This window comes from Methanococcoides sp. LMO-2 (assembly GCF_038432375.1).
Taxonomy (GTDB): Archaea; Halobacteriota; Methanosarcinia; order Methanosarcinales; family Methanosarcinaceae; genus Methanococcoides; species Methanococcoides cohabitans.
In genome coordinates this window covers 461,372-519,042 of sequence record NZ_JBCAUS010000002.1, presented here as the reverse complement: position 1 = coordinate 519,042, position 57,671 = coordinate 461,372, and the positions used below count along the sequence as shown (strand labels likewise).

Below are 57,671 nucleotides of genomic sequence, written 5' to 3'. Positions count from 1 at the left end.
GTTGTCTTTTCTCCGGTCTGTGCACGGTCGTAGAAATCAAAGCAAGTTACTGATTTTGTGAATGTCATTTTTGATTCCCCCGATTATGCGCTCATAAGTTCAAGTGCTACTCTGGCTGCCTCTGCTGCATTTTCGGCTGTGCCGTCTGCTCCGATCTCTGCGATCCATTCGTCTGTGACTGGTGCGCCACCGAACATGATCTTGACCGCATCCCTGAGGTTTTCTTCTTCAAGTAACCTTACTACGTCCTTCTGGCCGAGCATTGAGGTTGTCATAAGTGCGGAACCTACAAGGATCATCTTCTTACCCTTGTTCTTTGCAATTGCCTCGACAACATCCTCATTTGGAATATCTGTTCCGAGGTCCAGGATGTCAAATCCGTTTGCACCGAGCATAGTTGTGACAAGACGGTGGCCGATATCGTGAATGTCTCCTTCCTGTACGAAGGTTACAGCCATTCCAACACCTTCTCCGGTCTTCTCTTCAGCGAGGATAGGTTCAAGGATCTCCATTGCACCGTTCATTGCTTTTGCAGACATCATGATCTGTGGGAGGTAGATCTCTGCTGCTTCGAATTTGTCACCGACGATCTTCATACCTGGTGCCAATCCCTGGTTGATAATGTCGAAAGCAGTGATTCCTGCATCGAGTGCTTCCTGGGTTGCTGCCGGGCATCCGTTGATATCCTGGTTTACGATCGCATTTTTAAGTTTGTCAAAAAGTTCCTGATTTCCCATTTGTTTCACCTTTTTATGTTACTCACTTTAGTGATAGTCAATGCCGGATAATCTCAGGCATTACTATTTACTACTCGTGCTCAAAATTATATAACCTAGCCGATAGCGTTTTTGGAAACTGCATTAAAATTTGACCACTGCTTCTGAACTGACAATCCAGACACAATTGGGCAAAACATGTTCATTTTTACACGATCAATCAAATGTACGTTTTAACCTTAATTGACAAAGGTTTGAAAAAAGACAACGGCTTTAAAATAGACAAAGGAACGATAACAGTTGAAAGCTTGATATTTATTTTAAAAACAGAATTGTTGACTTAAGCTTTCCTTTCAAGATATGTTTGACTAAAATTTCTATTATTGGTGATCATTTAATGATCAAAAAAGAAAAGTGTAGACTAAAAAGTAAATATAAAAAACAAGTTCAGAGCCTAAAAAATCAAATATCTTTGTCAGCGTTCTCTTTTTCTTTTTCCCTGAGATGCTTGTGTATCGCTATCTCTATATTACTACTCAGGTCTCTTTCTGTAAATGGTTTGAGTATGTATCCGTATGGCTCTGTTTGTTTGGCTCTTTCAAGGGTATTTTCGTCGGAATGTGCTGTTAGATAGACTACCGGTATAGAGAAGCGCTTTCTGATCTCTTCGGCCGCTTCGATTCCATCCATATCACCTTTCAGCATTATATCCATAAGTACAAGGTCGGGAAATGTTCCTTCTACTTTTGTAATTGCATCCTTTCCAGTAGCGGCAACGCCTGAAACGCTATAACCAAGGTTCATAAGTCTCTTTTTGATCACCATTGCTACGATAGCTTCATCTTCAACTACGAGTATCCTGGCAGCTTTCATGTTTACACCTTATTTGTTCTCACGGAAAGTTAATTTGAATTTGGTTCCATTGGTCTTATCAAGCTCGATCTCACCATCTATCTGTGCTGTCAGGTTTGTTACGAGCTGTAGTCCGAGTGATTCTGTATTCTTAAAGTCTATATCTTCAGGGAATGGTTCTCCCGTGTTGCTGATCACAAGTTCGAACACATCGTTCTCTTTATGGAAATCGATCCTTATTTCCCCCTTTTCGTTATTTCCAAAGGCATGTTGCAATGCATTCGATGTCAGTTCATTGATGATTATTCCAAGAGGTACTGCTGAATCCATTCCAAGGAAAACATCCTCTACATTCAATACCAGCTTAACATTTTCCTCTTCGACATTATATGAATGGAATAGGTGGTCTGTTAGGTTTTTTATGTAGTCAGCAAAATCCAGGCTCACAAGATCCTTTGACTGATATAGTTTCTCATGTATCAGTGCAATGGAGCGTACGCGGTTTTCACTGTCGCGGAATGAATCGATCACTTCCTGGTACTTGAACTTCAGGGATTCAAGGTAAAGCATACCTGAAACGACCTGAAGGTTGTTCTTTATACGGTGGTGGATTTCTTTTGTCCTTACATCTTCCATAGCCTTGAGGCTTTCTTCAGCCTCAACACGTTCAGTAATGTCAAGGATCGTTCCCTGGAAGTGTGTAATATTTCCTTTTTCATCACGCTGGATGTATGTGTCTTCATGTACCCAGAGAATATTCTCGTTTTTTGTTATTATCCTGTAATCCTTGTTGAAATTTGTTTTTCCTTCTTTTGCGCAGGTCTGCAGTTCTTCCCAGACGATCTTCCTGTCTTCAGGATGTATTATGTTACCGTAGAGCACTTTTCCGGAATTGAATTCTTCTGTTGAATATCCAAATTGTATAATATTATCTGAAACGAATTCTACAGGATAATCTTCATCATTCTTCCACCAGAAAACAACAACTCTGCTACTGTTAACAGCCGCTTCCATTTTACTGATGAGCTCATATGAATTCTGGAGTTCTTTAGAATAACTTGTAAGAGCATCGAGGATCTCATTCAAACCTTTAGGTATCAGATTCAGATCAACCTCTACATCAGTATTTGCCCTTGCATCGAAATCACCTCGGATGGCTGCTCCTGAGATGTTCTTGAAATCTGCTACGATCTCATTGATTCTGTTTGTGAAGGAAGAGGCTATGAAAAAGGCCATTAATCCCATGAAAACTATGGAGAACAGGTAAATAGAGACCAGATCAGATCTTATGGAATTGACCCCGGCAAGCATTTCTTCAGTAGGTACCACAAGTACAATAGCATAATTCCCGGTCTCGATCGGTTCATAGAACATGACAACATCTTTTGAGGTTACTGGATCTATGGTTTCAATATGGCCACCAATTCCATTTCTTATATCTTCGGCAGCAATATCTATATGGGGAACTTCAAAATCATAGAGTGATGCAGTTCCTATCCATTCTTTGTTAACCGGATGTGATACAAGAGTTCCTTCTTTGCTTACCATGAAAAGATATCCGGTATCAAAGGCTTTTACACTGCTAACTGCTTCATCTACGTAGTTAAGGGACACATCAACACCACCAATACCGACAAACTCTCCGTCCCTTATAATAGGGGCATCATAGCTTACCATCAGTGCTCCCTGATAGAGGTATGGTTCAGTAACTACATTCTGTTTAAGGGTCTTAGGTCCCTGATAATATTCTGAGGTCTCATAATCTACCAGTGGCTCAACACTTATCTGGCCATTTATTGTGTTCCACCATGGTACGAACCTTCCGGTATCGTCGTGACCTTCAGTTCCTATGAAATCTTCGTCCCTTCCATCAAAGGCATTCGGTTCGAATCCGACATATGCTCCAATCAAGTGTGGATTCTCTATCAATAGTTCTTTTAGCATCTCATTTGTTTCAGTACGATCAGCTGACTCATACTGTACCATCAGTGCTGCTAGTGAACTTGCAATTGCCATATTGGCCTTCATGTCTGCATTGTATTGGTGGGCAAAACTTTTTGCATTCTGGATGGAGTCATGGTATGCAAGCTGTTCTTCCTGTTCTGTAACAGTGGAAATGATAACGATCGATGAAGCTGAAAGTATGAACGAGATTCCTACTACTATGTAGAGTACCAGTTTAAATTTCAATGACAGGTCTTTCCATTCCATGCTTGAGCCATGCGATATTTATAATGGGTCTTATTTGTTGACGGGTTGAGAAAACCCTGTGTAGTGCGAGAAGAGTTCCCTGCACCATCCAATTGCACTGTTTTCATGGGTGATAATGTCCTGATGGTCATATCTTCCCTGGATGTTAAAGAAGGTTATATATGCACATTTTTCGGTGATATTGAATGTTGGAGGTTTAAGTTCATCATTGCAGACGAGAAAGGTCGTATTTTCCGCATTCATGATGGAATTCATTTCATTTTCATAGTCATTTTTCATCCTTTCGAACACAGAATCTGTGACTATCAGGTCGAGGGCAACTCCCCTGTTGGCCAGTTCTTCATAGAACCGTGGGAAATCCGGATGGAAGAATGATACCAATGATCTCATTTCCTGTGATTCCCGGGTGTTGCTTATCAATTGTTCCGGGATCTCATACATGTGGTCCAGATCAGGTGTGACCAGTTCTATATTTCCCAGATCTCCTATATTATCGCGAAGCTTTTCAGGAATGGTGTTCAGTTCACGCTCATCCCAGTAGGTATCGGATTTGTCAAAGACCTTCAGCATTCCTGAAAGTGGTTTCATGTTCTCGACGATAAGCTTTCCGATGGTTGTCAGTTCATAGATCCCATTATCATCCTTGTGGACAAGTCCTGCTTCCCTGAGCTTCTTTATCTGTGGAAGTATGGAAGAAGATGTCACATCCAATGTTGAGTTTATGTTCTTTATATCTGAAGGACCATCAAGGAGAAGTATCAATAAATTTTCCCTTTTCTCAGAGAGGAAGAGGGTTTCGATAAGTTCTTCGCTCATTGTGCCTCCCTGATCTCATCAATATTCTTTATTTCTACGGATTGTTCCAGGTAATGATCGAACAGTTCGGAGCACCATTTCAATGCACTTTCATCAAAGCTCATTATGTCATTGTGGTCATAGCTTCCGTTCTCATTAAAAAAACTGATATACATGAACCATTCAGAAACATCAATCGCCGGAGGTCTTGCTTCGCCTTCATATAGTAGTACCTGTGTGTTCTCTGCCGATAAAAGAAAATCCAGTTCTTTCATACGATTGCTTTTCATTCTGTTAAATGCAGCTTTTGAAAGTATCAGTGTAAGGCTTTCTGCCTTTTCTGCAAGCTCTGAATAGAACTTCGGGTATTCAGGGCGGTAAAATGAGATGATTGATCTTATTTCTCTGGACTTAAGGAGGTTTTCTGTAAACTCCTTAGGTATTTCAAAAGTATAATGTAGATCCGGTTCAAGAAGCAGGTAATTGCCGAGTTCATGGAGACGCTTGAAAAGATGTGGTGGCAGGATGTTTATGTCATGCTGTTCCCAGTAGTCTTTGTTCTCGTTTATCATACTCAGTGTGTTGATAAGTGGAAGCATGTTCTTTACTATGAGCTCTCCAATGTTGGATAACCTATAGCGGTCATCCTCTTCGACGATCAGATGTTTCTCCTTGAGCTTCTTTATTTGTGGCATCATTCCCCTTGATGTCACATTAAGGGATACCTTAATCTGCTCGATATCCCTTGGTCCTTCCATAAGTAACAAAAGCAAGTTTGTCCTTTTTTCAGAAAGCCAGACATGGTCTGTCAGTGATGACGTCATTATCCCCCTTTATCTCGAAATACTGCTGATGGTATATTTCAGCTTTTATTTATAACAGCATAATGATTGTTTGTTAGATAAGAAGGTTTCTATTTATAATAATGAATTCAACTGAATTTCATTTAGAATTATCTTATCGAATCTAAATGTCAGCGCAGTAAAAATATAAAAAAGAGTAGTTGTGGCAGTTAAGCCACAACAATTTGGAGTCAATTTAGTATATATAGTTCTTGATAGAGTGGTGCAGGATCACCGCAAAGAATACAAGGATCACTGCCACCAGGCCAAAATATTCGAAAGGATTCCAGTCGAACACTACAGGTCCGGTATCAGCTCCAAGTATAAGTACGGGAGCAATTACACAAATACCTGCGACAACGAAGATGAACAGGATATCTGCGATCTGCATGATCATGCTACCTTTTTCTTCAGATTTTGCCATATTTCCAGCTCCTTAATCGTAATAGTTAAAGTCGTACATGTGTTCCTTGATCGATTTGTACACAGTGATGCAACCGATGGTCTCGATGCTGAGCAGGAGTATCAGGAACAGCAGGTAGACCGGAAATATGGTCTGAACTTCAGGCACTGCATCCCATAGAGTTGAAATTATTTTGTAAAAGACAAATATCTCTGAGAAGAACATGAGTCCCAATACAACAATAATAATGCCTGCGTCTTTTTTGAGGTCGTTGTGATATTTAATCTTGTTTACCATTTATCTTCCTCCATTATCTCCTGTGTACAGGTTCAGGCCATCCGAGGTCTTCGCCCCAATCGTGATTTATCTCAATACTCTTGTACCTCCACGAGAAGTAGAAGTATGCTATTACGTAGAACAAGAGTCCGAAGATCAGGTTGTAATTGTAACCCCAGTTAAGGGTAGACATGATCACAATGGCAAGGAAAATCGTAATATATGCAATTGTTGGCTGCAAAGGGCCCACAAACGGGCGGACCTTGTTGCTGTGCTCTGGGAATAACTTCCTAAAGCGGATCAGGGAAAATGGGATCATTACATAACAGATTAAGCCTGATGTAATTGAAAAGGTGATGACCTGATCGAGGAAACCACTAAATGCAAATGCGATTGCAATAGGCATTGTGAAAATGACTGCCCTGTAGGGGGTGCTGTAACGTGGATGCACGTCAGCAAACCAGTTTGTCAGAAATTTATCCCTTGAAAGGGCAAACCATGACCGTGATGCGTCACAAACTGTACCGTTTGCGCTTGCAAGGCAGGTGAAAAGTGTACCGATACCCAGAGCTGCAATGAGGAACGTTGAACCTGTTGCTGTTGCTGCTTCAAAGAGTGGGTATACTGAAGAACCGAGTTCTGCGGCTGGAATAAGACCTGAACATAAGTAAAGTGTCATACCTGAACCGAGAAGAAGGGTTATCATACCTGCTTGCTGTCCGAGAGGAACTGCTCTTGTTGGATGTTTGCACTCTTCTGCACACATTGCCGCTCCTTCGATACCAAGGTAGAACCAGGGTCCAAATTGGAGAGCTGCGAAAATACCTATAAATCCATTAGGTATAGCTCCTGAGATGAGGTATTCCGGATGCCATGTACCGGCAAATCCGGTAATGTTCATAAAGAAGAATACTATGATAGCTAACAATGCTGTGAATGTGAGTGCAAAGTTAAGATTAAGAGCAGCTACGACTCCACGATAGTTCATAAATGTTAAGAATGAGATAATTAACAATGTAACCGGGAACGTTTCTATTTCCGGGAAGATCGAATTTGTGATGGATGCAACGACAATAGCGTCAGCAGCTTCCAGGGCAATGAACTCCATATATACTGCAAGACCCACAAGTGCAGCTGCACCAGGTCCTACAAATAATCTCGCCCAATCATAAGGTCCGCCTGCAAGTTTTGTGGATGATCCTAATTCACTAGCGCATAAAGAAACCATTACAAACATGGTGCCTGCAACCAGCATTGCAAAGAGTGAACCAAGTATTCCACCTTTTGCAACTGTGAAGTTCCATCCCATGTATTCGCCTACCAGAACAATACCTACTCCAAGCGCCCATACGTGATAGGGGCGGAGCGTCTTTACGACATCGGCATGTCCTGAATTTGTATTTCCAGACATTTAACTCTCCTTAAAAACTATAATTATTTTGAGACTTTACTGGCATCAAATAACATCCAACCGATAAGAGCAAAACAGGTCAGATAGATGATCCCATTAATAATAGTCCATATATCCATTTTTCTACACCTTTGTTCTTTCTAGTAAGTAAACCATATAATCGATTACACAATCCCTTTAAGGACAGATTATATCGTATTTACTAAATTTCTGTCACACATCTCATTATTACTTATATATTTTTTGCTTTATCGGTAACCGGAATTGTCATTCTTATAGGGTTCTATATATCAGTTTTGTATATTTTGCGACATATGTTAGTTAATGTATATACAAAAAAAATTTATATTTTATTTGTAATCGCGTTACTTAGCACGGTGAGAATATGCAATATATATATTTTATGTAACATTCTCAAAAACATTTATTCAATGGTGTATGATGGTGCCGCACGCCAACATGATGTTTATTATCTTTTTAGAGTATTGTATTATTTATCAGAACTTCATCAATGATGTTTGAAGCTTTATATTACAACTAATTAAAAACCCATTTTATCCTTGAAAATACTCGAATGGGCATATAGGGCAGATCTAAATATCTGTGTGATTATTTAGATTGTCTAATATTTCAGGATTATTCTCTCGTATTTCCTGACGCATTTGACCTGGTATTGCTCTGATCATCTGTCTTTCTGCTGTTATATTCAGATGAAATTTTAATGCATTATTATGGAAATATACTTGTATTGCTTTGCAAGAGATGTAATATTGTCTGGAAAGTTTATTCCTGCCTCTCTAGGTCACAGCTATAAGCAAAAAAGAACTGCTTTTAGAATTAGGTTGTATGGATCTCCCCATCATCGTATCATATTTGGATACGAAATAAAAAGTACTGCTTTAAAATAAAAAAGAGTGCCAGCATAGTCTGCTGGCAGAAAGGATTTTGTAAAGATCTTAGATTTAGAATGAAAGACCGAACTCTTCGAGTTTCTTCCTTGCACCCTCGTATACCTTGACGTACTCGTCGGTAGGTGTGACGGTTGCAACGTCGTAGCATTCCTGGAAGGTCTTACCCTGTGGTGCATCTGCGTAGTTACCTTCGTATGATGCAACAAGTTTGTCGAGTACAGCGTTGACGGAGTCGATGTCCATACCTGCTGTTGCACGTGCGACTTCTCCCATCATCCTTGCTTCCATACCGGTTGTCTTGTCGGTGATGACACCCTTTGCTGCTGCGACACCTGAGAGGATCTCACGGCCGGATGCTGTGTCAGTTACTGACTGTGCTGCTGCTTCGAGGAGGCACATCTCTGTGCATGGTCCTGCGCATGGGTAGTACTGGTTACCGGTCATAAGGTCTGTGAACTCACTGATTGTTGCACATGCCCATCCTGCGATCTGGAGGGTTTCCCTGGTGTTGGTGGATCCCCATCTGATGTGGACAGGACCATCAAGGTGCCAGCTTGCACTGCTCATGATCATGGAGTTAAGGCTGGTTGCAACATCTACGATTGTTGTTTCTTCAATACCGCCAGCGTATCCACCGAAGATTGGCATCTGCTCGTCCATGATTATGTCACTGTTGCCCTTGTAGTGAGCCATGACTGCAATTGCATCGAGGTCGATCTTAAGCTCGTTGAGCTGTGATACTTCGTGGCTGTCACTGCATACCTGGCCGCCGACACAGTCGGAAGCGATGTTACCCTGAGCAGACAGGGAAGTCTCTGGTCCCTAAACAGCCATACCTGGCCTACCAGCCATTGCTGCTGCGTTCTTGATGATCCTTGTTTCGGACTTTGCTGCGAGAACTTCGTATGGGCTGCCTGGTATAGGTGGCTTACCACGGACTGTCATCATGACACCATTTACAATTGTGTCAACTTCTTTCTCGAGTGCATAGCTCATGTGAACTGCAGAGAACATCTCTTCTGAGATTGGGGAACCGGTTGGACCGCCCTGTACGATTGGCTTTCTCTTGTCGCCTACTTCTCTCTTCTTCATCTGTACTGCATCTCTGCCGGTACCGAGCTGGAATGCTGGCATAGGGTTGTTGATTGCATCCCAGAGTTCGTCTTCTGTGTACTTGACGATCCTCTTTGTGTCGGTACAGTAGATACCACACTCAAGGAGCATCTCGAAACCTGCCTTGAAGAGTCTCTCCATCTGGTCCTTGTCGGTTGGAACGAACTCGGTGCCAAAGTCAAGGTTGTATTTCTGTTTGAGTTCCATTGCCTTCATTGGAATGGTCATCAAGTCCCAGTCATCCTGGGTTGTCTTCTCACCGGTCTGTGCACGGTCATAGAAATCAAAGCAAGTTACTGATTTAGTGAATGTCATTTTATTTTCCCCCAATTTATGCGCTCATGAGCTTAAGTGCTACTCTTGCTGCATCTGCTGCGTTTTCGGCTGTGCCATCTGCGCCACATTCTTCGATCCATTCATCTGTGACTGGTGCGCCACCGAACATGATCTTGACTTCGCCTCTGAGGTTCTCTTCTTCAAGTAACCTTACTACGTCCTTCTGGCCGAGCATTGAGGTTGTCATAAGTGCGGAACCTACAAGGATCATCTTCTTACCCTTGTTCTTTGCAATTGCTTCGACAACGTCCTCGTTTGGAATATCTGTTCCGAGGTCGATGATATCAAATCCGTTTGCACCGAGCATTGTTGTAACAAGGCGGTGGCCGATATCGTGAATATCTCCTTCCTGTACGAATGTTACAGCTGTTCCGACACCTTCGTCGTCGCCCTTCTCTTCTGCGAGGATTGGCTCAAGGATCTCCATTGCAGCGTTCATTGCCTTTGCAGACATCATGATCTGTGGAAGGTAGATTGTTGCTGCTTCGAAGTTGTCACCGACGATCTTCATGCCTGGTGCTAATCCTTCGTTGATTATGTCGAAAGCAGTAATTCCTGCATCGAGTGCTTCCTGTGTTGCTACTGGGCAACCGTTGATATCCTGGTTTACTATTGCATTTTTAAGTTTGTCAAAAAGTTCCTGATTTCCCATTTTCATCACCTTTTTGTAACGCAGTTTCCCAGCCCTTCCGGAATGTTTTTTTTTCCCTGAAAGGTCGTTTGTCCTGTTCAACTGCAATTATTCCTTGCCAATACTCGTATTTAAAGTTTTCTTACTAGAAACTAATGTATTTATACTTTTAAAACAATATCAAAAGACATGGTAAAAACAGAAATGATTCCTATTCAAAAAAAATTGACTCATAAGGAATTGAATAAAAGGATCCGGTACATTGAAACTCTGATCAAGGTTCTTGACCGTCTATACTTTATTCGTTATAGGTACATGGGTGATTCTGTGGAGGAGGCTGCAAAAAAAGTCGGTGTTACAAAAAAGGTTGCTTATGTATGGCAAAAACGGTGGAATAAGGATGGTTATGCTGGTTTGCTACCTCGGCATGGAGGTGGCCGTCCCTCCAAACTCAGTGAGGAACAGAGGGATGATCTCAGGCTGTATCTGAGGTTGCATAAGGTCGTTAAAACTTCTCAGATTGCAGCCCTGATCAAGGAGAAATTTGGGGTGGAATACTCCCTAAAACAAGTAAGGATTATTCTAAAATCACTGGATTAAAAGGTTACTTTGTTTTGTTTCTTTTTTCCTTTTTTCTTTTCATATGCGTTTTTAGTCGAACCTAATTATGAGCAATACATATATTTATATAAAATATGTCAAACTAGGATAATAGTATATTTTATTATCTCAAATCTTTCTTTTTAAGGTTATTTATTTACTATTTTTAGTCTTTTCTATTATGTTCGATTTATGCCGGAAATGCCTTTCCGCTTATGCTGGTGCCGTGACTGGCCAAAACCAGTATTCAGAGTTAAACTTATGTGTATGGCGTCTATTTGATACATCCATCTGTTAGTGACACTAAATTATTATCACAATCTAAAGGGCTAAAATAATGAAAATGGATCCAAGATGTACATACTGCCTTCTCTCAAGGGTACACTATGAAGCAAAACTTTCAACAGATGATGATGATCTAATATATAGGACGATGCAGGCAGGTCTTGATGTGCTTAAAGAGACCTATAAGCCCGGAGTGGCGGCAGGCGTTGTATCTACTGCGATCCATAGGAAAGCTTATGAAATGCTTGGTGATGATGATCCCTATGTTGAGCTAAGGAAATTAAGCAACAGGATCGCAGAAAAAGTGTATCCTTATGCTCACTCTCTCGTGTATGAGGGCTCCCCTTCCGATGAGGAGATGTTCAGGCGGGCCGTACTTGCTTCTGTTATCGGGAACTTCTTTGACTTTGGCATCATGGGATTTGATGTTGGTGAAGATGTCTTTGACAGGACATTTGCGGAAATATTCAGGAAAGATCTTGATGTGGACGATACCTCCGAGATGTTCGGAATGCTCGATGATGTTGTCTATGTGGTCGATAACTGTGGCGAGATAATCCTTGATACTCTCGTCTTTGATATAATCAGGAAGGTCGGCGGCAAGATCACACTTGTTGTGCGTGGTGCTCCCATGCTTACTGATGTTACTATGGAGAACGTTCATGAGCTTGAGCTTGATAAAAAGGTGGATCGGGTGCTGACCACAGGATCAAATGCAGTAGGTGTCTGCTTTGATGAAGCTCCTGCTGAGTTCATAGAGGCCCTTGAAAATGCAAGCCTCATCATAAGCAAAGGCATGGCCAATTATGAAACGATGTCCGAGGAGAACTTTGGGTCTATTGCATATCTGCTTCGTACAAAATGTGAAGCCGTAGCAGAGGATATGGGTCTTGAGATGGGATGTTCCGTGGCAAAACTTGTCAGGTGAGATCTGTAATTTCGTGTGAAAGTAGTTATCTATTATTAGAACATATTAATGCGTGATCTAAAGCATATACTTAGTTCATGTAGTTTCACCGGTGGTTGTGACCATCATAATATTAGAAGGTGCAAATATGTGCGAACTGAATGCAATAGTTGTCAAAGGCGATGAAAGGGAATTGGTGATGGAATCCGTCACAAAGATGTTGGTTGATGGTGATTCCATAGAGCTTACGGGGATATTTGGGGAAAAGACGATCATCTTCGGTACAATAAAAGAGGTCGATTTTTCAAAAGGGGAAACTATAATTATTGGAAATTAAATTAAAGGGGCAACAGGAGCCATTTGGATGGCTGCAGGAGCCATATCGTTCCTGCGGGCATGTAAGCTCCGACGCCGGATTATCATTCATACTGATATACTTATACTGAAATGTGTCAAATTCGTAATGGAAGGTACATTAAATGACTAAAGCTAAAGTTGCAATAAACGGATACGGAACCATTGGTAAAAGAGTTGCAGATGCTGTGATGCTTCAGGACGACATGGAGATCATAGGTATTGCAAAGACCCGCCCTAACTTCGAGACCGTAATGGCACAGGATAAGGGATATCCTGTCTATACTCTTGCTGACAGGGTCGGCTCCATGGAGGAAGCTGGCATTGAAGTTGCAGGTACTGTTGAGGAAATGGTCGAAGCAGCCGATGTTGTGGTTGACTGTACGCCAGGTAAAGTCGGTGTTACCAACAAGGAACTTTATGAAAAGGCAGGTGTCAAGGCCATCTGGCAGGGCGGTGAGGCACACGAGCTTGCAGGTTGCTCCTTCAACGCTGAGACCAACTATGAAGAGGCCCTTGGAAAGGACTTCGTCAGGGTAGTTTCCTGTAACACAACCGGACTTTGCCGTGTCCTTTCACCACTTAACAATGAGTTTGGAGTGAAGAAGGCACGCATAACCCTTATGAGAAGATCTGCTGACCCAAATGACATCAAGCACGGTCCTATCAATGCGATCGTCCCGAACCCCATCAAGTTGCCATCACACCACGGTCCTGATGTGAAGACCGTCATACCTGGCATTGACGTTGCAACAACAGCCGTCAAACTCCCTACAACATTGATGCACCTGCACACCATCAACCTTGAGCTTGAGAAGGAATGCACTGCGGAAGATGTAGAGAGCATTCTTGCAGAGCAGAGCCGAGTAAGGTTCGTCGGACAGGGCATAACATCCACCGCTGAGATCATGGAGCTCGCAAAGGACCTTGGAAGGCCAAGGGGCGATATGTGGGAGAACTGCGTGTGGAACGAATCCATCACAATGTATGAAGGAGAACTTTACTTCTTCCAGGCCATTCACCAGGAATCAGATGTCATACCTGAGAATGTGGATGCCATTCGTGCAATGATGGAGCTTGAGAGCGACGGACAGAAGTCCATTGCTGAAACGAACGCTAAGATGGGCATCTGATCTGCCCATTATTTTTCCATCTGAATATGATATCCTTCCCGGAGGCACTGGAATTCTGCGACCGTCTCGCAGATGCAGCTTCAAAAGCGATCTCTGAGCTTGTAGATACTTCTGAGGCCTTCGAAACGGTCTATGTGGGTGCCGATGGTACGGACACCAAGCTTATTGATGATGTTTCTGAACAGGCGATTCTTGATGTCCTTCGTGAAGATGGCCGCTCCATGAGGATCCTCACTGAGGAGTTCGGAGAGGTCAAACTGGGCGAGGATCCTGAATTTTCCATCGTTCTGGATCCGCTTGATGGTACCTATAATGTGGCCAACGGTATTCCTGTTTACAGTATTTCCATTGCAATTGGCGAACCGGACGTATCCTCTTTTTATTTTGGATATGTGAGAAACCTTGCAAATGGTGATACATTCCATGCAGGGCTGGGGAATGGTGCATATTTCAATGGTAAAAAGATCACTCCTTCCGGAAATTCTGTGCTGCATAGTTTCTGTGTGAGCCTGTATGGATATCGCAGGCATGTGGAACGGACAGTGAGCCTTTGCAAGGCTGTTAGAAGGATCCGGATATTTGGAAGTGTGGCCCTTGAACTATGTTATGTGGCAGCAGGCCGGACCGATGCATTCGTTGATGTACGCGGCTCCCTGCGTCTTGTGGATGTTGCCGCCGGTAAATTGATCATAGAAGAAGCCGGAGGTAAAGTTACTGATGGTGAGGGTGGGCCGCTTAAATTAAAGGGCAGTGTGATAAATCCATTTTATATGGTAGCTTCGAACGGACATGCGCATTCTGATATATTGAAGCTTATTAGGAGGTAATTATGACCATCAAAAAGATCGGGATCGTATCAAGATGTGACCATGAGGATGCACTTGATATGGTCCGGGATATCGTTGAACATTTCAAGTCTCAGGTCGATATTGCTGTTACTTCTAACACAGCTGACCCCCTGGACCTGCAGGATGTGGAGGTCATCGCTATAGAAGAGATGAGGGACAAAGGCGTTGAACTTCTTATCTCGGTGGGCGGCGATGGTACTGTACTTCGCACTATTGCCCGTATGGATGATCCGCTTCCGATATTGGGAATAAACATGGGAACTCTTGGATTCCTTGTTGATGTGAATCCAGCGGATGCTATTAAGGCCATCGGGGAAGCGCTGCAGGGCTTCAAGTATACAGAACGTTCCCGGCTTAACGTTAAACTTAACGGGGAAAGGATACCTCCGGCAACCAATGAGGTCGTGCTTACAACTGCAAGGCCTGCAAAGATACTGACCTTCAGGATAACCATCGATGACCGCGAAGTGGAGGATGTCCGTGCTGATGGTGTTGTTATCGCAACCCCTACCGGCTCAACTGCTTATGCAATGAGCGCAGGAGGGCCGATCATTGACCCGAACGTCAATGCTACTCTGATCGTGCCTCTGGCACCGTTCAAGTTGTCCTCAAGGCCGTGGGTGGTGCCTGCAGAAAGTCTCATCAAGGTAGAGATGATCATTCCGGAAAAGGAAGCGGCGCTTGTTGTCGATGGTCAGTATACCCATACGATACAGGAAAATGATGTTGTCACATTGACAAGGTCCAATTTCCCTGCAAGATTTGTGGAAACCTCTGCAAGCGGTTTCTATGAGAGGGTGCAGAGCAAGCTCAGGTAACCGAATATCAGGTTCAAAACCTACATATTTATATATTGCTTTCTCGAACAACCAGTGGGAATCAATACTATGTCTAATACTGATGATTATTCCAGAAATGAACTTATGAGCTTCCTCGATATGAAACCCCTTGACATCGAGATATGTGATGTGACATTAAGGGATGGTGAGCAGACACCTGGTGTAGCTTTCACAATGGAGGAAAAATTCGATCTTGCACGTGAGCTGGATGCTATAGGTGTTGAGGTCATCGAAGCCGGATTTCCTGTTGTCTCCAGTTCTGAGAAAGAGATCGTTAAAGAGATCAGCAATATGGGACTGGACTCGAACATCTGTTGTCTTGCACGCTCTGTCATAAGTGATGTTGATGCAGCAATAGATTGTGATGTTGATATTGTCAGCATCTTTATTGCAATGTCAGACCTTCATTTGAAGTTCAAGTACCATAAGAGCTGTGCAGATGTTTTCAGTTGTGCAATGGGTGCTATCGAACATGCAAAGGACCATGGCCTTAAGGTAAGGTTCGCAGCAGAGGATGGTACCCGGACTGACGTGGAAACTCTCAAAAAAGCATTCCTCGCAGCAGAGGAATATAAAGTTGATTACGTAAGCATTGCAGACACAATTGGTATCTTAAGTCCTGCCACTACTCATTATCTGGTATCTGAGATCAAGAAGGTCGTTAATACTCCGATCTGTATCCACTGCCACGATGACCTGGGGATGGCAACCGCAAATACCCTTGTAGCTGCAGAGGCCGGAGCAAAGCAACTGCATACCACGGTCAATGGAATTGGTGAAAGGGCAGGTAATGCCTCTCTTGAAGAGCTTCTGGTTGCCTTAAGGGTACAGCATGGCATTGACAGGTATGATACCACAAAACTTACTGCAATTTCAGGTAAGCTTCAGGAATATTCCGGATTGCCTATTGCTGTGAACAAGTCAGTAGTTGGCAAGCATGCTTTCACTCATGAGTCCGGTATTCATGTAATGGCGATCCTCGAAGAGCCACGTACCTATGAGCTTTTTAGTCCTGAGATGGTTGGTGGGAAGCGTAACCTGATAGTAGGCAAGCATACTGGAAAGAAGGCCCTCAGGGGTATTGTGGAGGACCTCGGCTATCATCTGGATCACGATGAGCTTTGTACTCTCATTGGAAAAGTAAAGAACTGTACGGAAGTCAAAAAAGGCTTATCTCGTGATAGGCTTGAGTCTCTTATACAGATGGTACAGTCGCATCAGGAATAATTTTTCAGGAACAAGTTCCAATCAAAAAAAAACAGAACTAATGTAAGGTATTGTTCTGTGACTGCATGCATATCATTTGCATGCAGAAAATAGTTTTATATGTTTTTAGAATTCAAATTGTTGTGGATGTCCTGAGAACATGTGACCTATCGTTCTCTTCCTCTTCATAATAGTTCATCTGATTGTTGTCAAGTATTACAACATAGTCAGAAGAATTACGGAGGGCGGTTGAGAATCCGGGTTCAACACCAAAGATTATGGTCTCTTTGCCATGTTCGTTGGCCTTGGTTAGAAGTGGCTTAAAATCAGCATCTCTTGTAACCAGTGCTATTGTATCAATGGTTGGGTTGTATACCAGTTCCATTCCTTCCACTGCAAGACGAACATCAACATCACTGGAGCAAATTATAGGCTCAAAACCATTGTTCTCTATTGCTTCTACCAGTTTATCTGATGCATACTGGTTCAGGAAAACCCTTCCTATCTTTACATTGCCATATTCCTTTAATACATCACGTATCTCTTCAAGGTTTACATTAAACTCTTTTCGCAGTACGTTAGGGCCATCAACAAGAAGCCCTATGCGTCTCCTGTCGGTTTCCTTTTTTGTACTAAGATACTTGACAATGGAATTGAATCCAGTTTTAACGTTCTGCATGCTTCCCTCAAATTTTATTATTATAATATATCCTTATGAATTATAATTATTATGTTTCTTATATGAAGCGTTCATGAACTGATCACAAGTGAATTATCTATGTTGTGGCTCCCCTCTAACCCTTCCTTTTAAGAAATGAGCATATATTATTTAGTATCTCCGCTTGATTCTGTTACCCATTTATTCCTGATGTGTTCTGTTGAAAGGCACAATACGTACTTTACGATATGCTAAATTTATGAAAAGCAGAGTCTCATAATATCTCTTTCAGGGTACTTTTTTTCGCACGCACTTCAATATTTTTGTCTTCAAGCCTGAAGTGATTTATGTTTCTTTTCCCCTTTTTTATTCTTGTGTAACGCAATTCTCCTCCGTACAGGAGGAAGTCGTTCAGAACGTCTTCGAACTGGATCCGCTCTGTGTGTGACAGTTCTATTATGCTGATCCCATCCAGAAACCAGTTGTATACTTTGAGGAGGAAGACCTCGCGCACACGCTTGAGCTTGTCGGGATCATAATTGCATGGCGCTGTAAGGTAGATGGTCTTTTTAAGTTCAGGTGACCATCCTGCGACCCTCTCTTCCATTTCAATGAACTGTATGGGGATCTCTTCCCCTTCTTCTGGTCTTGGGCGATATCTTGCAAGGTGGGAGTTGTTAACTTTCAGTTTCACCACCTTCGCGTATCGTACCCTGTTCTCCTGCGCTGTTTACCAGAGCTTTTGATCCTGAATCCCATGTAAAGGCCCACAAGAACTCCACTTAGGTGTGCAGTATGGGCGACCATGTCGTTTGCTCCTATCAGCGCAAAATCGAGTAGTGCAAAGAGCAGGAGCGCATACTTGATCCGCATTGGTATGAAATATACATAGACCTGCATTTCAGGTGCCAACACTGTGAGCGTTGCGAAAACTCCCATGATGGCACCACTGGCTCCGATCATAGGTAATCCGGTATTGCTGGTAAGTGCATATCCAAGAGCTGCTACTATGCCTGATATGAAGTAAACATAGAGGAACATGTCCTTTCCTATGCGTCTTTCAAGTTCCCTTCCGAAGAAGAACAAGACAAGCATGTTAAAAAAGATGTGTCCAAAGCCACCATGCAGGAACATATGTGTGATCATTGTCCATGGTCTTGCGAAGATCATGCTCGGGACCAGTTGGAATAGTTCCACGTAACCCGGTATAAGTTCCAGGAAGAATGATATTATGCAGATGAATATTATTGCCATTGAAGGACTTGTCGATATCGATGACCTTGTTCGGTAAACCGCACCTGTGGCAGCTCCTTTTGCAGCAGTCTTTGCTGCATCTTTCATCATGTTCTTAATGGCCTCATCCACTTCCGGACCGTATGACTGGCCGCCAGTGTATGTCCTGTTGTAGTTACCTGAAGTTCCTGAGGTCCCTGAAGAATATCCTGCACCTCGTTCAAGGCCCTCGCAGGCGTGTCTCTCAGGAAGTCGGTGATCTGAGCAGAACGTTTTGCCACAATGACGGCAGGTGAACATCATGGGTTCCTGCTTGCCACATATCCAGCATTTATTGTCCAATGTATCCTCCCGATCGGAAATAACATTATTTCGATCCATTATGTCAATATCTGCTATCAAATAAAATGATTTCTGATATATGATTTTTGACAAACTGCTCATTGGCAAATAGCTTTTAAAAAATGAATTTATAGAGAATTGTCTGGTACTTTGTCTTCAATGTGTTATATTTGGCGAAATCTATCATTTTGTTAATGGTTAGATTGTTAACATCGTTACTTATGTTACAGTGTGTCATGATTTTGTATATTATGTCGCCTTAGCATTGTGTTTTTATATTCTGTAACGGTGTAAACTCACAAAAGAATTATCTAGTATAATCATGATAAATAGTCGAAACGCTTATATACGTGATATACATACTACATCCAACATTGCAAAGACTGTACGTCAGTTATTACGTTTTATTTAATTCGTAACACCCGTGGGAAATAGTCTATATAATCATTTAAACTATGAAATGTTCAATCCAGGAGGAGAGAAAACATATGAGTGAGCTAACTACAGGTAGTTTTTCTATCGACGACCTCGAAAATGTTCAGATCACCATCAACAACATTGTAGGTGCTATTGAAAAAGAAGCAGAAAGCAGTGATGTTGAGCTTGGGCCTACTGTTAAGCCCAATGTCTCAACACTAAGAGATTGGGATCATAATATTCTTGACAGGTACAATGCTGTCTATACTCCAATGTGTGACCAGTGTTGTTACTGTACTTTCGGACCTTGTGACCTTAGTGGTAACAAAGAAGGAGCATGTGGTATCGACCTTGCAGGCCACAATGCACGTGAGTTCATGCTTCGTGTCATCACAGGTGCAGCAGCACACTCCGGACACGGAAGACACCTTCTTCATCACCTGATCGGTCTTTATGGCAAGGATCACCCGCTTGATGTTGGCGCTACTAATATCATAGCTCCGAACGTCCAGCTTGTCACAGGTGTCCAGCCAAAGACACTCGGTGACCTTGATAATGTCCTCAGCTATGTTGAGGAGCAGCTTACTCAGTTGCTTGCAGCTGTCCACATGGGTCAGGAAGGGGCAGCGATCGATTTCGAGTCAAAGGCACTTCATGGTGGTATGCTTGACCACGTTGGTATGGAGATCTCAGATATTGCACAGATATCCTGTCTTGAGTTCCCTAAGGCAGATGAGGAACCACCACTTTCCGATATTGGAATGGGATGCATTGATTCTTCCAAGCCTACACTGATCGTTATTGGCCACAACGTCGCAGCGATCACCGATATCATTGACTACATGGAAGATAACGGCCTCAATGATACAATGGAGCTTGGAGGTCTGTGTTGTACTGCACTTGACATGACCCGTTACAAGGCAGAGGACAGGACAGCTCCACAGGCAAAGATCGTCGGTACCCTTGCAAAGGAGCTTAAGACCATCAGGTCCGGTATTCCTGATGTTATCGTTGTCGATGAACAGTGTATCCGTGCTGATGTCCTTGAAGAGGCAAGCAAGCTCATGATCCCTGTCATTACAACCAACGACAAGGTCATGTACGGCCTTAAGGACCGTTCCAATGATGATATCGAAGACATCATTGAAGATCTTACGACTGGCAAGGAAAAGGGTGCACTTATGTTCGATTATGAGAAGCTTGGAGAACTTGCACCACGTCTTACGATGATGATGTCCGAGATCAGGAAGCAGAAAGGAATCAAAGCACTTCCTGCAGAAGAGGACCTTAAGGCAATTGCAGATACCTGTGTTCACTGTGGTGCCTGTGAAATTGCATGTCCTGACAGCCTCCCTCTCAGTGAGGCATTTACGCACCTTAGCGAAGGTGACCTGACAAAGTTCGAGTGGATTCATGACAAATGTATTGCATGTGGCCGCTGCGAATTCGCATGTCCTAAAGATATCACCATCGTTGACGTCATTGAGAAGTGCTCACAGCGCCTCATCAGTGAGGAGGTCGGAAAGGTTCGTGCAGGAAGAGGACCTATCAGTGATCCTGAGATCAGGGAAGAAGGTGTCAACCTTGTCCTTGGTACAACACCAGGTATCGTTGCACTTGTCGGATGTTCCAATTATCCTGACGGAACAAAGGATCTCTACAGGATCGCAGATGAGATGCTCAGAAGGAACTACATCGTTGTTGTTTCTGGTTGTTCCGCAATGGACCTCGGTATGTACAAGAACGAGGATGGCCTGACACTTTACGAGCAGTATCCATCAAGGTTCAGGAGCGGTGGCCTGATGAACACAGGTTCATGTGTTTCCAACTCACACATCTCAGGTGCTGTTATCAAGGTCGCAGCTATCTTCGCACAGAAGAACATCTCCGGTAACTACGAGGAGATCGCAGATTACACACTCAATCGTGTTGGTGCTGTTGGTGTTGCATGGGGTGCATACTCCCAGAAGGCAGCTTCCATCGGAACAGGCTGCAACAGACTTGGTGTCCCTGTAATCCTCGGTCCTCATGGTTCAAAGTACCGCAGGGCACTTATCGCAAAGCCATATGAGGAAGAGAAATGGAAGGTCTTTGACGCAAGGGATGGAAGCGAGATGCCAATCCCGGCAGCTCCGGACTATCTGCTTACCACTGCTGAGACCGTTGAGGAAATGATGCCAATGCTCGCAAAGAGCTGCATCCGCCCAAGTGATAACAACATGGGAAGAATGATCAAGCTGACACATTACATTGAGCTTACCCAGAAATATCTCGGTGTCATGCCCGACGACTGGCACAAGTTTGTCAGGACCGAGACAGATCTTCCGCTCGCAAAGCGTGAAGAGTTGCTGAAGATCCTGGAAGCAGAACATGGATGGGAGATCGACTGGAAGAGAAAGAAGATCCTTTCCGGACCAGCAATGAAATCCGATGTTTCAGCACAGCCGACTAACCTTAAGAGACTTTGCAAGGAGGCTTAATCATGGTCGACGTTATTAAGAACACTCAGATACACTGCACATACGGTTGCAAGACCTCAAAGGCAGTACAGCCAAATGTTGCTGGAAAGATGATCTCAAAGGCAAAACGCCCTCTTTTCATCGTAGGATCACAGATCCTTAAGGATGAAGAGCTGTTGAAGCGTACCATCGAGATTGCAAAGAAAGCAGATTTGCCGGTAGCAGCTACCGGCCACTCTATCAGTGGAATGGTGGATTCTGGTGTCAATGCAAAATACATTAACGTGCATTTACTGGCAACCTACCTTTGTGATCCGAACTGGAATGGACTTGACGGCGAAGGGCAGTATGATACCGTAATCATGCTGGGACATATGAAATACTATCTCAACCAGGTACTTTCCGGTCTCAAGAGCTTTTCCAGCCTCAAGACCATTTCAATTGAAAGGCATTACGTCCAGAACGCTACCATGTCCTTCGGGAACATCAGCCCTGAGGTTCACATCGAAGCACTGGATGAATTGATCGAGAATCTCTAAGACCAACAAAATTACATAAATCACATTACAACAATTAGATGACCATAAACGGAGGATAAAATATGGCAGAAGAATTCCCCTTTGAGATTTCCCCTATGTTCGAAGGGGAAAGGATTAGAAAGGATGGCATGCACGTCGAACTCTCAGGACCGAAATCAAAAGGATATGAGCTTGTAAGAGCTACACCTATGGATGAGGTAGAGGACGGTAGGTTTACACTTATCGGCCCTGACCTTTCAGAGATGGAAGAAGGTTCAAGACACCCATTCGCAATGATCTACAAGATCGCAGGAGAACTTGTGGAAGAAGACCTCGAGTCCATTGTCGAACGTAGGAACCACGATTTCCAGAACTACATCCAGGGTATGATGCACCTGAACCAGCGCTATGATGTCTGGGTTCGTGTCAGCAAGGATGCTGTGTCCAAGGGCTTAACATCCTTTGAACCGATCGCAAAAGCTGTTATGATGCTCTTCAAGAACGAGCTTCCATTCATTGAGAAGGTCGAAGCTGTCTATGTAACAGACCTCGCTGAGATCGAGAAAGAGATGGACGCTGTAAAGGCAGTCTACCAGTCAAGGGACGACAGGACCCGTGACCTGCATGAGGAAGATGTTGACACATTCTACGGATGCAGTCTCTGTCAGTCATTTGCACCATCCAATGTTTGTGTAATAACACCAGACAGGATCTCACTTTGTGGTGCCATCAACTGGTTCGACGGTCGTGCAGCAGCAAAGGTAGATCCAGAAGGGCCACAGTTCGCTATTCCTAAAGGCGATGTGATCGATGTGGAATCCGGTGAGTTCTCCGGTGTTAACGAGATCGCAAAGTCACTTTCAAGCGGCGAATATGACCGTATCAAGCTTCACTCATTCTTCGAATATCCACACACATCCTGTGGTTGCTTCGAGGTAGTAGGTTTCTACATACCTGAGGTCGATGGTATTGGCTGGATAGACAGGGACTATGCAGGCACTGCACCAAACGGTCTTCCATTCTCCACAATGGCAGGTCAGACAGGTGGTGGAAAGCAGGTTGCCGGTTTCCTTGGTGTAGGTATCAACTACTTCAGGTCACCAAAGTTCATCCAGGCAGATGGCGGATGGGGCCGTGTTGTATGGATGCCAAAGAACCTGAAGGACCGTGTACTTTCTGATATTCCGGCTGAGATCGCTGATAAGGTCGCAACCGAAGAAGATGCAGCAGACCTTGATTCATTGAGGAATTTCCTTACTGACAAAGCTCATCCGATCGTTGAGAGATGGGAAGCAGAGGAAGAGCCTGAAGAAGAGGAAGAGGTAAAGGAAGAAGCAGCAGCACCAACAATGATGCAGGCAGCAATGCCAATGCAGGGTATGCCAATGATGATGCCATCTTCATCCGGTACAGGCGGTGTCAAGATCATCCTCAAGAACGCAAAGGTCAGCATAGACAAAGTGATAATCCAGAAAAAGGAGTAAACGAGGTCTTCTGTGGCTAAAGTAATTGCAATAACAGGTAAGGGTGGAACAGGGAAGACTGCAATAACCAGTCTTCTCATCCGCCATCTTACAAAAACTGACAAACTGGTCCTTGCCATCGATGCAGATCCGGATACAAATCTTCCGGAGACCCTCGGTTGTGAGACCATCAAGACTGTTGGTGATATGAAACAGTTCATGCAGGACGAAAGGGACAACTTCCCTCCTGATGTTAACAAGGAGACAATATTCGAGTCAAAGATCTATGAGATCCTCGAGGAGATGGACAATTACGACCTTATTGTAATGGGCCGTCCGGAAGGTTCAGGATGTTACTGTTATGTAAACAACCTGCTCCGTGGTATCATGGACAAGGTCGTAAAGAACTACGATGTTGTCATCCTCGATACAGAAGCAGGGCTTGAACATTTCAGCCGCAAGATCATCCGTGATGTCGATGACCTTATCGTGGTCACTGATGGTTCAAGACGTGGTCTGAGAACTGCAGAGCGTATCAGGGAACTCACCGAGGAACTTGAGACCAATGTCAAAAACATCTACGTTGTTGCCAACAAGGTCACAGATACCAATAAGGAAGCGATCAAGAGAACCGCAGAAGGTCTTGATCTCGAACTTATCGGGACTGTTCCAATGGACAGCATGATCGCAGAAAGGGATCTGGAGGGTCTTCCCCTTTTCGATCTTTCTGATGACTCCGGTGCTGTACAAGAGGTCGCAAAGATCGCGGAGAAACTTGGTCTATAAGAACTTTCATTACTTCATTTAAGAAAATGGTGGAATTCATATGTCAAATAAGATGAAATTATCAGGTCTTACTGATCTTCTCAAAGACCTTGATGTCGATTCACTCGAAGGAGTTACTATCGAGGGAGACATCGAGCTTGATATCAGTGGAGGCGGAGGTCTTAATCCTGCTATGGCCTATGCACTTGGTCATGAGGCAGCACAGATCTCATTACATGTCGCAAATATCGCAAGGATGCTGGGATACCCTATTGACCAGCTTTTCGCTGCGTCCATGGGCGGCTTCCCACAGGCACCTATCGCTGGCCAGTCCAGGATAGAGGAGCTTATTCCTTCAAAGTTCGATGTCGCAAAGATGAGCGAGTGGGCAACTCCTATCCAGGAAGTGACCCTTGGTGCCACATCAGCAGATGGCGGTTCCAGGAAGAACACCATCACCCTTGGTGGCGAGAATGCACTTCCTTACTACTTCGATGCTGAGATGCCACACCGCAACTACGTTACAATGGATGTCTTCGATATGCCTATCGGAATGGCAAAAGCTGTTAAGGGCAACTATGAAGATGTTATCAACGACCCTGCAGAATGGGCAAAGAAGGTCGTACGTGACTTCAACGCAGACATGGTCACAATACACCTTATCTCAACAGATCCACTTATCAACGACACTCCTGCAAGGGAAGCAGCAAAGGTCGTAGAGGATGTCCTCCAGGCAGTTGACGTACCGATCGTCATCGGTGGTTCAGGTAACCCACAGAAGGACCCTGAGGTCCTTGAAAAGGCAGCTGAGGTCGCAGAAGGCGAGCGCGTGCTTCTTGCATCCGCAAGTCTCAACCTTGATTACGAAAGGGTTGCAAAGGCTGCAACAGACTACGGTCACGCAGTGCTTTCCTGGACACAGCTTGAGATCAACGCTCAGAAGGAGCTTAACAGGAAGCTCATGAAGCAGTGTGGAGTCCCAAGGGACAGCATCGTAATGGACCCGACAACCGCAGCTCTTGGTTACGGTCTGGACTATGCTTACACTAACATGGAGCGCATAAGGCTTGCAGCTCTCATGGGCGATGATGAACTTACATTCCCAATGTCCTCCGGTACAACCAATGCATGGGGTGCCCGTGAGTCATGGATGAAGGAATCACCACTCAGCCAGGATTCCGACTGGGGTCCACGTGAGTACAGAGGTCCTATCTGGGAGATCGTCACAGGTCTTACACTCTCACTTGCAGGAAATGACATGTTCATGATGATGCATCCAACATCTGTACAGGTACTCAAGGAGATCACACAGACACTCTACGGTTCCATTGAGGCAGATGAGATCGACATTACCAACTGGATCGGAGCGGAGGTGTGAAGAATGAAAATAAACAGCCCTCTTGAAGCTTACAAGTTCCTTCCGGGCACCAACTGTGGTGAGTGTGGCGAAACATCCTGTATGGCATTTGCATCCCACCTTATTGACAGGTCAAAGAAAGCTACTGACTGTATCCCTCTTGTATCCGATGAGAAATACAAGAAGAAGTATGCTGAGCTTGAAGCACTTCTTGCACCTGAGATCAGGGAAGTTGTGATCGGTGTCGGTGAAAAGGCAGTTAGTATCGGTGGCGATGATGTATTACACCGCCATAAACTTACATTCTTCAACAAGACAGCATTCGCATATGATGTCTGGGACACCATGGACGAGAAGGACCTTGTTGAAAGGGTAAACAAGATACAGGACTTCAAGAAATTCTATGTCGGAGATTTCCTGACACTTGACATGATCGCAGTGCGCAGCATTTCAGACGATCCTGCAAAGTTCGCAGCAGCAGTAAAGAAAGTAATGGAAACCACTGATTTCCCAATGGTACTCTGTTCATTCAACCCTGAAGTTCTCAAAGCAGGACTTGAGGTAGCAGCAGAGAAGAGACCACTTCTTTATGCAGCCAACAAGGACAACTGGCAGGATGTTGCAGCTCTTGCACAGGAATACAATGTTCCTGTGACAGTGTTCGCACCAAACGATCTTGACATGCTCAAGTCACTTGCCAAGACATTCTCAGAAAATGGTATTGAGGATGTTGTCCTCGATCCGGGAACATTCCCAACAGGAAAGGGTCTGAGAACAACCTTCCAGAACTTCCTGAAGATCAGAAGGGCAGGCATCAACGGTGACCGTGACATTGCATTCCCAATTATGGCAGTGCCTCTTACAGCATGGATGGCACACGATGACGAGGTCAGTGCATCCTACTGGGAAACCGTTGTTGCATCAGTGTTCACTGTCAAGTACGGTGATATCATGATACTCCACAGTATCGAGGGATACGCACAGCTTCCGGAAGTTCACATCCGTGACACCATCTACACCGACCCACGTAAGCCGGTAACAGTAGATCCGGGAGTCTATGAGGTAGGTTCACCAACAGCAGATTCGCCTCTGCTTGTCACAACCAACTTCGCCCTTACATACTACACTGTAGAGAGTGACCTGTCATCCAATGGCATTGACTGTTACCTCACAGCTATCGACACCGACGGTATTGGTGTGGAAGCTGCTGTAGCAGGCGGTCAGCTTACAGCTGCAAAGATCAAGAAAGGACTCGATGAAGCAGGCTTCGACATGAAGGAGAAGCTCAACAACAATGTAGTTGTACTTCCGGGACTTGCAGCACGTCTCCAGGGCGATGTGGAAGACGAGACTGGTGCCGCTGTTATGATCGGTCCGGCAGATTCAGGAAGACTTCCTGGCTGGATGGAACAGAACTGGCCACCACAGAAATAAACCAATTTACCCTATCCGTGTCATCTCTGGCACGGAAAACCTTTTTTTTATTGTGCTACCTTTTGTTTAGCTATGGCTAAAACCAAACAAAATCAAACCAGATCAAAGAGCACATTCCTTAAACGTCACAATAACGTTGTACTCCTTATCGGTTTTTCACTGCTACTCGTAGGCTTTTACGGTGTCTTCTACAGTGGCCAGGAAGATCCATGGACAATGACAGATGACGGCCTTCTGTCCTATCCTGAGCGCGAAGAACTTGATTATTCTGTTATTAGTGTTGATGATTCAAACCCCGGTTATGTCTTGAAGACCATCACATACACAAGCAGGGAGACAGAGGTTGATTCCCTTTTGACGATCCCTGCAACCGATGGCAATAACAGCGATCCTGTACCTGCTGTTGTGATCCTGCCGGGTGCAGGAGTTACCAAGGAGGACGAGCACAGTCTTTCCGTACTACTGGCAGATATGGGCTATGCATCTATTGTCATCGACCAGCGTAATCTTGGTGCGATAAATGTTGAAAATGACATCATGCTTTTCAGGAACGGTGCTGAACCGATACAGTTCCTTATGGTCTATGATGCCCTGATGGCCTCCGATGTACTGCGTGACCAGCCTGGGATCGATGATTCGAAGATCGCAATGCTGGGTTCAAGCAACGGAGGCAGGTTCGCGATCATTGCAACCTCTATCGATGATTCCATCTCTGGTGTAGCTGGTATAAGCACAAGCGGTTACGACTCTGATTCTCTTAATCGGGAAGATGTCGTTGATCAGGCAGCGTATGACTTCTTCATATCCATTGATCCTGACAACTATCTGGATGGAATATCTCCACGTCCGTTTGTGATGATCCATTCTCTTAACGATAGCATCATTCCTTATGATCTTGCTTTGAAGACTTTTGAGAAAGGCGATGAGCCTAAGTCATTCGGAACCGTGGATGGTGAATCCCATGGTTATACTGATGCAATGTATTCTCATCTGGAAAGTGGTCTGGAAGAGATCTTTGCTTAATTGATTAATTGTTAAACAACAAAATCCAATGATAAAAAAGAAAAAGGAAAAGCAGGCATCCTTTTGAGGATGCCATCTATTTTATTTTTAGAGTCTTTGCCTGCGGAATCCGTAGATGATAGTTCCTACAGCAATGAGAACAACTGCTGTAGCAACAACATCGGATCCTGAGAATCCACTTGTTGATGCCTTCTCTTCAGAAGTTGTTTCCTTTGTCATCTCATATCCTTCCACATAGTTGTCATCCACTGTTGCAGGTGCCTGTTCTGTGGCAGTACCATAACCCTTAGCATCAGTTTCTGTGGTTGTGCTTGTACTATTGACAATGTTTGCAGAAGGTGTGTTCGAACTACTGCTTCTTGAGGTTTCAGGATAGCGATGTGTTGCATCCTGCATCAACTCAGTATATTTGTCAATGGTTTCCGGTGAAACAACACCAGGTACTGACATTACGCCCTGAACATAATTATCGAACATAATGTTTCCACATGTATGATGACAACATGTGACGCCATTCTCGACCATTGATTCAGCGTATCTTTTAACAAGGTCTTTGAGCACTTCATCCGATGCATCCCAGTATCCTTTACGAATTGCCTCGATCATCCTTGCTTCCATTGACTGCTCTGCCCAGGGGTTTTCGGCTTCGTACCACTCATTCAGTCCGAGGTCGTATTTGTCTTCCATGTAGATGTTATACATTTCGTTCCACATGTCATCTGTAACCTCGTCCGGAAGCATTACGTTAAGCCCCCAGAAGTCCTCAAGCATACGATCAAGCTCACTGGCACCGACATAATCGTGTTGCATCATGCCTTCGATCCATGTAGGGTTCCAGTATGTGGAGCGTAGATCCCTTGCAAGGAAAGCACCAAGTGTTTCTGTCATTGCCTGGTTTGGATCTTTAAGGTTCACAATGAACATGTCTGGAGTGTCGCCAGAGACATTCCTGACTGCCATTCCAAAACCACCAAAGAACTCGTAGGTGTGGTCAAAGACCACACTGCTGCTTCCACGACCGGAATTACCACTTCTACTGAACAAAACAGCCTCAGTGTCTGCAAGTGCATTCTTGAATACTTCAGTATCCTTGAAAGCCCAGACATTGTCACCATAGGCGTAACTCATAGAGTTGATGTAAAGGTTTGCAAGTTTCTCTTCCTCGGTCCAGCTTCCACTTGCATCAACTGCATTGGTTAGGCCACCGATACCCCAGCTTCCATCGTCCGGTCCAAATATCCTGCACATTGAAAGATCGCTGGCTTCGGATGGGCCGTAGTTACCTGTTGCCATAAGTGCATCATAGATCGTATCTGAATGTTCTTTGACGTAGTTGTCATTGATGCCTTCTGCATCTGCTGCAAGTCTTACTGCCCTGTCCATAAGTTGGATCTGCCATTTCCAGTTGTCACGATAGACACCTGTTGTCGTGACAACTACATCGATCCTTGGTCTGCCAAGTTCGTCTTCTGGAATGAGCTTAACTCCTTCTACCTTGCCGGATGAACTATAGTCTGGTTCAACACCCAGCAGATACATTATTTCAGCTTCCATGACTCCTTTATGTCTCATGGATTCAGAGGACCACATAACAAATCCGACTTTCTCAGGATATTCTCCACCATTGTTTGCCTTCCATTCTTCCAGGAAGTCATCAACGAGCTGCTTGCCCATAATCCAAGATTCCTTTGTTGGAACAATGTTCGGGTTGAATGCGAAGAAGTTCTTTCCTGTAGGAAGTACTTCATCAGGGCTTCTTGTAGGATCATCGCCCAATGCTGGTGGTATATACTTTCCATCAAGGGCATTGATCATACTGTCGAGTTCAGCAGTCGTAGATGCTTTTAATGCGTCTGAGTATCCCACTGCACCGTAGAGATCATTTACAACGGTTAGTTGCTCATCAGTGAGACGCCTGATGATCACAACATCACAGTCCGGTTCAACTGCGGATGATTCGTTTGAAGTGGTGGTACCGGAAACTTCACCAAGCAAGGACCTGACATTCTGTGCGTTAGTATTGTCTACTAACATTGAAAGACTAAGGACATTTGTATCACCTTCAAATATTTCTGCATCTTTTGTATCAAAGTACCACTTTCCACTCATTGTACTTTGGTAGATTGAAGATACAACGTATTCCCCATCAGGCAGGTTTGTGAAAGTATAATTTCCGTCATCACCGGTGACATACATATCTATTGCTTTACCGTCTGCTTGTAATACTACTTTAGAATTTGATCTGGGCTTGAGGTCACCGCTCATTCCCGGATAACAAACCTGTCCGGATATTGTACCAATACCGGCTTCATCTTCTGGAACATTCTCAACCATTTCCAGGACATATTCAAGTTCTGGATTTGAGGTTCCGGTTATGTTCTTTGAAAGATTAATACCAATCTCAGGGACAACATTACCATTTTCAATCGTTACATATTCTTTTCCGGTTAACCATCCATCTGAAACTTCTTTAAACGCATAGACTGTGTACTTTCCATCCTTTACAAATTGAAGATCATACACTCCGGATCCATTGGATGTTGTATCTGCATAATATTGTCCGGATGTATAGTCGATACCAAACTGTTCAATCACAACATTCATTGGTTCAGTTCCATTGACCAAAACATCAGCCAGCAATGTGTCAAGAATATTCGGAGAGTGCGCAGGGTCTAAATCGTCAGGATCTTCACAGAGTCCTGTTGCATTGACATGTTCCCTAAAGTCATTTCCAAGCATTGATTTTACCATTGCAATGAGTCCTTCATCGCTCATATCCTCACCAAGTATGTGAAGACCATAAGGCATGTATGAAGCTGAGATCTCGTGCAGATAGTCGTGTACCGGGCCATAAAGGATGAAATTGTCGAATGTTTCATTTTCCATGGCATAGAGTTCATCGGATGAATTTCCGAGTTCATGCTCAAGGTTTAGATCTTCATAGTGACTAATTATAGATTCCTTATATTCTTGCTTGAGAGAACCTTCGGCCTCTTCATAATTATGCATTGCATCATGAAGCTGGGTCAGGTTTCCATAAAGTCCTGAATTGATCACTGGTGCAGTAAGGTGGTCCACCATCACTGCATTACCTCTTCTCTTTGCGGTAATACCTTCTCCGACACCACCAACATCATAGAGGTAAACCACAGGCATGTCCTGTATCAGGAGAGCTGGCCAGCATTCCTTTACAGAGAGTCCTACTCCTTTACCTTCCAGCCATTCCTGTGTACCGTGTCTTCCGAAATGGACGACTGCATCGGTATCAAATCCACCTTCAGCCTGTTCCTTGTTCAACCACAGGTAGAATGCTATGTAGTTGTGCGATGGAGGTACTGATTGGTCGTGATAGAGCATTGTATCATTTGTTGTAAGACCACGTGTTGGTTGTGGTGCAATGAGTACGTTTCCAACCTCTATCTTTGGGAATACGAAGTACTGGCCGGATTCATTTTCATAGACCATACCCTGGCCCGGAGCTTCTCCCCATGTATCAATCACACTTTGGCGTGCAGCAGGTTCAAGTTCATTGAACCATTCCTGATATGTTTCCACAGGCAGAAGTTCAACTTCATAGTTCTCGACCATGTATTCAAGTTCACCCGGAGCCCAGACGCCGATATTTCTTCCCTGCTGGAGTACAAGTTCAAGGAATTCAGACCTGTTTAGGTTCATTCCATCTAAATCATAACCTGCTTCATCCATTGCGCTTAAAAAGTTAGGGATACTCGGTGCAACATCGAGATTTGCAGCTACCAAGGCACCCTGTTTACCGTGGTTATAGTAAATTATGGCAACTCTCTTATCTTCTTCTTTGATTGTTTGCAGATCCATCCAGCGTACGGTACGGTCTACCATCCATTCCATCTGGTAATCAATTGGTTGGAATGTCCAGGCATCCATCTCCTCATTATATTCTTTTCCTCCGATGACTATGGACTCGATCTCACCACCGATTTCCATGATAGGAATCTGGTACTGGAACCTTCCATCCTGACCACTTACGGATTCTTCCCATTCTGTGATAGTACCCTGATATTGTATACCGTTGATAACTGGCACGTTCATTTCCTGAAGTGCTTCAGTTTGCCATACGGAAGATGACATGCTTGATACGCCCATTCCCACATCAATAAATGCATTGACCTTCCATTCATTGTCAGCTTTGAAGTATGATTCAGCATCACTCATGTCATAAATTACACCCGGTCGGAATGCAGGTATGACGTTAATTCCTCTTGATTCCAGTTCATCTATAAGTGCTTCAGTAACACCATCACACAGGTCTCCATCATGTCCTGCAAAGAATGTTATACCTACTGTGTAATTCTCAGGATTGTAGACATGATGTTTTCCATCATCATCAGAATACCATTCCAGATAAGATTCCAGATCTTCGAATATTTCATATCCTGCATCCGGGTTAACAATGCCATTTGTTGGCGTCATTGATGGTTCTTCGATTCTGATTGATCCAGTATAATTTGTGAAAGGTTCTGATAGATCAACTACTGAAAGGTATGTGATCAGACGCACGATGTTGTTGTCATACTGTTCCATCCAATAGTCTTCAAGATATGTATGTTCGGTATGATTCACATAATTGATGTTGCTGAAATCCTCAAGGTCATAATTGTGGTCATATACAAATGTTCCCGGATTTGTCTCATTGATCATATCCTGTACTTGTGGTTTGAGATTTGCACCCAGGAAACTCATACCTCCTTTCCAGGTGATGAAAACAACGTCATATTTGCTCATGTCGATGCTATCATTGAATGGTGTATAGATGATCTCAACCCTGTTCTCACGGTAGCTGTCATAAACATCAACATAATCTTCCATGCCCATGTCTTTTACAGCCTGCTTTGTCATATAGGCCTCTTCAGCACCAAGGACAAGGAATAGTATGCTCTTTGTCTTATTTGCTTCTGGAAGATTGCTGGTAATCAGGTTGATTTTCCTATCAATGTCACTTCCTGCTGGATTAGTTGCTGTAAGTTTTACATTGAAAAACCCAACACTATCATAGGTGTGTACAGGACTTTCTTCTGTAGAAGTGAAACCGTCGCCGAAATCCCAGAACCAAGAAGTAGCATTTTCGGATAGATCATTGAACTGGACGGTTAGTGGACAATCTCCGTATGTTGTATCAACTGAAAAATTAGCAACTGGAGTCGAATATGCTCTTTTTTCTTTAAGAAGAATGACAGTTGTATTATTGATTATAGTATTGGTGTATTTTCCTTTCTTTAATGTAGTACCAGAAATTTCGTTTCTTTCAAGAAGTCCAAGAACTGCATCGACATCTACTGATGTATCTCTACTGCTTACAACAGGATCTACAACTACATCAGAACCTGAAACTTCCACATTACTTGTATTAGTGTACCATACATAGGTCTTGCTCATGGAGGAATACAGATAATTGAGAGAAGCTAATGTGTAATTTCCATTAGGAATTTCACTGAAACTAAAATCACCATTTACATCGCTGGTAGTATTAGCAACAAAGTCTCCTGTATCTGTCATTAAGATAAGATTTGTATCATTAATTATAGTATTGGAGTATTTTCCTTTCTTTAATGTGGTACCAGAAATTTCGTTTCTGTCAAGAAGTCCAAGAACTGCATCGACATCTACTGATGTATCTCTACTGCTTACAACAGGATCTACAACTACATCAGAACCTGAAACCTCCACATTGCTTGTATTAGTGTACCATACATAGGTCTTGCTCATGGAGGAATACAGATAATTGAGAGAAGCTAATGTATATTTTCCATTGGGAATTTCACTGAAACTAAAATTACCATTTACATCGCTGGTAGTATTAGCAACAAAGTCTCCTGTATCTGTCATCAAAACAAGATTTGTATCATTAATTACAGTATTGGTGTATTTTCCTTTCTTTAATGTGGTACCAGAAATTTCGTTTCTGTCAAAAAGTCCAAGAACTGCATCGACATCTACCGATGTATCAAGCCTGCTTATTAGAGGATCTACAACTACGTCAGAACCTGAAACCCCTAAATTGCTTGTATTAGTGTACCATACGTAGGTTTTTGTCATTGGTGAATAGAGGTTATTGAGGGATACAATAGTATATTCCCCATTTGGAACGTCAATAAAACAAAAATTTCCGTACTCATCACTCGTCGTATTCGCAACGACTTCCATATTGTCATAACTTCCTGCCGATACCACTGGCATTGCAATTGCCAGCAACAAAAGTATACTTAAAGCTAATATGCTATATTTTTTCATTATACATACCACCAATAATGCAGCGCATTCTGTCAATTCTTTTATCCGTACTTGTGAAGCGGTTATCTAAAAACGAACTGTATGTATGTAATCAAACTAGTTCATAGAATATCAAATAATGCAATTTTATTCTTTTTCAACACCAATTGATTGTTTTAGACAAACTTATGTTCTGTATATTCAAATAAGTACACAAAATTATAGTATATAAATTTGCTGAATATACAAGTTATGTTGCTTTTAAAACTAATGATTATCTGAGATCAAGTGCTTTTTGATTGCGTTTTTTTTTAAAAAAATCAACAAAATAAAAAAAACTTATTAAATATTTTAAAATAATTTAGCTTATTTAGAATATATTTGATTAATTTTGTACTTGTTAAAATACTAAAAAAATATACAATCTCTTTTATTCGTATTGTGATTTTGCGAATGACTTAATAGAACTTAAAAACCAATTCCTTCTCACCATTTCACTACAATATTGTTAAATAAAATAAATCTGTTCTATCATCGTTCCTGATCTGTAGAAATAACGATCAGGAGCTCTGGAGAAATATTATGAAAGACCGGTATGATGTGATCGTTGTAGGAGCCGGACCGGCTGGTTCGATAGCAGCAACCACTGCTGCAAGAAAAGGACTTTCCGTTCTTCTTGTTGAGAAGCGACAGGAGATAGGTGCACCTATTAGGTGTGCCGAAGGTGTAAGCAAACTTCGTCTTCAACAGCACATTGAACCGGATGAGAAATGGATCTGCTCTGAAGTTAATGGTGCACACATCATAGCTCCCAATGGTATTACCATTACGATGTCCGAGGAGAATGCCGGCTCAGAGGTTGGTTATGTCCTTGACAGGAAGGTCTTTGACCGTGCACTTGCAGAGCAAAGTGCAGAAGCCGGGGCTGAAGTACTTGTAAAGGCAAGGGTGACCGGGCTTATCATTGAGAATGGCACTGTATGCGGTGTAAAACTGATGTATCATGGTGAGGTGCATACAATTCGCTCCAGCATTGTCATTGGTGCAGACGGAGTTGAATCCAAAGTTGGCAGGTGGGCAGGTATCGATACTTCCCTGAAACTTTCACAGATCGAAACATGTGCACAGTTCCTTGTAAGTGGCTCAGGTATAGATCAGAATTTCTGTTATTTTTACATTGGAAATGAGGTTGCACCTGCGGGATATGTCTGGTTGTTCCCAAAAGGTAACGATCTCGCCAATGTTGGTATCGGCATACTCGGGAACCGCTCCGGCAGCAGGAGATCGATTGAACTGCTGACTGATTTTTTGGAGAAGAACATACCTGAAGGCAGGATCATTGAACGTGTGGCTGGTGCAGTTCCTGCAAGTGGTCCTATTGAAAAGACTATTGCAAATGGTTTGATGCTTGTAGGTGATGCTGCAAGACAATCCGATCCCTTTACAGGAGGCGGCATCAGTAATGCTATGGATGCTGGAATGATGGCAGCAGAGGTTGCAGCAAAAGCGATCGCTGCAGGCGATGTCTCCGAGAAGATGCTTCAGGAATATGAAACATGCTGGCGCGAGACCATCGGAAATGATATCAGGAACAGCCTGATCGTGAATGACACGTTCTTCAATCTATCGGATGAGGACCTGAACTGTCTTGCTGAATCTGTTAAAGACGTGGATTTCGACAAGATGGATTTCATAGTGCTTGTCTCTGCTTTGTTCAAGAGCAACAAGAAGCTTCTCTGGAACCTGAGGCCATTGTTCACCCAGAAGCTGAAGCAGAAGTTTTCTGCAAAGGGTATTTTCAAAAAATGAAGTTTTTTGTGATGGACAAAAGACTAATATCCATCTACTTACCATTCACACACCTGATGAGCCTTACATTATGCCCGAAATGCGGGGCAGAGACCAAAAGACTCTACAAAAACGTTTGTAGGAAATGCTTTTTAGAGAATTTCACATTAGCCGTGCTTCCGCTTGTTCTTCATACAAGGATATGTTCCAGGTGCAACGCACGTTTTGACCGCAATAAATGGCGGGATGAAGGCGATCTTGAGGATATCGTGATCAGGACCGTTGAGGATGAACTCTTTGTCCACGGGGAAGCCGATGATGTTGATATCGTCATGGATCCCCGGGAGCTTACTCCACACCTCTACAAAGTTAAAGTAGAGATCGATGCCATGGTCGAGGGAGAACCATTGCATCAGGAACTTGTAACAGAGGTTCGCATAATACGTGAGGCATGTGACAGGTGCAGTCGTATGTCAGGCGGATACTTTGAGGCTATTCTGCAGATAAGGGCAGCTAACAGGATAGTAACTCCTGAAGAGATCGATGCCTGCAAACTTATCTGTGCCGATATGGTTGAAAAACTATGGAAAAAGGGAGATCGATTCGCTTTTATTACTGATTGTATCGACTCAAAGGACGGAGCTGATATCTACCTTGGTTCTGCAAATGCAGGGCGGCAGATCTGCAAGGCCGTTGTCTCGGAAATTGGCGGGACCTTTTCAGAATCTCCTACACTTTATGGTCATAAGGACGGAAAAGACCTTTACAGGATCACTTTCTCCATGAGACTCCCCGAGTTCATGCCGGGTGATATCATTCTCTATAAAGGCAGTGTCATAGAGATCCGCAACTCCGGGAAGAATTCCAAAGGAATCTACCTTGGAACAGGTGCCAGGTTCCTGATAGAGACCGAGAAACTGGATGGTGCTATACGCATAGCCAACAGGGATGATGCGGTTGGTGCTGTTCTTGTAGCTGTGGAAGGCGATGATATCATGGTTCTGGACCCGACGACCTACCAGACGATAACGCTAAAGAAACCCATGTTCTTCTCATCCGAAGCAGGTGATGAAATCCCGGTTATCAGTACCGAGCAGGGACTTTTTGCCTTGCCGGAGGACAGTGCACACAGGTTATAAGGAGGCCACACTTCTGGAGAACGTTCTTGTTTTGGGATACAGTAGCAGGAACATAGCCTGCTCGGCCACTCGGGCCGGTTACAATGTCTATGCCATCGATGCTTTCTGTGACATGGACCTGAATGAAAATACGGTTGCGTGCCAGTCCCTTCTTACGGATGAGGATATTGATATCAAGGATATAGACAGGAAGACCATCCTGGAGCTGATCGACAACTTCGACGTCTATCCCGATGCTATCGTTCTTGGTTCCGGTTTTGAGGAGCTTGATCTTAGTGACCAGTCCTGCAGGATACTGAACAATAGTCCTGATGTCATGAAGAGGGCATCTGATAAATCATCGCTTGCAAAAGAACTCGGATCCCTGGGAATCCCTCATCCTCTTTCAGTTAATGTGGATGAAGCTGCTGAGATCGGCTACCCCCTGATGGTGAAGCCAAAGTGTGCAGGAGGAGGTCGCCTGAACAGGGTCGCATATAATGAGGATGACCTGAATGCTATTCTTGAAGAGCTACCTGTGATCGATCCGACATTGTCTTCCGCGGATATCATGGTGCAGGAATTCCTTTACGGTTTCCCTGCAAGTGTATCGCTGATAGCTGACGGTTCCAGTGCAGTTCCTATCGCAGCCAACGAACAGCTCATCGGAATTCCCTGGTTATCGGGCCTGCCCTTTGCTTATTGCGGGAATATAACTCCCTACAGGACGCCTTATACTAAACAGATGTATGAGATCTCCGAAAGGATAGCATCCGAGTTCGGTCTTGTTGGTTCCAACGGAGTAGATTTCCTGCTTACTGATTCTGGCCCTGTGGTGATCGAAGTGAATGCCAGGTTGCAGGGCAGTCTGGACAGTGTGGAAATGGCTACCGGCCTGAACCTCTTTGATCTTCATGTGAAGGCCTTTGACGGTATCCTTCCGGAAAAAGTCCCGCAGATCGATCAGTATGCCATCAGGGCAGTGGTATATGCAGATGATGAAATAACTGTGGATAGCTCCTTTTATGAAAAGATGAGCGATGAGCCTATTGCTGATATTCCTGCAGGGGGATACCGGGCTCTTCCGGATGATCCGATCACTTCAGTGCTGGCCACCGGTAAGACCCGGGAAGATGTAATGGAAAAGGTGATCAATGTAACCCGCATGATAAGGGAACTTCATTGACCGCTATGACAGGTTCCCGAGAGCCCTCTGTGGATTAGCTATAAATAATAAAATACACAAGAGTCCTACTCCTGATATAATATCTATTTATACGATCTATTTACAAACACTACCTACTTACAAAAGTATCTAATTATAAACACTATCTTACTTGCAAGGTGATATATTGACAGATTTAAATGATCCAGTCGTCCGGGGATATCTTATACAATTGATGGGTGAAGAAGGGCTTGAGATGATAGAGAAGATGCCTGAGGGTGAGGTCACTGACGAGCAGATCGCCGAAGCTACCGGTGTCATGCTCAACATTGTCAGAAGGACACTTTTCATCATGAATGAGAACAAGCTCGCTATCTGCAGGAGGGAGCGCGATTCGAGCAGCGGATGGCTGACCTACCTGTGGCAGCTGGATCTCAGTGATATCGAATCACATCTTGCAAAGGAAAAGAAGAAGCTTGTGAAGAACCTCCAGATGCGTCTTGATTTCGAAGAAGATAATGTGTTCTACACATGTCCTGAAGGCTGTGTGAGATTTGAATTCAACGATGCCAGCGAATGTGAGTTCCTCTGTCCTGTATGTGGTGAGGACCTTATGTTCGAGGATAATTCCCTCATGGTTGATAAACTCTCAAAACGTCTTGATGAGCTAAAAGCAAACAATTGAACATGATAACAACTTCCGATGCCCTGAAATTGCTTAAGGAAGCAGGTTGTGCGGCCAACGTAATAAGGCATTGTCAGGTAGTTTCGCAGATCGCTGTGGAGATAGCTGCTGCACAAAGGGATTCCGGGAAGGACGTTGATCTTGAAATTGTAGAACTGGGTGCACTTCTCCATGATATTGGCAGGTCCCGTACTCATGGAATAAGACATGCACTTGAAGGTGTATCGGTTGCAGAAGAGCTTGGGTTGGACCCCCGGCTTGTACTAATTATAAGAAATCATATCGGAGCAGGAATAAGCCGGCAGGAGGCCTTACTTCTTGGTCTGCCTGAGGACGATTATCTTCCTGTCAGCATTGAAGAGAAGATCGTATGTCATGCTGACAACCTTGTAATGGGGGAAGAAAGAGTGAATATTTCAAAGTGCATTCAAAGGATGAAGGACAGGGGTATGAGCAATGAGGCCATAACCCGGGTCCGGGATCTTGCGGATGAAGTAGGTATCGTTTGATCTCTATGTTGCTATTTCAAAGATCACCATGGATAAATTTATATATTAAAATCACTAAACAGATGTTGTATTGCGGGAAGCAAACACATTTTTACCTATTGATTTTCTCGTTTTTTACTATGAGGTATAATTAATGGATAATGATAAGCATTTAAAAGGCACAACTACTGTAGGTATAGTGTGCTCTGATGGAGTAGTTCTTGCTACTGAACAGAGAGCAACTATGGGCAACTTTATCGCAAGCAAGACTGCAAAGAAGATCTACCAGATCGATGATCTTGTGGGAATGACCACAGCAGGTTCTGTAGGCGATGCACAGCAGATCGTCCGTGTCATTAGTGTAGAATCCAAACTTTTCAAGATGAGGAGGCAGGAGTCTGTTACGATCAAAGGTATTGCAACACTTCTCTCCAACCTGTTAAGTGGTCAGAGATATTATCCACTTATGGTTCAGTTACTCATAGGCGGATTTGACAAGAACGGACCTGCAGTCTATTCACTGGATGCTCTTGGTGGAAAGATCGAAGAGACCAAGGCGGTTGCAACAGGTTCAGGTTCTCCGATGGCCTATGGTGTCCTTGAGGACCGTTACAAAGATGACATGAACGTAGAAGAAGGAGTCGACCTTGCAATACGCGCTCTTCATAATGCAATGAAGAGAGATTCCGCTTCCGGTGAAGGTATTGATGTTGTTGTGATCACAAAGGACAAATATGAAAGACTTGATCAGGAAGAGGTAAAAAAGAAACGTGAAACCCTAAACTGATCCTATGAAGATCATGCCCTCTCTTAGGGTTTTTGATCTTATCTTACCACATTTTTTTAAAAAATTTAACATTTTTTGACTTTTTTCAAATAGGAAGGCTGTTTAATGGCAATAGAAGATGTACTATCTGACCTAAAAAAGAAAATAGAAGAGAAGGTCCCTGATGGAACTACTATTACAAGTGTTGAGTTCGAGGGGCCCCAGCTTGTTGTTTATACCGAGGATCCGAAACAATTTGCAGACAATGGTCATGTTGTAAGGAACCTTGCAAAAGCTCTTCGGACAAGGATAGTCGTTCGTCCGGACCCAAAGGTGTTAGTTTCCCCTGAGGAAGCTATCGATAAGATAAAAGATACCGTTCCAAAAGATTCTGTTCTCTCTAATTTTCACTTCGATCCTGATGTGGGCGAAGTGGTCATTGAAGCGGAAAAACCCGGACTTGTGATAGGCAAGCATGGGGAAACACTTCGCGAGATCACAAAGAAGATCGGCTGGACACCAAAGGTTGTCCGCACACCCCCTATCAAATCCCGTACCGTCAATAACATCAGGGAGTTTATGCGAACCAACCACAAGGAGCGCAAAGACATCCTTAAGACCGTCGGACGTAATATTCACCGGGAATGCACCTCCAAAGACAAATGGGTGAGGGTCACATCACTGGGAGGCTGTAAAGAGGTCGGAAGAAGCTGCTTCCTTTTATCAACACCCGAATCAAAGGTAATGATCGATTGTGGAGTGAACGTCGGTTCTGACGACAATATGACTCCGTATCTTTATCTGCCTGAGGTACAGCCACTTAACCAGATCGATGCTGTGGTACTTACACACGCCCACCTTGATCACCAGGGACTTGTGCCTCTTCTTTACAAATATGGCTATGAAGGTCCAATTTACTGCACATCCCCTACAAGGGATATGATGGTGCTTCTGCAGCTTGACTATATTGATGTTGCTGCAAAGGACGGTAAAAGGATACCTTACGAGTCTGCAGATGTGCGTGAAGGACTCAAGCACACCATTGCACTCGATTTTGAAGAAGTTACGGACATTGCACCTGACATAAAGCTTACATTCCACAATGCAGGCCACATCATCGGTTCTGCAATTTCACACTTCCATATTGGCGACGGACTTCACAATGTTGTCATAACCGGTGATTACAAGTACGGTCCTACAAGGCTCTTTGACCCTGCTGTCAATAAGTTCCCACGTGTTGAGACCGTTATAACCGAGTCGACATATGGTGCTTCCAGTGCAACGCAGCCATCCCTTAAGGAAGCTGAGAAGAACCTCCAGCAGATCGTCAAGAAGACAATTGCCAATAATGGTATCGTACTGATCCCTGCGTTTGCTGTAGGTAGAAGCCAGGAAGTAATGATAGTTCTTGAGGACGCTATCAGGAAAGGAATAATCGATGATATTCCGGTCTACCTCGATGGTATGATTTGGGAAGCTACAGCGATACACGCGACCTATCCGGAATACCTGAACAATAACCTCAGGAAGCTTATTTTCCAGAAGGGACAGAACCCGTTCCTTGCAGACTGTTTCAAGCCGGTAGATTCCAATGACCTTCGAAAGAAGATCATCAATGATCCACATCCATGTGTTATCCTTTCAACCTCCGGTATGATGAATGCAGGTCCTGTCATGGAATACTTCAAGGCATTTGCACCTGATCCTAACAACACTCTTGTGTTTGTCGGTTACCAGGCAGATGGTACTCTTGGAAGGCGTATCCAGAAAGGCTGGAAAGAGATCCCTATCTCAACCAGGAACGGAACTGATGTCGTCCAGATGAACATGGGCGTTGAAGTTGTCGATGGTTTCTCAGGACACTCCGACAGGAAACAGCTGATGGACTTCTTTAAGAAGATGAGGCCACAGCCGGAACGTGTCTTCACAGAGCACGGTGATGAACGCTCCTGCATCGACCTTGCAAGTTCACTGCATAAGAAATACCGTCTTGAGACAAGGGCACTTACAAACCTTGAGACTGTAAGACTTGTTTAAAGCGGTTATTATCAAAGAATTAACTGTGGGATAAGCTGTGAAAGTATCTGCCATGGTCACCCTCTTAGGGACCATGTCAGGGACTTGATAACACTATCTCGCATACTACTTTTTAACTCATTGATCGAGCGGTTCCAGACCTTCCAGGAAGGACATCAAAGGAGCATGCTCAGGGAATATTCTGTCTGCCCTGCTTAGCTTTTCAGAATCAACATAAGTTGAAACTGCCACGCAGCAGAGATCGGCATTCTTTGCTGAATCCACTCCCAGAGGTGCATTCTCGATCACAAGGCAGTTCTCTTTTTTCACTCCAAGTATTTCGATAGCTTTCAGGTATGGTTCAGGATCCGGTTTTCCATTTGTCACATCGGCACCGGAAATTATCACTTCGAAGATATCCGGATAGAACTCGTTTAGCATACTATCCACTATGGGACGATCAGAACCGGAGACCACGGCAAGGTGGAAGTTTTCTTTCAGTCTTTTCAGCAGATCGTACATTCCTTCAAAAGGGGAGATGTTCCTCTTTCTTAAGAAAAGCTCACGTTTGCGTACCCGAAGCTTTTCTATTATTTCAGGGTCAGCTTTGCGATCGGCTCTCTCGAAGATCAGGTTGATGACACCTACGTGATTGGACCCTTCAATATCATAAATGTCCTGTCTGACTATGTCAATGCCAACTTCGGAGAATGTACGCACCCAGGCATCAGCGTGACAGGGCATGGAATCCATGAGAACGCCATCTGCATCAAAGATCAGTGAATTGAACATAGTTTCCAATTCAAACTGATATGAGATAAACATTGCCTGCCCTTCCTGCAAATAACAGGTATATATAGCCTTCTTCGAAAGGATTAATAACTATACGAACCCAGTTAATTAATGAGGTGAAAATGTATGTCAAAGTACCATAAACGCGAGTCAGAACGTAAGGGTGAAAAGAAGATCGAAATTCTGGAAGACAAATTAATACACGAAAACCTCGAAGATCTCAAGGGAGAAGGCGGTGAACTACTAGATTGAGTCCGCAAGTAGAAGTAAAGATATATCCTGAGAGTCCTGATGGCCAGATCATGGATGTTCCCGAAGGTTCTACCTATGAGGATCTTCTGGAAACACTTGATATTAATCAGGAGATAGTTATTTTATTGAACAACGGTCAGGCTGTTCCCGTCGATGGAACAGTCGAACCCGGCACACTAACGATCCTTAAGGCGATATCAGGCGGTTGATCCGGGTTTGGATCTGTCCTGATCGCTAAATTTCTTTAATTAATTCTTGTATTCGATGTTTATAGCTTATACTTATGCCGGATGTTTATAGCCTGATCTTATTGACTTATAATTTGTCTACAACTGATTTCTAAAATATCTGTCCAGAATAGCTGTTACAATTTAGTATGAGCTATCATGGTTACTAGCCAGAACAGTGAGCTCTACTCCTTTAAAGAAACAGTTCTATTGTTTTAAAGCACAATAGCAGAGCTGCTTTGAAACTTTCTGCTTACTATCAACAAATAAGCCTTGCAAAAGAACCCGGATAAAAAATTCCGGGTATTCTTATGTTGAAAGACTTTTGAGTTTGTTGATTATAAGCATCCTTGCTTCATTCTCTTCATGGATCTTTTGTTCATAATGTTTGATGATCTTCTCAAAAGGCGTTGTTAAAGAATAGATCTTTGTAGGCCTTCCTTTGCCGGTCACCTTTTTATTATGGACCGAGATCCACGAGTGCTCTCTCATTGCTCTCATTGCCACACTGACTTCGGGCTGACGAAGACCGGTGTTCATCTCTATCTCCTGTGATGAGGCTTCTTTCACATTCGATAGATATGCAATGGTCGTTGCAAGATTTCTTGTCATTCCCAGACTTTTGAGTGACTCAACGATTTCCTCGCTGGACTCATCTGATTGCTTTCCACCAAAGCTGATCATGTCCATCACCGTACCAAATACTATAGAGTATTTTCTACCCCCAATTAAAGATTGTTAATTATTATATTTAAACTGTGTGTGACGAAATCGGAAAATATGAATATATTTATATATATTATAAATTAATGGAGATTTCAGGCAAGACTAATAATTGGATTATGAACTTTAACAGCAAGAGCACCTTCAACAGACATATAGTAAACAATCATTTCAGTAAACAATCAGTGACACCAGTTTTTCCCCGATAATTTCCTGGACACTATTTTTCATTTCCTCAAAATTATTAAATTTTGTCCGGTCTTTCTCATTGAACAGTTCTTTCTTTATGATCTTTCCAATGACATCATCCCATCCCGGGTCAAGCTGCATGACGATTGATCCCGGATAGAAATGTACAGTATGTGAGAAACCATCCGGATCGCCGTCTGTGATTCCAATTACGGGGATGTGTAACCTGTAAAGAATGTCTGCAGCTATTGCGGTAGTGTCATCTCCAACAGTGATCGCACAGTTGCAGCCTTCGGCCAGTTCAATGGTTCGCTCTGCAATATGGTCTATCAAAGCTGTCATGCATGATGAATTGCTTTCATGTATCATTGTGTGGCATTTTCCCGGACGAATGCCGGGACCCTGGCTCTGTGTGCGTCTTATGGCACCTGTCTTGACCCAGGCTGTCCTGATATCAAGTGGTTCCCTTGCTTCATACATGTGCAGTTTCTCAAGACCGTGCTCTTTTATGATGCCACCTTCGAGTCCTGTCACAAAACCGTTTTCCACTACAATTGACACGTCTTCGGATGTGGCTTTGCCAATAACGAATCCATCTATCATTATAAGCTCGTCCGGGTGGACCCCATGGATCTTCCTGAATGTCTTTGTACCTTCTGTTGAGATACGAACATCCCCGTGGTCATATCCTTCATTGAACGGCATCCTGAGAAGGTCTCCAATTCGTTTTGCAAGATCCTGTCCTTTGTCGTTCCAGTAGACAATACATCCGTCATCACAGCCCGGGCTTTCTATCTGGATCAGGGGAATACTGTTCCTGTCCGTCAGCCTGGACATTACAATGCTGCCAAATTCAAGCCCGTTCTCTGCTGTCTTCCCGTGATTTAGCAGGCAGACAGCATCACAGGTATCAAGAAGGGAATCTATTGCAGCACTGGGCTTCAGGCTTTCATTGATATCTATGAGATCTTCCATGTGTGCATCAATGACAGCGATCTTTCCCATGGCACCGCCAAGTTTTGCAGTGACGTCGCCAAATCTGGAGAACAGCTCAAGTATCAGCTTTGCATGACCGGAATCGATCACTTCAGGCCCATGGATCACGACACCGAAATTCATAGTTATACTTTTGTTCTGGACCTTATTTCTGGTTTTCGATGTTGCCGAAAAAGACAAAATCAATACATTTATATTCGATGTAATCGAACTTTAATTAGGCAAAAGTCGAAATAATTATTATTAATACATATACATCCCCTCTAAGCTTCCGTCATAGGCTTTTGCCTTTCATCTTATTCTGATATTCTATTCTAATATCCGGCTTTTCAGGATAGCTCTGGCTATTTATTTTGTTATTTTCTTCGGTTTCACAATAAAGACTTTCATAATAATGGATCTCAAAACAAATGCTTCAGGATAAAGCCTTTCAGCTCTTTGTCTTAAAACATCCTTCTTCCGGAAAAAGAGAAAATTAAAAAAGATGTGGACCTTAAGATCCACATAATTCAGCATTTGTTAACTTTCGTTTTGGTCAACTATCCTGTCTGTTATCTTTATTTTTTGTAGCAGGTCGCAAGATGTTCCTCCGATGGAGGCTCTGTCATAAGGCTGACCACAATGGCCACAATTGCTGAAAGCGGGGTGGCTACCAGTATCGGGTCCACAACTACCCAGGTGCCTGTCAGGATCGTATCCACACCGAATAGTGCCTGTGAGATTCCCAGTGGTACAGCCTCCTTTGCGTGGACGAATGTCAGCCAGAACAGGCTGCTGAACGTACCGACCAGAAGGCTTGCAATAGCTCCCTGACGTGTCATCCTCTTCCAGAAAAGAGCACCTGCATACATGGGCAGGAAGGCTGCCGCACAAATTCCGAAGAATATTGCTGTTGCTCTTGCAATGATGCTGATAGGCAGGATGTATGCGAGTATTACACTTGCAATAATGGTAACGAAAATTCCCACTCTTGTCATAGTCACTGTCTGTCCTGCATTGCCTTTCATAAGGTACTCGCGGTAGAAGTCATGACCGATGGCACTTCCCATTGTGTGATACTGTGAGCTCATGGTTGACATTGCTGCTGCAAGCAGGGTAACCATAAAGATGATCACGAACAGGTCAGGCATGGCGTTGTTGATGTATTCAGGAATGATAAGATCCTGGTTTCCGCCGGCTGCAGCGATGGATATCAGGCCATCTGTCTGGAAGAAATATACGTTGGAAAGTGAACCGACGACAAAAGCGACACCTGTCATCATGAGGATGAAAGGTCCACCCACAAACACTGCCCTGTTGAGTGATTTCTTGCTGTTCACTGTCATGAAACGCACTGCAAGCTGTGGTTGTGCAAGCACACCGATTCCCACACCAAGCACCAGTGTTGAAACAAGTGTCCACCAGATAGGCGAGCCGAACGCGGGCATGGAGGTCCAACCGGTATGTCCTCCTGCAACCAGGCTATCGGGTACAAGAGTTACCATATTGGTAAGTGCCATGTGAGCTTCAGTAATACCTCCGAGCTTAATGTATGTAAGAGCCAGCAGAATTGCCATACCAATGAACATCAGACCTCCCTGCAGGGCATCTGTGTACATGACAGCAAGTAATCCGCCTGTAATTACATAAGCTGCAACAATGATCGCAAGGATAAGAACTGCAATATCATAGTTAATACCCAGTGTGGTTTCCACAAATCGTGCTCCACCGATCAGGACAATTCCTGCATAAAGTGGCATGAACAAACCTATCACTGCTCCGGAAAAACCCTGTATGAAGCGGGATTGGTATCTCTTTCCCAGAAGCTCAGGGAAAGTGACTGCCTTAAGGTTAACTCCCATGCTCCTGGTTCGTGATCCGAAGAGAACAAAAGCAATGAATATTCCTACAACTATATTCATTACAGCGAGCCACAATAGTCCCATTCCCAGGACAGCGGCAGCACCGCCAAACCCTACGATCGCCGAGGTACTGATGAACGCAGCACCGTAAGAGAGGGCCAGAATGACAGGATGCACGTTCCTTCCTGCCAACATGTAGTCATCAACTTCCTTGGTACGCTTGTATGCGATCCATCCGCACCAGAAAACGACCATCAGGTAAATAAGTACAACAACTCCGAGGAGGGGGGTACTGACTGCCATTAGTATTCTTCCTCCTCTTCATTCCATTTTAAAAGACCATATACCATACAACCAAGAGCGCTTACAATGCAAAGAACGTAGGCGATCCAGATCTGCGGGTCATCTATTCCTAACATAATTGTCACCACGTGTTTTTTAGAAAAGTGTGTAAATCATGTCAATCGTTAACACGAGTCATACTTTAATGTTTCGTCTGAACTAAGTATATTATGGAAGTTATTGGACACATTTTTACATCAATGTGCAGAATTATACGGCACTCGCTGTAAGATGAAGTTGTATAAGTAGAAAATGGTCTAGAAAGCGGGAATTATAATTAATTTACATGTAAAATATGTGTGAATGCGCTGAACTGCAGGACAGTTCAGGCATGGTCATGTACCCAGAAGTTACCGTCAACGGTGATCTCTTTCTTCCAGATCGGTACTTCTGACTTAACTCTCTCAAGTGTCTCGGCAAGTGCCGGGAATAGCTGCTGCCTGTGGCCTGCTGCCACAACGATGTACACGATATCTTCCAGAGGCTTTATAGTACCGACCTTGTGGTGTATCAGCACATCAATAATGCCTTCCTGCTGCATGATCTCTTCACGTATCTTCTGGATACTTGCATCAGCAGCCGTTTTGTAACTCTCAAACTCGAGCTGACTGGTCCTGAACTCCTCATTGTCCACACGGACTATACCGGTAAAACTTCCTATACCGCCTACCTTCTCGATTCCGGGAGTTTCTTTAATCTGCTTGAGAAGCAGGTCCAGTGTCACATGGTCTGGTTGCTCTTTGATAATGTCCACAAGTTCCCCAAGGTCCCAGTCAGATCTTGCAGGAAGCTTCGCAACCACATTCAGGACACCCTCTTCCATGTCTCCCAGTACTATTTTCGCAATAGGCTTGTCCTTTGCACCCTCGATCACAGCAAAATCCATGCCTGCATCTGCAAGAGCATCGATGGCCTTCTCAACAGAAGGGTCACGCTGGATGGTAACAAGTTCGCTGTTTGTGACTGCTGTGACCATGTCAGCACCGGCATCGAAATGCTTGCCAGTGTCTGCATTCGGATTGTCCAGCCGGTGGTCGGTCATCATCTTGGCCGTTCCCACACGCCCGTGCTTTGAAAGTTCCTGTACCAGTTTTGTAACAAGGGTGGTCTTTCCTGTGTTCTTGTAGCCTATTACTGAGATGACTTTCATGGTCTTTCTGTATTTTCAGCTCAGTATATAAGGACGTTGGATTAGAAGAGTTGAAGGGAATGGGTGATGAAAATAAGACGAAAACTGGCAATGTATAGTAAAGCGAAATATGATGTTCCTTATAAAAATATAATCCAACAACTTAAATTTCGACTGGTTTATATTAATCTACACTATTATTGCCATCCATGCCTGACCACAAAGTGCGAATACATGATATGCCTGAAGAGGAACGTCCCAGGGAACGCCTGCTAAAACACGGTCCTGGTTCTCTGTCCAATGCAGAACTATTATCGATCATCCTCCGTACAGGCTCAAAGGATGAGAACGTACTGCACATGTGCTCACGCATCCTTTCTGAATACAACCTGAAGCAGCTCAGTCAGGCAAACATCAGCCAGCTCACAAAGATACGCGGTGTCGGTCCTGCAAAGGCCACGCAGATAGCTGCTGTCTTTGAGCTTGCAAGAAAGCTGGAGATCTTCATTGACGACCCGAAAAGGAAGATAAGGTCTGCCGGAGATGTCTATTCTTTACTTTATTCTAAACACAGGGAGGTCAAGAAAGAGGTACTCACTGCTCTTTATCTTGATACCAAGAACCAGATACTGCGCGAAGAGGTGGTGTCCATTGGCAGCCTGAACGCGAACATTGTACACCCTCGCGAGGTATTCAAGTCTGCACTGATGGAGTCCTCGGCATCGGTCATATTAACACACAACCACCCATCCGGTGATCCTGCACCAAGCAGGGAGGATATCGCTGTTACTGAAAAGCTTGTTGAGGGTGGGAAGATCCTCGGGATCAATGTGCTTGATCATGTGATCATTGGGGATGGGAGATATGTCAGTTTGAAAGAGGAAGGTTTCATTAGTTGATCGATGTCTATTTTTCTTTTATTTGCTGACCATATCAAAAATTGAAACTTTATGCTTTATCAACTAAATTAAAAAGAAATAATATAGAATCTAATTGAATTCCTTGTATCAATTATATCTGAGACTTTGCCCTTAATTCAGAAAGGACTTTAGATATTTACCCGTATAGGATGCTTCACATTCCATTATATCCATAGGCGTTCCTTCAAAAATAATCTGACCTCCATCACTTCCACCTTGAGGGCCCAAATCAATGATCCAATCGGCATTGGATACCATTTCTAAAGAGTGTTCAATAATTAGAACTGTATTCCCTTCTCTAACAATTCTCTTGAGTAACCTGATTAATTTGTCAATATCACGTGGATGTAATCCTGATGTTGGTTCATCTAATAAGAACAACGTATTCTCATCACTAGTTTTTCCCAACTCTTTGGATAGTTTTATCCTTTGGCACTCTCCTCCGGATAATGTACTTGTTGATTGTCCTAATTCTAAATATCCAAGTCCGACTTCTTTAAGCGTCATTAACTTATTATGAATAGCTGGTTTAGATTTGAATATCTCAATATTTTCATCAATTGATCTGTTCAAAATATCCGAGATGCTGTATCCTTTATATTTAACTTGTAATACGTCTTTCTTGAACCTCTTACCATGACAAACCGGACAAGGAACATCAGTATCCGGGAGAAAATGCATGTCTAAGTTGATCACTCCCAGCCCGAAACATTTCTCACATCTTCCACCTTTTATATTGAAGGAGAAGTGCTTTTTATGCAAGTTTCTCTTTTTTGCATCATCCAGTCCTGAAAAAAGTGTTCTGATCGGTGTGAAAATATCGGTGTAAGTAGCTACATTTGATCTTGAAGCTCTTCCTATTGGTTTTTGATCAACTTTAATAACCCTGCTAATTTTTCCAAGTCCATCTATCTTTTCACACTTTACTTTTTCCTTCATGATCCAGTTATTCAGAACATCAAAAACCAACGTTGATTTACCAGAACCGGAAACTCCTGTGAAACAGACTAATTCCTTTAATGGAATGAAAACATCTACATTCTTTAAGTTATGCTCGTAAGCGTTAAAAATACTTATTTTATCTCTTACTGATGCTTTATTTTCATTCACTAACCTGTTCTTTGCATTTAAATAGTTACCAGTAATTGAAGTCGGATTATTTTTAATCTCTTCAGGTGTTCCTTCTGCTATAATTTGACCTCCTTCAATACCCGACTCAGGACCAAAATCAATCACATGATCAGCTTCTTTTATGAAATCAAGGTCATGCTCTATAACAAGTACTGTATTACCAAGATCCCTTAATTTCTTCAAAGAATGAATTAGTTTATCCACGTCCTTTGGATGAAGTCCGGTGGTTGGTTCATCTAAAACATATAACACGCCAGTTAACCCAGAATCCAGTAGGGAGGCCAGCCTTAGTCTTTGAGCTTCTCCTCCGGATAACGTTGTCATGGCTCTGCCAATTGTCAGGTAATCTAATCCGATGTTCACTAAACCCAGGATTCTTTTTCTTATATCGAAAAGTACTGGTTTTGCGATGATCAGACTTTCTTCAGTTAAGTTCGCAGGTATGCTATCTGTCCACTCCAGAAGCTCTTTAATCGTATAGTTCGATAATTCAACAATAGATCTGTTGTTCAGTGTTACTTCCCTGCTTTCCTTACGAAGGCGAGTTCCTTCACAGTCACTACATTCCTGCATCTTAAAGCAGGCTCCTATCTTTTTGTTGGAGATGCCTTTCTGGATATTGTCAGCAGATTTCTTTTTCATGAAGGTAATTATGCCTTCAAATTTACCATCCATGACCCTTTTCGGAGTTTTCTTGTCTGGATAAAGTTTCTTGAACTCTTCACTTTCAACTCCATGATAAAAGACCAATCGTTCAATTTCATTGAAATCTTTTACTGGTTTTGAAGCATCCAGCTTTATTCCATAGTGTTTCCCTGCCGTTTCAAACACCTTGGAATAATGTTCTCCAAAGATATCTCCCCATAACTTTACAGCACCTTCTTTTATTGACAGGTTCTTATCTAAAATAGGTGTCAAGTCAATTGTACTAACTACACCTAAACCTGAACAGGTTGGACAAAATCCATCTGGTTTGTTAAAGGAAAAGCTAGCCATTTTCAATTTTGGGAGCTTTGTATGACAGTTGTTACATGCAACAAACTCTCCATCCTGGAAATCCTCATCAGAGTGCTGATCATCCAGATCTTCAATCTCAACCTCGAAGTCCGAATCATCCTGAAATACTGGTTTTACAATATGACCACAGTTTGGGCATGGTCTTTCCCCTAACTTTGCATATAATACTCTCAAATAAGTGAGTATTTCTGTTGATGTTCCTACGGTTGATCTGGGACTTCTGTTTGTTAACCTCTGGCTAATGGCAATAGAAGGTGACAATCCTATGATCTCATCAACTTTTGGTTTACTCATGCCATCGGTAACCAATCCCATTGATTCCATATACTGCCGCTGACACTCTCTTTGCAATATATCCATGGCAAAAGTCGACTTCCCAGAACCAGATGGACCAGCTAAAACAACCAGTTTATTCTTAGGTATCTTAGCTGACACATTCTTTAGATTGTGCTCTTTTGCTCCTTTTATCTCAATGAATTGGTCCATAGGAATACCGCTTACCTTTTTGCATAGTGGAGCATTGCTATTCCGTTCACAGCTTCAGTCTTTAACAGTTTCAGCTTGATCTCGGGATTGTTGTCTTTGAAAAGAGCGATGCCTCCTCCCAGGACACATGGTATAACAGAAATGAAGTATTCATCGATCAGATTTTTCTTAATGAATTCATCAATGACCCCTGCACCGCCTATTAACCAGATGTCTTTCCCATCCTCTTTCTTTAGTTTCCCGATGAGATCCTCTACATTTTCATCAGTAAATTCAACATCTTCGTTGTTGTCCCTTTTTTCGGATGTGTAAACGTATCCTCTGGTTCCCTTGTACGGATATTCCCCAAAAGTAAGTATTTGGTCGTATGTCTTCCGACCCATGATCACTGTATCAATGGAGCCGTAGAATTCATCATAACCAATATCCGCATCAGGTTCAGAGCCATCACCTTCCAGCCAGTCAACATCACCGTTCTTTCGTGCGATGTAGCCATCCATACTCATTGCAATATACAAAATAACATTTCTGCTCATCTTTTTCACCTTTGAGTTTTTATCCGACCTCATACCCTTTCAACTGTCAGTCCCCTGTAACTTACGATTTAGTTTCCTCTTCGAGTCCCTGTGAGATCCTTTCCCACAAATTTGCGAATAGCTTGAAGTCGTCATCACCCAGTATTTCCTCTATCTTTCTGAAGAACTGTTGATCTGCAGAATCAAGAACCTCAAGAACCTCTTTTCCAGTATCGGAAATGCATAGGTGGGAAACACGCCTGTCCTTCGTAGATTCACGGATATCAACAAGTCCCATCTCCTGGAGTTTTTTGACCGCATTGCTTACAGCAGGTTTTGATACTCTAACGCTGCTTGCCAGTTCTGACATGGTTGGGTCACCTAGCGTTTTGATCTGAGTGAGGTACAGGTATAATCTTGCACTCAGGTCCCTGCGATTGTCAATTTTCCCATCATTGACGATCTTGTTGTAGTATATGCTAACATTTTCAAAGGATAGTTGATCAGGCATAATAGTTAATTAAGTTAATTAATTATATACTTGTTGGGAATTGCGCTTTACCTGAAAGATCAATAAGATCAGGGATCTGTGGCTTTAACTGGAAATTTATGCTTCGAATCAAAAAATACCTTATTTCCTGTTATAAAGCAGCTATTTAACAAAACTTTTAAACCATTGCCTGTAATTATCAAAGCAGATGAAAGAAGTAGAACTTACAGACCCCTATACGATACCTTACAGGGGCATATATGTAGTCTGCGACGAGGAAAACAAGAACGCAGAGATCATTGAACATACCAATTGCTATAGCGGGGCTGCATGGTCACGTTTTCATTATGCAAGGTCGCCCCTGATACAGCAGGCAAGGGCTGTGGGTGACATGACCCGCTATCTTATGAGCACCGGGGCATGCGACCTTTCACTTCAGCCATCTGTGGCTGCTGCAGGAATTGAGTCCGTCGTGGTCGAAGGCGATGAGGTCTCCATCACCTATGCAGGCCTTGGTGGCGGTGGCGTGGGAGCTACCAAATGCAGGGCATTCGCACAGGGAGTATTGCGCTATGATGTGAGCGAATCCGGTGGCGGAAAAGCTGCCAAAGGAACTATAGTAGTTCCAAGGCGTGAGCGTGTCCTTATCGGGATCGATGATACCGACACAAAGGAAGAGGGTGCCACCTGGTCCATGACCCACAACATTGCAACTGCGCTCAACTGCAATGAATCCGTCTATCTTTCACATTCACTTGTACAGCTTTTCCCGGTATCTGCAAAGACGCAGAACTGTGTTTCCACTGTGCTGGAGTTCGGTTGTGTCAGCAAGGAAGCAAAGGAAGAGCTCCTTGAGAATCTTGAAGCTGCACTCCTCAAATACAGTGTGTCCGATGAGACCGGAATGGTCGTACTATCATCATTTGAAGCCTCCAAAATGGAGGAATACAGCACCATGTGTCGCAGTGGCGAGCTTACCAAGGATATCGCCATGGAACATGCACAGAAGAATGGTGTTGATGTCAGGCTCGGAGGTAACGGTGTGATCGGTGCTCTTGCATCACTTGCATGGTTCGCACGACCTGACGAATCAGTAGATCTGGAAGCAAAGTTATGAACATCACTGACAGGGAGATCGGGACTTCAGAGATCACAGGACTTGAAGCACTCTATTTTGGACTGATCGACAGCAAGGTGGAGATGGTCACAGGAGTTGCCGGCTTTCCTGTCACTGTCGTAATGAACTATTTTGAGAAGCACACCGGTCCTGAGATCACCACAATGTGGATGACCAATGAGAAGGTCGCTCTGGAAGCAGCACTCGGTGCTTCCGCTTCAGGCAAACGATCTCTTGTTCTCACAAAGCATGTGGGAATGAACGTCCTTTCCGACCCCCTTGTCACATCTGTTACTCATACCATCGGTGCCGGTGTGGTCATCGTAGCAGGAGATGATCCCGGTGTCCTGGCATCACAGAATGAGCAGGATTCCCGCTGGTACGGTGAGGTTGCCGAGGTCGCTGTCTTTGACCCTTCCAATCCGGATGCCACCTACAATTCCCTTGTAAGGGCTTTCGAGCTTTCCGAAAGTGCAAAGGTTCCTGTTATAGTCAGGATAACCGACCGTCTGGAGAAGGCCACAGGACCTGTAACAAGGTCATCCCCTATCGAGAAGACAGAGGTTACGTTTGACAGGTCCATCTGGAAACTTACAATGCGTGGCAAGCACCAGCATTTCCACTTACATGCACAGCCACTGTTCCTGGACGAAGCAGAGAACGACCCGCTGACCCGAACTGTCAAAGCCGAAGGATCAAGCAAAGTAGGAATTATCTCTTCCGGCTATCCATCTGCACTCGTGGATGAGATACTTGGTGAAACCCACCCCGATGTCTCACATCTTTCACTTAATGTTGTATCCCCGCTTCCTCTCAGGAAATTGAGGCAATTCATATCCGACCATGAAAAGGTCATTGTCATCGAAGAAAGTGAACCCTTCATCGAATCCCACATCAGTATCTGCGAGAACGTACTGGGAAAGATAACTGGTCATCTACCCTATGGTCGCATCGAAAAAGAGAACATCTCTTTTGCCATCGGGAATTGCGATAAGGAGAATGTGGCTGAATATACTGAGGTCGAAACTATAGAGAAAAGGGGAGCTCGCTCCTTATGTGATGATTGTCTTTTCCTGCCGGTCTACAGAATGCTTCACGATCTGGATATCCTGATAGCAGGCGACATGGGCTGCTCCATACGCAGTGCTCCAGAACCCCTTGAGGCCGTTGATGTCGGCTTTGCACTTGGTGCCGCTATTTCCACAGGTTCAGGTTTTGAAAAGAAGTCCGTTGCTGTCATAGGTGATTTTGGACTTGCACATTCAGGTATTGTTGGTCTGATAAATGCTGTACAGAACAATCGTGACGTGCTGGTGATGGTGTTGGACAACAGGACCGCGGCAATGACAGGCGGGCAATCCACACCTGACCTTACGGAAGCTGTCAAGGCTCTCTGCGATGATGTCACGATCCTTGATTTCAATGATCCGGAGCTTGCTGAGGGCAGGATAGGGGAGCTTGAAGAGCTTGTGAGGGATAAGCTTTCCGTGAAAGGTGTTTCTGTTATTTATGTCAGGGCTGAATGTGTCTTGTATGGGTGAAAAATAAAGGCTTGATAGATGTGTTTATTTTATTTTCTATAGTCTGATTTCAAGGCTTTGCATTATGGGGTAAAGTATATTAGTGGTCAACTTCAAGTTATAGCCTGTACAACCAATATAGAGTAGGTGTATTTTATTTTATAGGCTAAAGTCAATTGTAAATGACTAAAAGCATCTGTTATTTTGGGTCCAATATGCTTTTTTTATGCCAATTTTGGATTTCAAGTTACTAGGTGCTGCTTTAAGCCGAAACCTTAGCAGTGGTATTTGATGGAAAAATACAGTAAGCAACAAAAAGAAATAGCAACAATGATCGATTCTGATGACTTTCTGGACAAATGGAAAGATTGGAATTGGCAGTTAAAACATTCTATTAAGGATATTGAGACTTTCGAGAAACTTCTCGGGATCAGTTTTGAACCTTCTGAAAAAGCAAAGCTCGAGGAAACCCTTGAAAAATTCCCATTGTCTATCACCCCTTATTATCTATCGCTGATAGACTCTGATGATTTCAGGAATGACCCTATCTTTCTCCAGTCGTTCCCTTCACCTGAAGAATTAAGTGTATCAGATGAGGAACTTGAAGATCCTCTTTCAGAAGATACGGATAGCCCTATTGAGGGCATAACTCACAGATATCCTGACAGGGTACTTTTCCACATAAGCAATGTATGTTCGATGTATTGCCGCCATTGCACACGTAAACGAAAAGTAGGGGACATTGATTGTATCCCTGGAAAAGATAAGGTACTCGAAGGTATCGAATATATCAGGAACACTCCACAAATAAGGGACGTTTTATTGTCCGGCGGTGATCCTTTGATGCTATCTGATGATTACCTGGACTGGATCCTTACTGAGATCAGTAGCATTCCTCATGTGGAAGTGATCCGAATCGGCAGCAGGATGCCTGTTGTACTTCCATATCGTATAACAGATGAACTTGTTGAGGTCTTGAAAAAGCATCATCCTGTCTGGTTGAATACTCATTTCAACCATCCGCGAGAGGTTACTGCCTCTTCCAGACAGGCACTTCAAAAGCTTGCAGATGCAGGTGTACCTCTTGGAAACCAGACGGTACTTCTTGCAGGTGTGAATGATTGCCAGAGAATTATCAAGAAGCTGGTCCACAAGCTGGTCCAGAACCGTGTCCGTCCGTACTACCTGTATCAATGTGACCTTTCCGAAGGTCTTTCACATTTCAGGACCCCTATAGGCAAGGGAATAGAGATCATGGAGAACCTGATCGGCCATACAAGTGGTTTTGCAGTTCCTACCTATGTGATCGATGCTCCTCATGGAGGTGGAAAGATACCTGTCATGCCAAATTACATCATCTCATGGTCAACGAAT

General features: G+C 43.6%; 49 protein-coding genes and 2 pseudogenes (2 of these 51 running past the window's edge). 27 read left to right on the top strand and 24 right to left on the bottom strand.

The window, feature by feature from the left end; all coding sequences use genetic code 11:
* The 11 genes and pseudogenes from WOA13_RS02690 to WOA13_RS02640 all read right to left on the bottom strand — a co-directional run.
* Window positions 1-68, bottom strand: a pseudogene (locus WOA13_RS02690) (monomethylamine:corrinoid methyltransferase); it reaches 1,309 nt to the left of the window's first position.
* A gap of 15 nt (window positions 69-83) precedes the next feature.
* Window positions 84-737, bottom strand: a complete 654-nt coding sequence (locus tag WOA13_RS02685) for a methyltransferase cognate corrinoid protein (RefSeq protein WP_342126452.1) — start codon at window positions 735-737, stop codon at window positions 84-86.
* 441 nt (window positions 738-1,178) lie between these two features.
* Window positions 1,179-1,589 carry a response regulator gene (locus WOA13_RS02680; RefSeq protein ID WP_048205166.1) on the bottom strand — a complete coding sequence of 137 codons (411 nt, stop codon included), beginning with the start codon at window positions 1,587-1,589 and terminating at the stop codon, window positions 1,179-1,181.
* Window positions 1,590-1,598: 9 nt separating this feature from the next.
* A complete protein-coding gene (locus WOA13_RS02675) occupies window positions 1,599-3,758 on the bottom strand; it encodes a histidine kinase dimerization/phosphoacceptor domain -containing protein (RefSeq protein ID WP_342126451.1) in 2,160 nt (719 codons plus the stop codon).
* A gap of 51 nt (window positions 3,759-3,809) precedes the next feature.
* Window positions 3,810-4,595, bottom strand: a complete 786-nt coding sequence (locus tag WOA13_RS02670; protein ID WP_342126450.1) for a helix-turn-helix transcriptional regulator — start codon at window positions 4,593-4,595, stop codon at window positions 3,810-3,812.
* Window positions 4,592-5,398, bottom strand: a complete 807-nt coding sequence (locus tag WOA13_RS02665; RefSeq protein ID WP_342126449.1) for a helix-turn-helix transcriptional regulator — start codon at window positions 5,396-5,398, stop codon at window positions 4,592-4,594. The genes WOA13_RS02670 and WOA13_RS02665 overlap by 4 nt, the downstream gene beginning before the upstream one ends.
* 214 nt (window positions 5,399-5,612) lie before the next feature.
* On the bottom strand, window positions 5,613-5,840 hold the full coding sequence (locus WOA13_RS02660) for a hypothetical protein (protein WP_048205170.1): 228 nt from the start codon (window positions 5,838-5,840) through the stop codon (window positions 5,613-5,615).
* Window positions 5,841-5,852: 12 nt separating this feature from the next.
* Window positions 5,853-6,116: a monomethylamine transporter gene (locus WOA13_RS02655; protein WP_342126448.1), complete on the bottom strand. Its 264-nt coding sequence runs from the start codon at window positions 6,114-6,116 to the stop codon at window positions 5,853-5,855.
* A gap of 13 nt (window positions 6,117-6,129) precedes the next feature.
* Window positions 6,130-7,506, bottom strand: coding sequence for an APC family permease (locus WOA13_RS02650; protein ID WP_342126447.1), 1,377 nt, complete (start codon window positions 7,504-7,506; stop codon window positions 6,130-6,132).
* A gap of 962 nt (window positions 7,507-8,468) precedes the next feature.
* Window positions 8,469-9,845: pseudogene (locus WOA13_RS02645) on the bottom strand (monomethylamine:corrinoid methyltransferase).
* A gap of 16 nt (window positions 9,846-9,861) precedes the next feature.
* Complete coding sequence (locus WOA13_RS02640) at window positions 9,862-10,518, bottom strand: methyltransferase cognate corrinoid protein (RefSeq protein ID WP_342126885.1); 657 nt, start codon at window positions 10,516-10,518, stop codon at window positions 9,862-9,864.
* A gap of 168 nt (window positions 10,519-10,686) precedes the next feature.
* Between WOA13_RS02640 and WOA13_RS02635 the strand changes: the two genes are divergently transcribed.
* From WOA13_RS02635 to WOA13_RS02605, 7 genes are all read left to right on the top strand, one after another.
* Window positions 10,687-11,097 (top strand): helix-turn-helix domain-containing protein, encoded by a 411-nt coding sequence (locus tag WOA13_RS02635; RefSeq protein WP_342126445.1) that lies wholly within the window; start codon window positions 10,687-10,689, stop codon window positions 11,095-11,097.
* 337 nt (window positions 11,098-11,434) lie between these two features.
* Window positions 11,435-12,310: a damage-control phosphatase ARMT1 family protein gene (locus WOA13_RS02630; RefSeq protein ID WP_342126444.1), complete on the top strand. Its 876-nt coding sequence runs from the start codon at window positions 11,435-11,437 to the stop codon at window positions 12,308-12,310.
* Between the two features lie 127 nt (window positions 12,311-12,437).
* Window positions 12,438-12,626 carry a CooT family nickel-binding protein gene (locus tag WOA13_RS02625; RefSeq protein WP_048205178.1) on the top strand — a complete coding sequence of 63 codons (189 nt, stop codon included), beginning with the start codon at window positions 12,438-12,440 and terminating at the stop codon, window positions 12,624-12,626.
* Window positions 12,627-12,768: 142 nt separating this feature from the next.
* The gene (locus WOA13_RS02620) at window positions 12,769-13,776 is read left to right on the top strand and encodes a type II glyceraldehyde-3-phosphate dehydrogenase (protein ID WP_342126443.1); all 1,008 of its coding nucleotides are present in this window, start codon (window positions 12,769-12,771) and stop codon (window positions 13,774-13,776) included.
* Between the two features lie 26 nt (window positions 13,777-13,802).
* Window positions 13,803-14,603, top strand: a complete 801-nt coding sequence (locus WOA13_RS02615; RefSeq protein WP_048205180.1) for a bifunctional fructose-bisphosphatase/inositol-phosphate phosphatase — start codon at window positions 13,803-13,805, stop codon at window positions 14,601-14,603.
* A gap of 2 nt (window positions 14,604-14,605) precedes the next feature.
* Window positions 14,606-15,442, top strand: a complete 837-nt coding sequence (locus WOA13_RS02610; protein ID WP_342126442.1) for an NAD(+)/NADH kinase — start codon at window positions 14,606-14,608, stop codon at window positions 15,440-15,442.
* Between the two features lie 69 nt (window positions 15,443-15,511).
* On the top strand, window positions 15,512-16,690 hold the full coding sequence (locus WOA13_RS02605) for a homocitrate synthase family protein (protein WP_342126441.1): 1,179 nt from the start codon (window positions 15,512-15,514) through the stop codon (window positions 16,688-16,690).
* A 112-nt stretch (window positions 16,691-16,802) separates the two neighbouring features.
* Here the strand turns inward: WOA13_RS02605 and WOA13_RS02600 are convergent, their stop codons facing one another.
* The 3 genes from WOA13_RS02600 to WOA13_RS02590 all read right to left on the bottom strand — a co-directional run bounded on the left by WOA13_RS02600 (window position 16,803) and on the right by WOA13_RS02590 (window position 18,902).
* A complete protein-coding gene (locus WOA13_RS02600) occupies window positions 16,803-17,348 on the bottom strand; it encodes a TIGR00288 family NYN domain-containing protein (protein WP_342126440.1) in 546 nt (181 codons plus the stop codon).
* Between the two features lie 253 nt (window positions 17,349-17,601).
* The gene (locus WOA13_RS02595; protein WP_342126439.1) at window positions 17,602-18,021 is read right to left on the bottom strand and encodes a hypothetical protein; all 420 of its coding nucleotides are present in this window, start codon (window positions 18,019-18,021) and stop codon (window positions 17,602-17,604) included.
* Window positions 18,018-18,902: a rhomboid family intramembrane serine protease gene (locus WOA13_RS02590; protein WP_342126438.1), complete on the bottom strand. Its 885-nt coding sequence runs from the start codon at window positions 18,900-18,902 to the stop codon at window positions 18,018-18,020. The genes WOA13_RS02595 and WOA13_RS02590 overlap by 4 nt, the downstream gene beginning before the upstream one ends.
* A 488-nt stretch (window positions 18,903-19,390) precedes the next feature.
* On the opposite strand from WOA13_RS02590, the gene cdhA reads away from it, so the two are divergent.
* The 7 genes from cdhA to WOA13_RS02555 all read left to right on the top strand — a co-directional run bounded on the left by cdhA (window position 19,391) and on the right by WOA13_RS02555 (window position 28,338).
* Window positions 19,391-21,799, top strand: coding sequence for a CO dehydrogenase/acetyl-CoA synthase complex subunit alpha (gene cdhA / locus WOA13_RS02585; protein ID WP_342126437.1), 2,409 nt, complete (start codon window positions 19,391-19,393; stop codon window positions 21,797-21,799).
* 2 nt (window positions 21,800-21,801) lie between these two features.
* Complete coding sequence (cdhB, locus tag WOA13_RS02580) at window positions 21,802-22,317, top strand: CO dehydrogenase/acetyl-CoA synthase complex subunit epsilon (RefSeq protein WP_342126436.1); 516 nt, start codon at window positions 21,802-21,804, stop codon at window positions 22,315-22,317.
* 62 nt (window positions 22,318-22,379) lie between these two features.
* Window positions 22,380-23,780, top strand: a complete 1,401-nt coding sequence (gene cdhC / locus WOA13_RS02575; RefSeq protein ID WP_342126435.1) for a CO dehydrogenase/CO-methylating acetyl-CoA synthase complex subunit beta — start codon at window positions 22,380-22,382, stop codon at window positions 23,778-23,780.
* A 12-nt stretch (window positions 23,781-23,792) separates the two neighbouring features.
* Window positions 23,793-24,545 carry an ATP-binding protein gene (locus WOA13_RS02570; protein ID WP_342126434.1) on the top strand — a complete coding sequence of 251 codons (753 nt, stop codon included), beginning with the start codon at window positions 23,793-23,795 and terminating at the stop codon, window positions 24,543-24,545.
* Window positions 24,546-24,585: 40 nt separating this feature from the next.
* Window positions 24,586-25,902 carry a CO dehydrogenase/acetyl-CoA synthase subunit delta gene (cdhD, locus tag WOA13_RS02565; protein ID WP_342126433.1) on the top strand — a complete coding sequence of 439 codons (1,317 nt, stop codon included), beginning with the start codon at window positions 24,586-24,588 and terminating at the stop codon, window positions 25,900-25,902.
* A gap of 3 nt (window positions 25,903-25,905) precedes the next feature.
* Window positions 25,906-27,315 (top strand): acetyl-CoA decarbonylase/synthase complex subunit gamma, encoded by a 1,410-nt coding sequence (gene acsC / locus WOA13_RS02560; protein WP_342126432.1) that lies wholly within the window; start codon window positions 25,906-25,908, stop codon window positions 27,313-27,315.
* Window positions 27,316-27,387: 72 nt separating this feature from the next.
* Entirely contained in the window at window positions 27,388-28,338 is a 951-nt protein-coding gene (locus WOA13_RS02555; protein ID WP_342126431.1) for an alpha/beta hydrolase, read from the top strand.
* Between the two features lie 87 nt (window positions 28,339-28,425).
* On the opposite strand, the gene WOA13_RS02550 is transcribed toward WOA13_RS02555, so the two are convergent.
* Window positions 28,426-34,605 (bottom strand): cobaltochelatase subunit CobN, encoded by a 6,180-nt coding sequence (locus WOA13_RS02550; protein ID WP_342126430.1) that lies wholly within the window; start codon window positions 34,603-34,605, stop codon window positions 28,426-28,428.
* A gap of 561 nt (window positions 34,606-35,166) precedes the next feature.
* On the opposite strand from WOA13_RS02550, the gene WOA13_RS02545 reads away from it, so the two are divergent.
* From WOA13_RS02545 to WOA13_RS02515, 7 genes are all read left to right on the top strand, one after another.
* Complete coding sequence (locus WOA13_RS02545) at window positions 35,167-36,393, top strand: NAD(P)/FAD-dependent oxidoreductase (RefSeq protein WP_342126429.1); 1,227 nt, start codon at window positions 35,167-35,169, stop codon at window positions 36,391-36,393.
* 11 nt (window positions 36,394-36,404) lie between these two features.
* A complete protein-coding gene (locus WOA13_RS02540) occupies window positions 36,405-37,511 on the top strand; it encodes a 60S ribosomal export protein NMD3 (protein WP_342126428.1) in 1,107 nt (368 codons plus the stop codon).
* Window positions 37,495-38,676 (top strand): ATP-grasp domain-containing protein, encoded by a 1,182-nt coding sequence (locus tag WOA13_RS02535; RefSeq protein ID WP_342126427.1) that lies wholly within the window; start codon window positions 37,495-37,497, stop codon window positions 38,674-38,676. Before WOA13_RS02540 ends, WOA13_RS02535 begins: the two co-directional genes overlap by 17 nt.
* A 166-nt stretch (window positions 38,677-38,842) precedes the next feature.
* Window positions 38,843-39,340, top strand: a complete 498-nt coding sequence (locus WOA13_RS02530) for a transcription factor (protein ID WP_342126426.1) — start codon at window positions 38,843-38,845, stop codon at window positions 39,338-39,340.
* Window positions 39,341-39,342: 2 nt separating this feature from the next.
* On the top strand, window positions 39,343-39,849 hold the full coding sequence (locus tag WOA13_RS02525; protein ID WP_342126425.1) for a TIGR00295 family protein: 507 nt from the start codon (window positions 39,343-39,345) through the stop codon (window positions 39,847-39,849).
* Window positions 39,850-39,982: 133 nt separating this feature from the next.
* Window positions 39,983-40,615 (top strand): archaeal proteasome endopeptidase complex subunit beta, encoded by a 633-nt coding sequence (gene psmB / locus WOA13_RS02520; RefSeq protein WP_342126424.1) that lies wholly within the window; start codon window positions 39,983-39,985, stop codon window positions 40,613-40,615.
* A 105-nt stretch (window positions 40,616-40,720) separates the two neighbouring features.
* Window positions 40,721-42,631 carry a beta-CASP ribonuclease aCPSF1 gene (locus WOA13_RS02515; RefSeq protein WP_342126423.1) on the top strand — a complete coding sequence of 637 codons (1,911 nt, stop codon included), beginning with the start codon at window positions 40,721-40,723 and terminating at the stop codon, window positions 42,629-42,631.
* A 117-nt stretch (window positions 42,632-42,748) separates the two neighbouring features.
* On the opposite strand, the gene WOA13_RS02510 is transcribed toward WOA13_RS02515, so the two are convergent.
* The gene (locus WOA13_RS02510; RefSeq protein ID WP_342126422.1) at window positions 42,749-43,402 is read right to left on the bottom strand and encodes an HAD family hydrolase; all 654 of its coding nucleotides are present in this window, start codon (window positions 43,400-43,402) and stop codon (window positions 42,749-42,751) included.
* Between the two features lie 126 nt (window positions 43,403-43,528).
* Here WOA13_RS02510 and WOA13_RS02505 point away from each other — a divergent pair, with 126 nt between their 5' ends.
* The gene (locus WOA13_RS02505) at window positions 43,529-43,654 is read left to right on the top strand and encodes a hypothetical protein (RefSeq protein ID WP_342126421.1); all 126 of its coding nucleotides are present in this window, start codon (window positions 43,529-43,531) and stop codon (window positions 43,652-43,654) included.
* Window positions 43,651-43,863 carry a MoaD/ThiS family protein gene (locus WOA13_RS02500; RefSeq protein WP_342126420.1) on the top strand — a complete coding sequence of 71 codons (213 nt, stop codon included), beginning with the start codon at window positions 43,651-43,653 and terminating at the stop codon, window positions 43,861-43,863. Before WOA13_RS02505 ends, WOA13_RS02500 begins: the two co-directional genes overlap by 4 nt.
* 327 nt (window positions 43,864-44,190) lie before the next feature.
* Here the strand turns inward: WOA13_RS02500 and WOA13_RS02495 are convergent, their stop codons facing one another.
* The 5 genes from WOA13_RS02495 to WOA13_RS02475 form a co-directional block, all read right to left on the bottom strand.
* Window positions 44,191-44,565 (bottom strand): MreA family transcriptional regulator, encoded by a 375-nt coding sequence (locus WOA13_RS02495; RefSeq protein WP_342126419.1) that lies wholly within the window; start codon window positions 44,563-44,565, stop codon window positions 44,191-44,193.
* Window positions 44,566-44,775: 210 nt separating this feature from the next.
* Window positions 44,776-45,912: a DUF2117 family protein gene (locus WOA13_RS02490; protein WP_342126418.1), complete on the bottom strand. Its 1,137-nt coding sequence runs from the start codon at window positions 45,910-45,912 to the stop codon at window positions 44,776-44,778.
* 434 nt (window positions 45,913-46,346) lie between these two features.
* Window positions 46,347-47,933 carry a sodium:solute symporter family protein gene (locus tag WOA13_RS02485; RefSeq protein ID WP_342126417.1) on the bottom strand — a complete coding sequence of 529 codons (1,587 nt, stop codon included), beginning with the start codon at window positions 47,931-47,933 and terminating at the stop codon, window positions 46,347-46,349.
* Window positions 47,933-48,049 carry a symporter small accessory protein gene (locus WOA13_RS02480; protein WP_342126416.1) on the bottom strand — a complete coding sequence of 39 codons (117 nt, stop codon included), beginning with the start codon at window positions 48,047-48,049 and terminating at the stop codon, window positions 47,933-47,935. Before WOA13_RS02480 ends, WOA13_RS02485 begins: the two co-directional genes overlap by 1 nt.
* A gap of 248 nt (window positions 48,050-48,297) precedes the next feature.
* Window positions 48,298-49,122 carry a molybdopterin synthase gene (locus WOA13_RS02475; RefSeq protein ID WP_342126415.1) on the bottom strand — a complete coding sequence of 275 codons (825 nt, stop codon included), beginning with the start codon at window positions 49,120-49,122 and terminating at the stop codon, window positions 48,298-48,300.
* Window positions 49,123-49,310: 188 nt separating this feature from the next.
* Between WOA13_RS02475 and radC the strand changes: the two genes are divergently transcribed.
* Window positions 49,311-50,000, top strand: a complete 690-nt coding sequence (radC, locus tag WOA13_RS02470) for a RadC family protein (RefSeq protein ID WP_342126414.1) — start codon at window positions 49,311-49,313, stop codon at window positions 49,998-50,000.
* A gap of 132 nt (window positions 50,001-50,132) precedes the next feature.
* On the opposite strand, the gene uvrA is transcribed toward radC, so the two are convergent.
* The 3 genes from uvrA to WOA13_RS02455 form a co-directional block, all read right to left on the bottom strand.
* The gene (gene uvrA, locus WOA13_RS02465; protein ID WP_342126413.1) at window positions 50,133-52,655 is read right to left on the bottom strand and encodes an excinuclease ABC subunit UvrA; all 2,523 of its coding nucleotides are present in this window, start codon (window positions 52,653-52,655) and stop codon (window positions 50,133-50,135) included.
* An 11-nt stretch (window positions 52,656-52,666) separates the two neighbouring features.
* Window positions 52,667-53,191 carry a dihydrofolate reductase family protein gene (locus tag WOA13_RS02460; RefSeq protein WP_342126412.1) on the bottom strand — a complete coding sequence of 175 codons (525 nt, stop codon included), beginning with the start codon at window positions 53,189-53,191 and terminating at the stop codon, window positions 52,667-52,669.
* A gap of 61 nt (window positions 53,192-53,252) precedes the next feature.
* A complete protein-coding gene (locus WOA13_RS02455) occupies window positions 53,253-53,681 on the bottom strand; it encodes a MarR family winged helix-turn-helix transcriptional regulator (RefSeq protein WP_342126411.1) in 429 nt (142 codons plus the stop codon).
* A 187-nt stretch (window positions 53,682-53,868) separates the two neighbouring features.
* Between WOA13_RS02455 and mmp11 the strand changes: the two genes are divergently transcribed.
* The 3 genes from mmp11 to kamA all read left to right on the top strand — a co-directional run.
* On the top strand, window positions 53,869-54,777 hold the full coding sequence (gene mmp11, locus WOA13_RS02450; RefSeq protein WP_342126410.1) for a methanogenesis marker protein 11: 909 nt from the start codon (window positions 53,869-53,871) through the stop codon (window positions 54,775-54,777).
* Window positions 54,774-56,318 (top strand): thiamine pyrophosphate-dependent enzyme, encoded by a 1,545-nt coding sequence (locus WOA13_RS02445; RefSeq protein ID WP_342126409.1) that lies wholly within the window; start codon window positions 54,774-54,776, stop codon window positions 56,316-56,318. Before mmp11 ends, WOA13_RS02445 begins: the two co-directional genes overlap by 4 nt.
* A 270-nt stretch (window positions 56,319-56,588) precedes the next feature.
* A protein-coding gene (gene kamA, locus WOA13_RS02440) for a lysine 2,3-aminomutase (protein ID WP_342126408.1) crosses the window boundary here: on the top strand, window positions 56,589-57,671 show its 5' portion. The gene runs 225 nt beyond the window's last position; only the first 1,083 of its 1,308 coding nucleotides appear in the window; its start codon is at window positions 56,589-56,591; the stop codon falls past the right edge of the window.

What these genes read in the sequence shown, in the direction of transcription:
- WOA13_RS02610 (WP_342126442.1), top strand. Translation starts at nt 14,606, where the DNA reads ATGACCATCAAAAAGATCGGGATCGTATCAAGATGTGACCATGAGGAT.
- WOA13_RS02455 (WP_342126411.1), bottom strand. Translation starts at nt 53,681, where the DNA reads ATGCCTGATCAACTATCCTTTGAAAATGTTAGCATATACTACAACAAG.
- radC (WP_342126414.1), top strand. Translation starts at nt 49,311, where the DNA reads ATGCCTGACCACAAAGTGCGAATACATGATATGCCTGAAGAGGAACGT.
- psmB (WP_342126424.1), top strand. Translation starts at nt 39,983, where the DNA reads ATGGATAATGATAAGCATTTAAAAGGCACAACTACTGTAGGTATAGTG.
- WOA13_RS02640 (WP_342126885.1), bottom strand. Translation starts at nt 10,518, where the DNA reads ATGGGAAATCAGGAACTTTTTGACAAACTTAAAAATGCAATAGTAAAC.
- WOA13_RS02460 (WP_342126412.1), bottom strand. Translation starts at nt 53,191, where the DNA reads ATGAGCAGAAATGTTATTTTGTATATTGCAATGAGTATGGATGGCTAC.
- WOA13_RS02495 (WP_342126419.1), bottom strand. Translation starts at nt 44,565, where the DNA reads ATGATCAGCTTTGGTGGAAAGCAATCAGATGAGTCCAGCGAGGAAATC.
- cdhC (WP_342126435.1), top strand. Translation starts at nt 22,380, where the DNA reads ATGGCAGAAGAATTCCCCTTTGAGATTTCCCCTATGTTCGAAGGGGAA.
- WOA13_RS02515 (WP_342126423.1), top strand. Translation starts at nt 40,721, where the DNA reads ATGGCAATAGAAGATGTACTATCTGACCTAAAAAAGAAAATAGAAGAG.
- WOA13_RS02605 (WP_342126441.1), top strand. Translation starts at nt 15,512, where the DNA reads ATGTCTAATACTGATGATTATTCCAGAAATGAACTTATGAGCTTCCTC.
- WOA13_RS02630 (WP_342126444.1), top strand. Translation starts at nt 11,435, where the DNA reads ATGAAAATGGATCCAAGATGTACATACTGCCTTCTCTCAAGGGTACAC.
- WOA13_RS02475 (WP_342126415.1), bottom strand. Translation starts at nt 49,122, where the DNA reads ATGAAAGTCATCTCAGTAATAGGCTACAAGAACACAGGAAAGACCACC.
- WOA13_RS02445 (WP_342126409.1), top strand. Translation starts at nt 54,774, where the DNA reads ATGAACATCACTGACAGGGAGATCGGGACTTCAGAGATCACAGGACTT.
- WOA13_RS02635 (WP_342126445.1), top strand. Translation starts at nt 10,687, where the DNA reads ATGGTAAAAACAGAAATGATTCCTATTCAAAAAAAATTGACTCATAAG.
- WOA13_RS02660 (WP_048205170.1), bottom strand. Translation starts at nt 5,840, where the DNA reads ATGGCAAAATCTGAAGAAAAAGGTAGCATGATCATGCAGATCGCAGAT.
- WOA13_RS02510 (WP_342126422.1), bottom strand. Translation starts at nt 43,402, where the DNA reads ATGTTCAATTCACTGATCTTTGATGCAGATGGCGTTCTCATGGATTCC.
- WOA13_RS02625 (WP_048205178.1), top strand. Translation starts at nt 12,438, where the DNA reads ATGTGCGAACTGAATGCAATAGTTGTCAAAGGCGATGAAAGGGAATTG.
- cdhA (WP_342126437.1), top strand. Translation starts at nt 19,391, where the DNA reads ATGAGTGAGCTAACTACAGGTAGTTTTTCTATCGACGACCTCGAAAAT.
- WOA13_RS02655 (WP_342126448.1), bottom strand. Translation starts at nt 6,116, where the DNA reads ATGGTAAACAAGATTAAATATCACAACGACCTCAAAAAAGACGCAGGC.
- WOA13_RS02540 (WP_342126428.1), top strand. Translation starts at nt 36,405, where the DNA reads ATGGACAAAAGACTAATATCCATCTACTTACCATTCACACACCTGATG.
- WOA13_RS02680 (WP_048205166.1), bottom strand. Translation starts at nt 1,589, where the DNA reads ATGAAAGCTGCCAGGATACTCGTAGTTGAAGATGAAGCTATCGTAGCA.
- WOA13_RS02615 (WP_048205180.1), top strand. Translation starts at nt 13,803, where the DNA reads ATGATATCCTTCCCGGAGGCACTGGAATTCTGCGACCGTCTCGCAGAT.
- WOA13_RS02490 (WP_342126418.1), bottom strand. Translation starts at nt 45,912, where the DNA reads ATGAATTTCGGTGTCGTGATCCATGGGCCTGAAGTGATCGATTCCGGT.
- cdhD (WP_342126433.1), top strand. Translation starts at nt 24,586, where the DNA reads ATGTCAAATAAGATGAAATTATCAGGTCTTACTGATCTTCTCAAAGAC.
- WOA13_RS02670 (WP_342126450.1), bottom strand. Translation starts at nt 4,595, where the DNA reads ATGAGCGAAGAACTTATCGAAACCCTCTTCCTCTCTGAGAAAAGGGAA.
- WOA13_RS02620 (WP_342126443.1), top strand. Translation starts at nt 12,769, where the DNA reads ATGACTAAAGCTAAAGTTGCAATAAACGGATACGGAACCATTGGTAAA.
- cdhB (WP_342126436.1), top strand. Translation starts at nt 21,802, where the DNA reads ATGGTCGACGTTATTAAGAACACTCAGATACACTGCACATACGGTTGC.
- WOA13_RS02480 (WP_342126416.1), bottom strand. Translation starts at nt 48,049, where the DNA reads ATGTTAGGAATAGATGACCCGCAGATCTGGATCGCCTACGTTCTTTGC.
- WOA13_RS02555 (WP_342126431.1), top strand. Translation starts at nt 27,388, where the DNA reads ATGGCTAAAACCAAACAAAATCAAACCAGATCAAAGAGCACATTCCTT.
- WOA13_RS02505 (WP_342126421.1), top strand. Translation starts at nt 43,529, where the DNA reads ATGTCAAAGTACCATAAACGCGAGTCAGAACGTAAGGGTGAAAAGAAG.
- uvrA (WP_342126413.1), bottom strand. Translation starts at nt 52,655, where the DNA reads ATGGACCAATTCATTGAGATAAAAGGAGCAAAAGAGCACAATCTAAAG.
- WOA13_RS02665 (WP_342126449.1), bottom strand. Translation starts at nt 5,398, where the DNA reads ATGACGTCATCACTGACAGACCATGTCTGGCTTTCTGAAAAAAGGACA.
- WOA13_RS02650 (WP_342126447.1), bottom strand. Translation starts at nt 7,506, where the DNA reads ATGTCTGGAAATACAAATTCAGGACATGCCGATGTCGTAAAGACGCTC.
- WOA13_RS02550 (WP_342126430.1), bottom strand. Translation starts at nt 34,605, where the DNA reads ATGAAAAAATATAGCATATTAGCTTTAAGTATACTTTTGTTGCTGGCA.
- acsC (WP_342126432.1), top strand. Translation starts at nt 25,906, where the DNA reads ATGAAAATAAACAGCCCTCTTGAAGCTTACAAGTTCCTTCCGGGCACC.
- WOA13_RS02485 (WP_342126417.1), bottom strand. Translation starts at nt 47,933, where the DNA reads ATGGCAGTCAGTACCCCCCTCCTCGGAGTTGTTGTACTTATTTACCTG.
- WOA13_RS02600 (WP_342126440.1), bottom strand. Translation starts at nt 17,348, where the DNA reads ATGCAGAACGTTAAAACTGGATTCAATTCCATTGTCAAGTATCTTAGT.
- mmp11 (WP_342126410.1), top strand. Translation starts at nt 53,869, where the DNA reads ATGAAAGAAGTAGAACTTACAGACCCCTATACGATACCTTACAGGGGC.
- WOA13_RS02685 (WP_342126452.1), bottom strand. Translation starts at nt 737, where the DNA reads ATGGGAAATCAGGAACTTTTTGACAAACTTAAAAATGCGATCGTAAAC.
- WOA13_RS02545 (WP_342126429.1), top strand. Translation starts at nt 35,167, where the DNA reads ATGAAAGACCGGTATGATGTGATCGTTGTAGGAGCCGGACCGGCTGGT.
- WOA13_RS02525 (WP_342126425.1), top strand. Translation starts at nt 39,343, where the DNA reads ATGATAACAACTTCCGATGCCCTGAAATTGCTTAAGGAAGCAGGTTGT.